40 protein-coding genes, 1 tRNA gene and 4 pseudogenes (1 of these 45 cut by a window edge) are annotated in these 40,413 nt (G+C 50.9%); 27 read left to right on the plus strand and 18 right to left on the minus strand.

Annotated features, from left to right (window positions below; genetic code table 11):
• Nucleotides 1-718 carry the 3' portion of a response regulator receiver domain gene (locus EHN07_RS06640; RefSeq protein WP_208646983.1) on the plus strand. Its footprint begins 950 nt before the window's first position, so the window shows 718 of its 1,668 coding nt (coding positions 951-1,668); its start codon lies beyond the left edge, outside the window; the stop codon is at nucleotides 716-718.
• Nucleotides 719-924: 206 nt separating this feature from the next.
• Here the strand turns inward: EHN07_RS06640 and EHN07_RS06645 are convergent, their stop codons facing one another.
• Together EHN07_RS06645 and EHN07_RS06650 are read right to left on the minus strand one after the other, a co-directional pair.
• On the minus strand, nucleotides 925-2,133 hold the full coding sequence (locus tag EHN07_RS06645) for an IS256 family transposase (protein ID WP_124023390.1): 1,209 nt from the start codon (nucleotides 2,131-2,133) through the stop codon (nucleotides 925-927).
• Nucleotides 2,134-2,242: 109 nt separating this feature from the next.
• A complete protein-coding gene (locus EHN07_RS06650; RefSeq protein WP_124023391.1) occupies nucleotides 2,243-3,754 on the minus strand; it encodes a hypothetical protein in 1,512 nt (503 codons plus the stop codon).
• A 143-nt stretch (nucleotides 3,755-3,897) separates the two neighbouring features.
• On the opposite strand from EHN07_RS06650, the pseudogene EHN07_RS20805 reads away from it, so the two are divergent.
• The 6 genes and pseudogenes from EHN07_RS20805 to EHN07_RS06680 all read left to right on the plus strand — a co-directional run.
• Nucleotides 3,898-4,002, plus strand: a pseudogene (locus tag EHN07_RS20805) (phosphorothioated DNA-binding restriction endonuclease); the annotation flags it as partial.
• Nucleotides 4,003-4,369: 367 nt separating this feature from the next.
• Nucleotides 4,370-4,663 carry a hypothetical protein gene (locus EHN07_RS06660; RefSeq protein ID WP_124023392.1) on the plus strand — a complete coding sequence of 98 codons (294 nt, stop codon included), beginning with the start codon at nucleotides 4,370-4,372 and terminating at the stop codon, nucleotides 4,661-4,663.
• An 84-nt stretch (nucleotides 4,664-4,747) separates the two neighbouring features.
• On the plus strand, nucleotides 4,748-5,659 hold the full coding sequence (locus tag EHN07_RS06665; protein WP_124023393.1) for an ArdC family protein: 912 nt from the start codon (nucleotides 4,748-4,750) through the stop codon (nucleotides 5,657-5,659).
• Nucleotides 5,660-5,764: 105 nt separating this feature from the next.
• The gene (locus EHN07_RS06670) at nucleotides 5,765-6,220 is read left to right on the plus strand and encodes an NUDIX hydrolase (RefSeq protein WP_124023394.1); all 456 of its coding nucleotides are present in this window, start codon (nucleotides 5,765-5,767) and stop codon (nucleotides 6,218-6,220) included.
• Between the two features lie 227 nt (nucleotides 6,221-6,447).
• Nucleotides 6,448-6,618 (plus strand): annotated as a pseudogene (locus EHN07_RS06675) (MobH family relaxase); the annotation flags it as partial.
• A gap of 56 nt (nucleotides 6,619-6,674) precedes the next feature.
• A pseudogene (locus tag EHN07_RS06680) lies at nucleotides 6,675-7,372 on the plus strand (IS1 family transposase).
• 161 nt (nucleotides 7,373-7,533) lie between these two features.
• Here the strand turns inward: EHN07_RS06680 and EHN07_RS06685 are convergent.
• The 8 genes and pseudogenes from EHN07_RS06685 to EHN07_RS06720 form a co-directional block, all read right to left on the minus strand.
• Nucleotides 7,534-7,662 (minus strand): annotated as a pseudogene (locus EHN07_RS06685) (hypothetical protein); the annotation flags it as partial.
• 25 nt (nucleotides 7,663-7,687) lie between these two features.
• Entirely contained in the window at nucleotides 7,688-8,398 is a 711-nt protein-coding gene (locus tag EHN07_RS06690; protein WP_124023395.1) for an MgtC/SapB family protein, read from the minus strand.
• A gap of 56 nt (nucleotides 8,399-8,454) precedes the next feature.
• Nucleotides 8,455-9,135, minus strand: a complete 681-nt coding sequence (locus EHN07_RS06695) for a DUF1868 domain-containing protein (protein ID WP_124023396.1) — start codon at nucleotides 9,133-9,135, stop codon at nucleotides 8,455-8,457.
• A gap of 17 nt (nucleotides 9,136-9,152) precedes the next feature.
• A complete protein-coding gene (locus tag EHN07_RS06700) occupies nucleotides 9,153-10,244 on the minus strand; it encodes an ABC transporter ATP-binding protein (protein ID WP_124023397.1) in 1,092 nt (363 codons plus the stop codon).
• A gap of 9 nt (nucleotides 10,245-10,253) precedes the next feature.
• On the minus strand, nucleotides 10,254-11,171 hold the full coding sequence (locus tag EHN07_RS06705; RefSeq protein WP_124023398.1) for an ABC transporter permease subunit: 918 nt from the start codon (nucleotides 11,169-11,171) through the stop codon (nucleotides 10,254-10,256).
• A 4-nt stretch (nucleotides 11,172-11,175) separates the two neighbouring features.
• Nucleotides 11,176-12,057, minus strand: coding sequence for a carbohydrate ABC transporter permease (locus EHN07_RS06710; RefSeq protein WP_124023399.1), 882 nt, complete (start codon nucleotides 12,055-12,057; stop codon nucleotides 11,176-11,178).
• Nucleotides 12,058-12,080: 23 nt separating this feature from the next.
• The gene (locus EHN07_RS06715) at nucleotides 12,081-13,415 is read right to left on the minus strand and encodes an extracellular solute-binding protein (RefSeq protein ID WP_124023400.1); all 1,335 of its coding nucleotides are present in this window, start codon (nucleotides 13,413-13,415) and stop codon (nucleotides 12,081-12,083) included.
• A gap of 147 nt (nucleotides 13,416-13,562) precedes the next feature.
• On the minus strand, nucleotides 13,563-14,246 hold the full coding sequence (locus tag EHN07_RS06720) for an oligogalacturonate-specific porin KdgM family protein (protein WP_124023401.1): 684 nt from the start codon (nucleotides 14,244-14,246) through the stop codon (nucleotides 13,563-13,565).
• A gap of 402 nt (nucleotides 14,247-14,648) precedes the next feature.
• Between EHN07_RS06720 and EHN07_RS06725 the strand changes: the two genes are divergently transcribed.
• Nucleotides 14,649-16,817 carry an extracellular solute-binding protein gene (locus EHN07_RS06725; protein ID WP_124023402.1) on the plus strand — a complete coding sequence of 723 codons (2,169 nt, stop codon included), beginning with the start codon at nucleotides 14,649-14,651 and terminating at the stop codon, nucleotides 16,815-16,817.
• A gap of 157 nt (nucleotides 16,818-16,974) precedes the next feature.
• Here EHN07_RS06725 and EHN07_RS20465 read toward each other — a convergent pair whose 3' ends face one another.
• A complete protein-coding gene (locus tag EHN07_RS20465; protein WP_167467294.1) occupies nucleotides 16,975-17,124 on the minus strand; it encodes a hypothetical protein in 150 nt (49 codons plus the stop codon).
• 86 nt (nucleotides 17,125-17,210) lie between these two features.
• Here EHN07_RS20465 and EHN07_RS06730 point away from each other — a divergent pair, with 86 nt between their 5' ends.
• Nucleotides 17,211-17,381: a helix-turn-helix domain-containing protein gene (locus EHN07_RS06730; protein WP_341867463.1), complete on the plus strand. Its 171-nt coding sequence runs from the start codon at nucleotides 17,211-17,213 to the stop codon at nucleotides 17,379-17,381.
• 31 nt (nucleotides 17,382-17,412) lie between these two features.
• Here the strand turns inward: EHN07_RS06730 and EHN07_RS06735 are convergent, their stop codons facing one another.
• Both EHN07_RS06735 and EHN07_RS06740 read right to left on the minus strand, forming a co-directional pair.
• Nucleotides 17,413-18,525, minus strand: coding sequence for an ROK family transcriptional regulator (locus tag EHN07_RS06735; RefSeq protein ID WP_124023404.1), 1,113 nt, complete (start codon nucleotides 18,523-18,525; stop codon nucleotides 17,413-17,415).
• A gap of 18 nt (nucleotides 18,526-18,543) precedes the next feature.
• On the minus strand, nucleotides 18,544-19,374 hold the full coding sequence (locus EHN07_RS06740) for a glycerophosphodiester phosphodiesterase (protein ID WP_124023405.1): 831 nt from the start codon (nucleotides 19,372-19,374) through the stop codon (nucleotides 18,544-18,546).
• Nucleotides 19,375-19,588: 214 nt separating this feature from the next.
• Here EHN07_RS06740 and EHN07_RS06745 point away from each other — a divergent pair, with 214 nt between their 5' ends.
• The 6 genes from EHN07_RS06745 to EHN07_RS06770 all read left to right on the plus strand — a co-directional run bounded on the left by EHN07_RS06745 (nucleotide 19,589) and on the right by EHN07_RS06770 (nucleotide 26,157).
• Complete coding sequence (locus EHN07_RS06745; RefSeq protein WP_124023406.1) at nucleotides 19,589-20,656, plus strand: ABC transporter ATP-binding protein; 1,068 nt, start codon at nucleotides 19,589-19,591, stop codon at nucleotides 20,654-20,656.
• Nucleotides 20,653-21,519, plus strand: a complete 867-nt coding sequence (locus EHN07_RS06750) for an ABC transporter permease (protein ID WP_124023407.1) — start codon at nucleotides 20,653-20,655, stop codon at nucleotides 21,517-21,519. Before EHN07_RS06745 ends, EHN07_RS06750 begins: the two co-directional genes overlap by 4 nt.
• Entirely contained in the window at nucleotides 21,516-22,352 is an 837-nt protein-coding gene (locus EHN07_RS06755) for an ABC transporter permease (RefSeq protein ID WP_124023408.1), read from the plus strand. Before EHN07_RS06750 ends, EHN07_RS06755 begins: the two co-directional genes overlap by 4 nt.
• A 20-nt stretch (nucleotides 22,353-22,372) precedes the next feature.
• Nucleotides 22,373-23,446, plus strand: coding sequence for an extracellular solute-binding protein (locus EHN07_RS06760; protein ID WP_124023409.1), 1,074 nt, complete (start codon nucleotides 22,373-22,375; stop codon nucleotides 23,444-23,446).
• A gap of 181 nt (nucleotides 23,447-23,627) precedes the next feature.
• Nucleotides 23,628-25,241, plus strand: a complete 1,614-nt coding sequence (gene mobH, locus EHN07_RS06765) for a MobH family relaxase (RefSeq protein WP_124023410.1) — start codon at nucleotides 23,628-23,630, stop codon at nucleotides 25,239-25,241.
• Nucleotides 25,231-26,157 (plus strand): tyrosine-type recombinase/integrase, encoded by a 927-nt coding sequence (locus EHN07_RS06770; protein ID WP_124023411.1) that lies wholly within the window; start codon nucleotides 25,231-25,233, stop codon nucleotides 26,155-26,157. The genes mobH and EHN07_RS06770 overlap by 11 nt, the downstream gene beginning before the upstream one ends.
• A gap of 149 nt (nucleotides 26,158-26,306) precedes the next feature.
• On the opposite strand, the gene EHN07_RS06775 is transcribed toward EHN07_RS06770, so the two are convergent.
• A tRNA-Leu gene (locus EHN07_RS06775) sits at nucleotides 26,307-26,391 on the minus strand.
• Between the two features lie 29 nt (nucleotides 26,392-26,420).
• On the minus strand, nucleotides 26,421-26,609 hold the full coding sequence (locus EHN07_RS06780; protein WP_124023412.1) for a hypothetical protein: 189 nt from the start codon (nucleotides 26,607-26,609) through the stop codon (nucleotides 26,421-26,423).
• 31 nt (nucleotides 26,610-26,640) lie between these two features.
• On the opposite strand from EHN07_RS06780, the gene EHN07_RS06785 reads away from it, so the two are divergent.
• From EHN07_RS06785 to sstT, 3 genes are all read left to right on the plus strand, one after another.
• Nucleotides 26,641-27,639, plus strand: a complete 999-nt coding sequence (locus EHN07_RS06785) for a Gfo/Idh/MocA family protein (protein WP_124023413.1) — start codon at nucleotides 26,641-26,643, stop codon at nucleotides 27,637-27,639.
• A 268-nt stretch (nucleotides 27,640-27,907) separates the two neighbouring features.
• Complete coding sequence (locus tag EHN07_RS06790) at nucleotides 27,908-28,876, plus strand: TerC family protein (RefSeq protein WP_124023414.1); 969 nt, start codon at nucleotides 27,908-27,910, stop codon at nucleotides 28,874-28,876.
• 359 nt (nucleotides 28,877-29,235) lie between these two features.
• Nucleotides 29,236-30,480 (plus strand): serine/threonine transporter SstT, encoded by a 1,245-nt coding sequence (gene sstT, locus EHN07_RS06795; protein ID WP_124023415.1) that lies wholly within the window; start codon nucleotides 29,236-29,238, stop codon nucleotides 30,478-30,480.
• A gap of 42 nt (nucleotides 30,481-30,522) precedes the next feature.
• Here the strand turns inward: sstT and EHN07_RS06800 are convergent, their stop codons facing one another.
• The 3 genes from EHN07_RS06800 to uxaC all read right to left on the minus strand — a co-directional run bounded on the left by EHN07_RS06800 (nucleotide 30,523) and on the right by uxaC (nucleotide 34,063).
• Nucleotides 30,523-31,059 (minus strand): YgjV family protein, encoded by a 537-nt coding sequence (locus tag EHN07_RS06800; protein WP_124023416.1) that lies wholly within the window; start codon nucleotides 31,057-31,059, stop codon nucleotides 30,523-30,525.
• An 88-nt stretch (nucleotides 31,060-31,147) separates the two neighbouring features.
• A complete protein-coding gene (locus tag EHN07_RS06805; protein ID WP_124023417.1) occupies nucleotides 31,148-32,635 on the minus strand; it encodes a UxaA family hydrolase in 1,488 nt (495 codons plus the stop codon).
• Between the two features lie 18 nt (nucleotides 32,636-32,653).
• Entirely contained in the window at nucleotides 32,654-34,063 is a 1,410-nt protein-coding gene (gene uxaC, locus EHN07_RS06810) for a glucuronate isomerase (protein WP_124023418.1), read from the minus strand.
• Between the two features lie 488 nt (nucleotides 34,064-34,551).
• Here uxaC and EHN07_RS06815 point away from each other — a divergent pair, with 488 nt between their 5' ends.
• The 9 genes from EHN07_RS06815 (at nucleotide 34,552) to EHN07_RS06855 (ending at nucleotide 40,342) form a co-directional block, all read left to right on the plus strand.
• Nucleotides 34,552-35,847, plus strand: a complete 1,296-nt coding sequence (locus EHN07_RS06815) for an MFS transporter (RefSeq protein WP_124023419.1) — start codon at nucleotides 34,552-34,554, stop codon at nucleotides 35,845-35,847.
• A gap of 126 nt (nucleotides 35,848-35,973) precedes the next feature.
• On the plus strand, nucleotides 35,974-36,750 hold the full coding sequence (gene exuR, locus EHN07_RS06820) for a transcriptional regulator ExuR (RefSeq protein ID WP_124023420.1): 777 nt from the start codon (nucleotides 35,974-35,976) through the stop codon (nucleotides 36,748-36,750).
• 335 nt (nucleotides 36,751-37,085) lie between these two features.
• Nucleotides 37,086-37,748 carry a DedA family general envelope maintenance protein YqjA gene (gene yqjA / locus EHN07_RS06825; RefSeq protein ID WP_124023421.1) on the plus strand — a complete coding sequence of 221 codons (663 nt, stop codon included), beginning with the start codon at nucleotides 37,086-37,088 and terminating at the stop codon, nucleotides 37,746-37,748.
• Between the two features lie 10 nt (nucleotides 37,749-37,758).
• Nucleotides 37,759-38,136 carry an EnvZ/OmpR regulon moderator MzrA gene (mzrA, locus tag EHN07_RS06830; RefSeq protein WP_124023422.1) on the plus strand — a complete coding sequence of 126 codons (378 nt, stop codon included), beginning with the start codon at nucleotides 37,759-37,761 and terminating at the stop codon, nucleotides 38,134-38,136.
• A 170-nt stretch (nucleotides 38,137-38,306) separates the two neighbouring features.
• The gene (locus tag EHN07_RS06835) at nucleotides 38,307-38,675 is read left to right on the plus strand and encodes a DUF1090 domain-containing protein (protein WP_124023423.1); all 369 of its coding nucleotides are present in this window, start codon (nucleotides 38,307-38,309) and stop codon (nucleotides 38,673-38,675) included.
• 70 nt (nucleotides 38,676-38,745) lie between these two features.
• Entirely contained in the window at nucleotides 38,746-39,051 is a 306-nt protein-coding gene (locus EHN07_RS06840; RefSeq protein WP_124023424.1) for an ElaB/YgaM/YqjD family protein, read from the plus strand.
• Between the two features lie 2 nt (nucleotides 39,052-39,053).
• Entirely contained in the window at nucleotides 39,054-39,452 is a 399-nt protein-coding gene (locus EHN07_RS06845) for a phage holin family protein (RefSeq protein WP_124023425.1), read from the plus strand.
• Complete coding sequence (locus EHN07_RS06850; protein ID WP_124023426.1) at nucleotides 39,449-39,739, plus strand: YqjK-like family protein; 291 nt, start codon at nucleotides 39,449-39,451, stop codon at nucleotides 39,737-39,739. The genes EHN07_RS06845 and EHN07_RS06850 overlap by 4 nt, the downstream gene beginning before the upstream one ends.
• A gap of 210 nt (nucleotides 39,740-39,949) precedes the next feature.
• On the plus strand, nucleotides 39,950-40,342 hold the full coding sequence (locus EHN07_RS06855; protein ID WP_124023427.1) for a DoxX family protein: 393 nt from the start codon (nucleotides 39,950-39,952) through the stop codon (nucleotides 40,340-40,342).
• The last annotated feature ends 71 nt before the right edge of the window (nucleotides 40,343-40,413 follow it).

The following is a 40,413-nucleotide window of genomic DNA, read 5'->3' on the forward strand; positions in this document are numbered from 1 at the left end:
TATTTTTCACTATACAAAAAATGGTCGCAAGAATTTTCTATTAACCGGAAAAAAACAAAAAGGCTTATCGGTAGAACATCTAAGTAATATACTCTCTGCTGATTCTTTAGAAGAAATTCAACATGCTATTGAACGCGCGCCTTTAGGTAAAAAGGAATACTTAAGCCAAGATGGGGAAGAAGATAAAAAATTAATGCAATTATGTTCCCTCGAAATTACTCGTAGGAATTTAAGATATCATTCTAATATAGATAATGTTTCCTTAAAACAAGGAACTTTACTTTTAGATAATGATAATATGGTGTATTTATGTATTCAACCATTATGTGATAGTGTTAGGTTACATGAAAAAGCTAATTTTTTATTTATTAAAGGTACTATCGACGAAGATAACTATAATTTACTAATTGAGAATGCCAATGGCGGTTTCTTCAAGATAAAAATGCCAGCAAAAGCCTCTAATATAGTTTCATTTACTTTCCTTGTTGAACATGGGAAAGGAGTAATAATCGGAAGAAAAAATGATCCTGAACACCTTGGACAAATATCATTTTATTCATTACCAATTACAGATACATCACCCTCTAAAGTATTAAAATGGATTGGGGAAATAAAAACGACCCATGCACAAAAAATAACAACAGATATCGTTGGAAACCTTTCAAGAATTGGTCTGGATCAACATGAATGGCTACGAGTGAAATCAAAAGACATATAAATTAAACTCATGCCGTTAATTTAGTTGAAATTGACGGCATTTCTTTGATTGTCAAATAAGTTATATGTAATATAATATTTCTAATAAAACATGGAATGTATTTTTATTAATATTGTGATTGCTTAATTTTAACGGATTAGGTTTGCAACTCCATGAGTATTAACTCCCAATAGAGCCTGTACACCATTCTGTGTAAATGCCTCTTCTCAGTAGTGGCCGTCCAGGCGGTCACCGAACTCAATAATAAAGTGGCTCATTGCCATACGCCAGTCCCTCAGTGGCATCGTCCATTTCTGTGAGGCTGCCTGGATCGCCAGCCACACGACCTTTCTCACTGAGTCATCCGTCGGGAACACCTTCCGTTTTTTGATGGCATGCCGGATCACGCTGTTCAGGGATTCTATGGCATTCGTCGTGTAGATGGCTTTGCGGATGTCTACCGGGTAGGCAAAGAACGTCGCCAGGTTGACCCAGTTGGCCTCCCAGCTGCGGCTTATCTGCGGATACCGCCCGTCCCAGGCACTGGAGAACGCTGCCAGCGCCTGCAGGCCTGCTTCTTCTGTGGGCGCCTGATAGATGGCCTTCAGGTCGCGGGTGACAGCCTTGTAGTCCTTCCAGGAGACGAACCGCAGGCTGTTACGTACCATGTGCACGATGCACAGCTGGATACGCGCCTGTGGATACACCGCATTGATGGCATCAGGGAAGCCTTTCAGCCCGTCAACGCAGGCGATAAGAATATCGTTCAGGCCACGATTTTTCAGCTCAGTGAGCACGTTCAGCCAGAATTTTGCCCCTTCATTTTCGGCCAGCCACATACCCAACAGCTCTTTCTGCCCTTCGATATTGATACCCAGGGCCAGGAACACGGATTTGTTGATAATCCGGTTGTCCTGCCGGACTTTCAGAACAATACAGTCAAGATAAACAATGGGATAGAGAGTGTCCAGCGGCCTGTTTTGCCACTCCACGACCTGTTCCATCACGGCATCTGTCACTTTCGATATCAGGGCCGGTGACACATCGGCGTCGTAGAGTTCTTTGAACGCGGCAGTGATTTCGCGGGTGGTCATGCCTTTTGCGTACAGCGACAGGATTTGGTTATCCATCCCGGTAATACGGGTCTGGTTTTTCTTCACCAGCACTGGTTCAAAGGAGCCGTCACGATCGCGGGGAGTACGCAGTTCCAGAGGGCCATCACCGGTGATAACCGTCTTTGTCGAATGGCCGTTACGGGTATTGTTTCCTGTTTTAGGGTGATTTTTCTCATACCCGAGATGATGAATCATTTCGGCATTAAGAGCGGCTTCAACGCTGATTTTTTTCAGCATGCGATCGAACTGGTTGAGATCTTCAGGGGTTTTGAGATTTTTGGCCAGTTCGTTAGCCAGAGCCTGCAACTGTTTTTCGTCCATAAATTAACCTGCTTTTTGATGTTGGATTGAACATATCAAAATCAGGCAATTACACAAATTTATGTACAGGCTCTCCCAATAAAATATGCTCATTCGTTAATCCATTACTCTATTTACCAAAATAACGGTACCTCAATATATCATCGCAATAAAGTACTCGTTCTAATTCAAGTACTGAAAAATTCATTAGTTCCACCCCACGTTTACTACAAATCGAATCAAGCTTATCATATAGGGTTGCATCAATAGGTGCCGATGTCATCACCCCAAATCCCTGAGCATCGTAACGCTCCAGCATATCCCCAACATCAACTAACTTTGTAGCCGATAATGATTTCGAGTTTGTTATCAATTTACATTGAAAAATCCATTTACGAGGCAATACACCTGCGCTTTTCGGAATATCATACACTTCAATGTCTCGCCCTCCATCCCGAGAGCGAGATTTACCATATTTTCTTATAGTATCAGCATTAAATCTAGGGTGATTAAAAATAATATCATAACAAAGCTGCTCAAATTCCTCATCCGAAAGACAGCCCCATTTATAAGCAATACTATCCGGGAGATCAATGTTTTTAGAGAGAGTTGATAATATGTTTTTAAACTTATCACGGACATTTTTTATTGTCTCTATCGAAAGTATTTCGGTGTCATATAAAACATGCCAAAATTTTCCATCATGTACAGAAACCATTGTTCCATCATGATCTATCATACACTTACTAATATTCTTAGTTGGCATATAAGTATTATCAAAAGTGAGGTGCTTCTTACCTGATATATGTCCATCAGACCAATCGAATTCATCTGGAGGCCAACACTCTTCATCTTCATCATCACCAACAAACATTGTAAGACTGCTACAAAACCTTGAATTAAGATATTGTTTCATAGGGAAATATGCAACTAGGCCATCCGCCAATACATAAGATGTATCATTTGCTACTAGTATTTCTGCTGGTAATAATTTTTCAGTACGGTACTTTTGACCAGTGACTTCAAAGAAGTAATTAAGATTTAAATTTCCGGGAATTAACCAACCTCTACTTGACATATAGCAGTCATTATCCAATCTGTTACTGAAGAAACTCCGCCAATAGCCTAACTTCCTCTCAGGGTGTTTTTTTACCTCATCAAAATATAGCTCAGGTGACTCCGATAGCATTTCGCAATAAGCACCTTCGATTAAATTCGCATAATAATCATCAGCAATTTCTGGTAATCGAATAGAATAACTGTCCAATTCAAGTTCAAAATTCAAGACCTTATCACGTACAGATTGGTAAAAATCATAATTACCATCATCACCTCGACAATATAAAATAACACATTCTTCGATGGCAATTTTTATACTAATGGTTGGTTGGTAAAGCATTAAACATAAGCGAGTTTTATGCACTTCAGAGATATAATCATAGACCACGTTTGCAGCCTTAGCCTCTGATGCCAATCTTTCACCAACCCATAATGCTTCTAAATAATCATCACTAATATCCATATAGGAATTTGTGACACCAATACTTTCTAGTGGAATGTATACCTTTAGAACATCCTCTTTCTCTATATCCAGATCAAAAATGTCCTCAACTTCCATTTTGCCAAGATCAAGCTCTAGCATTTCAAAATAACCCTAATCAATTCTTAAAAGACTCTTAAAATAGAGCCGCAACCAAAACCTTTAGTTTTAGCCTCTCCCGACGTGGTTCACCTTTTCATTAGCTCTGCAACTTTCAGAGTTATAAACGTAACACGTGATTTCCCTATCATCAACGTGACGGCCAGCAATTGCCTCTTCCTCATGACACATTGCTACGGCCCACTGAACAATACGTCGGCTGGCATCGTAAGCAGATCTTCAAAACCTGAGACCGTAAGCTTCATAGGTATCATCAATTGCCCAATATGCTTTATCCCCTCCGGAGGATAAATTGCCTTTAACCCCTATAGCTGATAACCCCTGCGCACCAAAGTGGATTCCAGAATAACGACTCCCAAACTCTCTCATTGAAGAGCCTGACTCTTGATTATTATTGATACCGTATTAATCTGTGCGAAGTTCAACCCGCAACCGGAGCCTTCAGGTTGCCACCTTCCCGGTGAGGCTCGCCTTTTCGTCCGCTCTGTATCATCCTCGCGGACAGCGCTTAGCGCCTGATACATCCTCTACCCCACCATGCAGGGAATCCCTCCCTGTCGGGCGGTGTTTCTCTGCTTTCATCACTGGAGAAATACTATGCCAACTTCATCCATCACTGAAGCAACATCCTTATCATTGTCTATCTCATCTGAGGCCTGGGAAAAGGTAGTTAGTTTTCCACCCGTTCCCTCTCAGGAAGACGACGGCCTCGAAAACCTGATTGTCGCGACCATTCTGACATTCAAAAGCGCAGGCCTGGACCGTAAGAGTATTAATTTCGGTCTGTACTGTTTTCCCGCCGACGGCAGTAGCAATGTACCGCTGATGACGCCGCTGCACTTAACCCTTGAAGATGATCACTTGTTGGTTACTGCCCTTCACACCAGCTGATTACCTCAGCATCCTCTACTCCCATGCCGGGCGACTCCCGACCGGGAGCGCTGTACCCGGCTTCTTTATCATGAGGTTACGCTTATGAACAGAAGCAACGATCTTTACCAGAAAGTCACCGATGAAATTATCGCCGCGCTGGAGAAAGGCGTGATCCCCTGGGTTCGCCCGTGGCGGGAAGGGGAACCGGTGGTGCCGATGAATGCCTTATCCGGGCGGTTGTATCACGGTATCAATATTCCTCTGCTCTGGAACAGCGCTGAGCGACAGGGATATGAAAGCGATCGCTGGCTGACCTTCACTCAGATTCGCAATGCAGGCGGTAACGTTCGTAAAGGCGAAAAATCTACACTGGCCGTGTTCTATCTTCCCCAGCAACGCGAGGTTGTGGACAGTAACGGGAACACGGTTCTTGATGCTGACGGCAATCCTAAAGTGACGTCTTACGCTGTGGTACGCGAGTTCCGGTTGTTCAATCTTCAACAATGCGAAGGACTGCCGGAAGCCTTCTCGCAACCTGTCGTGATGGTCAATGATCCCATTGCCGCTGCTGAGCTGGTTGCCCGGCAAAGCGCAGTGACGATCACTCACCGACGCCAGAACCGGGCATATTACTCGCCGGGGCGCGACTGCATCATCATGCCGCATCCTGAGCAGTTCACGTCGCGTGAAGATTATTACGGCACGCTATTGCATGAGCTGACGCACGCCACTGGGCACGCTTCACGGCTGAGTCGGGACGGCATCACCGCCGGAAACCATACCTTTGGCGATCCGACGTATAGTTTCGAAGAACTCGTTGCCGAAATGGGCTCTGCCTTCCTGTGCGCTCATGTCGGCATTCAGGCGAAGCTACAGCATGACAGCTACATCGCATCGTGGCTGAAGGTGTTGCAGCAGGACAAAAAAGCGATTTTCCGTGCCAGCGGATTAGCGCGTAATGCCTGCGAATACCTGCTTGAACAGGCGCAGCAGCCGTTAGCGCTGAGCGCATAACTAAATCTTGCCGACAGTATGCTTATTCTATCTGTCGGCATTCTACTGGTTGTTAAATGCTAACATCTCAATCCCGTTTTATTGATAACGATAGCGAGACCTTCAGTGAGAACACGCCCTTCATCACGATTACTGATTATTGCTCCTTTAAATCGGATCCTGCTTTTCCGGTTCACTCACAATTCTGACGCACTGGCTGGCAGATCTTACTGGGCCACACCCGGGGGTGGCGTCCAAGATGGTGAATCCTTTGAACAAGCAGCGATAAGAGAACTTCGTGAGGAAACAGGAATTATACGCCAGGATATCGGCACCTCTGTCGCAGAACGTACATTTCAGATGCTGTTACCCAGCGGCGAAACAGTTCTGGCTCAGGAACGTTTTTTTATTGTGCATATTAACGATGAAGAGATCAGCACCGAAGCCTGGAGCGATCATGAACGGCTCGTCATCAATGACTATCACTGGTGGACGCCTGACGATCTGGAAAAAACAACTGGCGTTATTTTTCCTGAAAATATATCCGCGATCCTCTCCGAGTCTGAAAAGACCCACCGCTAACTGATATTCACCAAAAGGTACCTGAACTACATACAAAATAATTTGCGCGCCCCAATAAACAATTTCCCCCCGAACCTGATGGCACCAAAAGGCAAAATCCCAAAGGTTAAGGGGAAGAGAGGGAAGGGGTAACGGGCTTACCCGAAAAAGGGTTTCCCTTCGTCTTTTGTGTTGCAGATGCGTTGGCTTTCCTGCAACACAAAATCCATTGGGTATAAAGGGCCATTATGCGGATATGGCTGACGCGCAAACAACCAGACACCACACCATCCACTGACGAGACAAACGCCACGGAGGGTTGGCTGCAACCTGAATCTGCTGAAATCCTGCTGGCGAAGCCATTCCGCCAGCAGCTTATCCAGTTTATCCGTCAGAGCACCGCGCTCCCCGCCTCATTGGGTAATGCCTCTAATTAGTTGAATTGATGTATGATATCCGTTTTTGAGGTTATCTCATGGCCAGCGTTACTGTTCATTGTCCCCGCTGTCAGTCTGCTCAGGTTTACCGCCATGGTCAGAACCCTAAAGGTCGTGACAGATTTCGCTGCCATGACTGCCACCGCGTGTTTCTGCTCACTTATACCTATGAAGCCCGTAAGCCGGGTGTAAAAGAGCAAATCACAGAAATGGCCTTCAACGGTGCCGGCGTCCGGGTTACTGCAAGGACGCTGAAAATCGGCATTAATATCGTCATTCGCACTTTGAAAAACTCGCGCCGAAGCGAATAACATCATCTCCGGTTGCCCATACAGATATAGCTCTTATCTGTGAACTTGATGAGTAATGGGGCTTTGTCGGCAGTAAAGCCTGCCAGCACTGGCTCTGGTATGCATACAACACCAAAACAGGGGGGGGCGTTCTGGCCTATACGTTCGGACTGCGCACGGATAACACCTGCCGCGAACTGCTGGCTCTGCTCACACCGTTTAATATTGGCATGATAACCCGCGATAACTGGGGGAGTTACAGCAGGGAAGTGCCGAGGGATAAACATCTGACAGGCAAAATCTTCACTCAACGCACTGAGCGCAACAACCTGACGCTGAGAACCCGAATCAAGCGTCTGGCCCGCCGGACCATCTGCTTCTCACGCTCTGTTGAGCTACATGAAAAAGTCATCGGGGCCTTCATTGAAAAATACATGTTCTACTAATTGGAATCACCACCGGCAAAAGCATGATCCTCATCGTGCTCAAAATCAAGCATCTTCAATGATCACGGGTATATATCAAATGAAATTTTATAATCAAATAATAGGCATTCAATTTACATAGTGACTATGTGGTAATTTCATTATTAAAAATGCAATGTTCATCACAATAAGAATGAATAGCTGCGCCTAATACCACTACATTTTTTCAGCCCATGTTTGCCTCCTGGGAACGGACTGACGGTTTCCATAAAGTGGTAAACTTTTCTCAACAGCTGCCGCATCGTCCGGCACTAGTGAGGTGTCCATATAAGCTATTTAGCGATTCAGTGAAACGGAGTAAATATAGTCAAAGCCTTTGAGTGTACTGTAGAGCAAAAAAATGTCCGACTTGTTATTCACATTCAATCGCAACCTGACCTCCACCCTTTTTTTCTTATTATCCATGATATTGATATTATCAATCTCATAACCTTTCAGGTTTAAATCGGTCAATAAGGTTTCTATCGCGTCACTATTCATGACCAGCACACTGGCATCTATCCCTTGATAACGAGATAACCGGTTGCTCAGTCGCGTAATGACATGGCTGAATTTTATCATCGTAAGGATCAATACCGTCGTCACCGACGCGTATAAATAAAACCCCGCGCCACAGGCGATACCTATCCCCGCAGCAGACCAAATGATGGCGGCCGTTGTTAGCCCAGAAATCACTTGGTTAGACCTTAGCAAGATAACACCTGCCCCTAGAAACCCTACACCACTGATCACCTGTGCCGCAAGGCGCATCGGGTCGGTGCGAATATTGTCAGACGAGCCCGCATAATACAAGGCAGATTGGATGGAAATCAGCGTCAACAGGCAACTGGATACTGAAATAATAACACAGGTTTTGAAACCGACTGGCTTGTGTTTAGATTCACGTTCAAGGCCAATCAAGCCACATAAAAAACAGGCCAGAAATAATCTGGCCAACCCGGAAACTGAATTTAAACCATCATCAAAATAGGAGAGTAGTAGTGACATGACACCCTCATTTCAAAGAAAAATTGCAACCTGTAAATTTTAACATCGAGTATTTTTTAAAAATAAAGTATCGGCGAAAACGCCGTGATACTCTCATACTGGCACAGTTCAGCTTTCTCCAGCTTCAATATTGATTCTTCCTCCGTCAATTCACTGATAAATTGTTGCAACAGCGTTGATAACATTTCCTGCTCCGTTGGACTCGGGGTTCTTAGCAAATAGCCCAACGTAATATGATAGACATACTCATAATGGTTTCGTCGGCGGATCCCTAATGCTGATGAAAGTTTATCTCTTAATACCTGAACCTGCTCGACCGTATCGCCAGAAGGTTGAACAATGATGGCCAAGGTATTGACCACCGGTTTGTAAGCGCTAACTGAGAAGGTCAACTCAGGGGATACGATGGCATTTTCATTAATCTTGCTGACCATAAACTCGGTACACGCCTGTAATGACGCCGATATCGGCAGGTTTGTGGGCCAGTACCATCCCTCTTCACTTTTTTTACAGGCACCGTCAAAGAGCGTGATATGGTAACTTTGAGGCGGCAAAAGCGAATATAAATTATTCGTCAGTGCGGACTGGGCTAACCGCGCATGAAAATCACACAGCCGTAGATAGAGCAAGGTATGGGTAATATGGACAATAACCGTATTGCCCACAAAGGGTAACGCATTCCCGTTTTCATCAAATTTTCCATTGGTCACTCCCACGGGCAAATGTCTCTGATTCATCGTTCAACCCCTTTTCATCAAATAGCGCAATCGGTATAACGCGTAATATTTTTCTTGGATTCATGATGGAATAAATGACACTTATCCCTCGGAATGGTTATCTGCATTTCAACGGCATCAGGGATTTTTTGCCCAAAAGGCGTCACTACCCTTAAGGGGATGGCATCACCGATGGTGCCATGTAAAATCGTGTGCGATCCCAGATCTTCACGGTGATGAATGTGGAAGGGTATCCCATCATCATGGGTAAGCTGAATATCTTCGGGCCTAATCCCCATATAGGCCCTCTCAATATTTTGTTGCGTGGCAAAAGTACCTAGCAGGGTACCCTTGATGGCGACGGTATTTTCATCAAGCGTGACATCAAAAATATTCATCGCCGGCGAACCGATGAATTCTGCCACAAACACGCTGGCCGGGCGGTGATAAATCTCGGCCGGTGTGGCGAATTGTTCGATATTGCCTTTGTTCAGGATAAGAATTTTATCCGCCAGCGTCATCGCTTCAACCTGATCGTGGGTCACAAAGACTGAGGTGGCATTGATCCGCTTGTGAAGTTCCGACAGTTCAATTCGCATGTCATTTCTTAATTGCGCATCCAGGTTCGAGAGCGGCTCATCAAACAGCAACACCTTGGGCTCACGCACGATGGCTCGGCCAATTGCCACCCGCTGGCGCTGTCCTCCGGAAAGCGCATGCGGTTGGCGTTCAAGATAGTCCTGTAACCCCATCGAAGCAGCCACTTTATTGACGCGCGCTGCAATCTCTTCTTTCGGCAGCCCCATCACCTTCAGGCTGTAGCCGATATTCTTGAACACGGTCATATGGGGATACAGGGCATAGTTTTGAAATACCATGGCGCAACCGCGGTCTTTCGGCTCTTTATTCTGGACCTCCACCCCACCGATGGAAATCGTGCCAGAGCTGGTGCTTTCTAGGCCGGCTATCATCCGCAACAACGTCGACTTTCCGCACCCGGAAGGCCCTAAAATGACGGTGAACATGCCCGCCGAGATCTCGATATTACAGGCGGGGATCACCGTATTGGTTTTATTGTACGTTTTTGACACATTGCGCAAAACGATGCTCGATACAGAGGTATTACTCATATTCACCTTCTATTTCTCCGATAATGCCAGTCCCTTCACCACATGTTTTTGCAACAGTGCAATCATGATAAGGGGAATACAAGAAACCATCAGGACGGCGGTCATGATGACCGGGTAATTGGCGATCTCGCCGTCTGAACTGGGTTGCAATTTGGCCAGCCCGACCACCGCGGTTTGCATCTCGGGGGTCGATGAGGCCACCAACGGCCACAGGTAGGCGCTCCATCCTCCCAAGAACATCAGAATAAAGAGCGCAGCGAAATTGGATTTGGAAATCGGCAACAGGATATCCAGCGCGAACCGCAGCGGGCTGGCACCGTCCATTTTGGCGGCCTCTGGCAACTCTTTAGGGATGGTTTTGAAAAACTGGCGGAACATAAAGGTTCCCGTCCCGTGCGCAATCAAGGGAACGGCCAGGCCAAAGTAGGTATTGAGTACGCTCAACTCAAGATGCAGGGGTTGCCCCATCAGGCTCAGGTACAACGCCTGAATGCCCGTCACGCGAAAGAGCCAGTTGAGGGGGGCGAGGATATTGGAAGCCACTTCATAGGTGGTGACCACCCGAACATCCAGCGGTAACATGATTGTGACTAGGATCAGAGCAAAAATCACATTCGAAAACCGCAGGTTAAAGAAAACCAAGGCAAAGGCCGTGATATAGGCAAACAGGCATTTTCCCAGCGCCACTGTTAACGCAACAGACAGGCTGTTGAGGATTTGGGTTGGAATGAGCGTCTCGTTAAATAGGTATTTGATGTTTTCAACCAAATGAGTTCCAGGATAAAAGGGCGTCCCATTCTGCAACACATATTCAAACGAGTGCGTCGCGGTGGTGATCACAAAATACAGCGGGGTCAGAATAAACAACATGCCAAGGATCAGCACCGTATTGGCCGCAATGTCAATCGATCGGGTATTTTCAATCATGTTATTACCTATTGTATTTAACCCGTTTTTCCAAAAAGAAAAACTGGAAGCATGTCAGCAGCATGACGATGGCCATCAAAATCACCGTTTGGGTAGACGCACCGGACAAATCGTACGACTTAAAGGCGTCAACGTAGATCTTGTAGACAAACAAGTTGGTAGCACCGCCTGGGCCCCCTTGCGTCATTGAGTCAACCAAGGCAAAAGCCGAAGCAAAGCTCGCGGTCACTTCCAGTACCATGCAGAAGAACAATTGGGGCGAGAGTAGCGGAATTTGTATTTCAAAGAGTCTGCGCCACGGCCCTGCACCATCCACAGCAGCGGCCTGGATCATACTCTGGGGTAACCCCTGCAGACCGGCCAACAGGATAATGAAGTTGAAGGGGATCCCCCGCCAGATATAGGCAATGTTCAACATAATGTTGGCATCGGTGCCATTCAGCCCCGGATTCCAGAAGCCCGGAAACAGAGCATTAATCGGTGACAACAACCCCACATGGGGGTTGAGCAGAATGCTGAATGCCATGCCAATTGATGCGCCCGCCACGGCTTTTGGCCAGAGCAGGATATTACGTGCCGGTTTGGCCAAGCGGATGTGACGATCGGCAGCGACCGCCAGGATCAGGGGGATAAGCACCGCCGACGAAGATGCCGTGATCATAAATACAATTGAGCGGTTTATCGAATTGTAGAACTGTTCATCACTCAGTACGCGACTGAAGTTTTCCAGCCCGACAAATTCAGCCTCACCGCCAAATGGCGGCTCCAGATAGACCGACCAGAAAAATGCCTGAATGACTGGCCAGTAGAAGAAGATGCCGATTAGTAGCAGTTGGGGTATCAGTAACCCCACCGGAAGCCATCTGTTTTGATATATTTTATTCATATCCCGTCTCGTTATCGCTCGCGTTAGGGTAAGGTATGGTTCTTATAGGTACGCGCGAAGCGTTCCAGCAATTGATCGCCACGCACCTTGGCTTGCTTGATGGCCTGTTCCATGGTTTGCTGACCCGCAAAAGCCTTCTGTGTTTCTTCCATCCAGATTTCTCTGAATTGCACATAGAATCCCAGTCGAATGCCTTTGGTATTGAGGTTTCCCGGTTCGCTTAATGAACTGACCCCAACCTTAACCGTCGCAAAATCACTGTCATTCGCGAGATTTGACTGCATGATTTTTTGATAGGCCTGTTGTGTCACCGGTAAGAAACCGGTACGCCTCACATACTTGATTTGTACCTCTGGCTGGCGAAGGTAATCTAAGAAGTCCAGTACCGCGTTGTATTTCTCCTCCGTGTGGCCTTTCATTACCCAGATGGCACCGCCGCCTACCAGCGTGTTAAAACGTGGGGTATTGGCATAAATCGGCATTTTTCCAATCAGCAATTTGGTTTTATCTTTCAGAGCCAGATAGGCCTGACCATACGCACCGGAAGAAACCAATGACATGGCACATTCACCAGTGGTAAAGGCGGCGACATAGTTTCCCGCTTGGGTGTCCGCATTAAGTTTCACCAAGCCTGCCTTACGCCAAGCCTGCAGGTCATTCATGATTTTCAAGTGGGAAGTGGTATCAAAGGTATACTGGCTATTCAACGAGGTATAGCCATTGCCGTGAGTGGCAACAGGCTCTCCCTGCACTGCGGAGAATTGTTCCAGATAGCGCCACGGGTGAGCATCGGTGGAGAAAGGACAAGCCTGTCCGCTCTGCTTTAACTGCACGAGCGCCTCCCCAAACGCTTCCCAAGTGTCCGGCAAAGTATCAATACCTGCCTTTGCCAATGCCTGCTGATTGGCGATCAACACCACGGTTGACGCATTAAAGGGTTGTGCATACAGTTTGCCTTGCGAGGATTCATAGTATGAACGGATCCCGGGAATATACGCTTCCCAGTTCACCACTTTTCCCTGTTTCTCGGCCAATTCCTGCACGGGAATGACCGCATTGGAGAGCATCAGATCCAAGGTACCCGCATCAAAACCCAACACCATTTCAGGTTGGTTTTTTGTCCGATAGGAGGCTATCGTTTTTTGCATCAGGACCTCATTCCCTCCCTGGCCCACACAGTTGATCACGTTTTTATCCTGGCTTTGGTTGTACTGGTTGCAGATCTCTTGAACTGCATCGCCCAGCTTGCCCGTTTGGCCATGCCAGAAGGTGATGGTTTCAGCCTGGGAAACACTGGCTGACAATAAGGTTGCCACGAGTACGCCAAGGTTTACTGAAGAGATAGACGGTAATTTCATTATCTTTCCTTTGGTTGTTCTGGTTCAGTCGACAGAGAGTATTACATGATGAAATATCTTTTTTATGTTACGGCTCATTGTCCAGCGACGACCAAACCCACGATAGGGGGGAACCCTCCAACCCGGTGTCATTGCAGGGCTCGATACTCAGAACCGATACTGTACCCCCAAGCGGAACCCCGTCTGGCGAGCATCGGAATCATTTCTGACCGATTTGTTCAGGATGGTAGCGTAGGGTCCCCAATTCTTATCGATGTTGTATTGCACTTTGACGCTGTGCTCGTAATCGCCGTGTTTATTGTCATAGCGCAGTCGCTTGTCACTGTGGATGTAGAAATAGTTGTATTCAAAGACCCAGGGGGCCATTTTATAGAACAACCAGAGGTCGGCTCGGTTGACGTTGTCATCCTCCACCCCTGGTGTCGTATAGCGTATGTACTCCCAGCGGTAACGTAATGCGGCACTGAAGTCCTCATTGAATTTATAACTGCCATACAGCCCGGGTTTATAACCGGTGTGTGCCGTTCCACTCTGCATCACAAACACGGGTTGTAAGTTGAGCCTGTCCGTCGCGGCAAATTGATAACTCAGGGTGGCTTCAGTACCGTTGCTCACCATGTCGTTATAAGGTTTTTGTTTGTGATTTCCGCCGTTCTTCCACATGGCTTCCAAGCCAAACCCTAGGCTATTGTCAAACCGATGTGTGATAAGAAAGCGATCTTTATTGGTCTTTTCTACATCCGTGTATTCATGGCGGTAATCCAGAGTGACCGCCTGAGCCGATGAAAAGACAAGAAGCGTAGCCAGCAAAGTTGTATTTTTATAATTCATTTTTGTCACCTCTAGGTAGCAGGAACAGCCTTCATTTCATGATAATAGGGAACGACATGAAGATGCTGTAACGCACAATGTCAAACCCAAGAAATCACAATTGACACGTTCCAAAATACATTAATGCAAAAATACATCAACACTACCTATGAACCTGTGTGACAGGATTCACGTAAATAATAATATATTCTTATTTATCATATGAATATAATTATAAACATCATTTATATTGCTATTATTTATTTAAATGGAGATAACTGATGTTGTTTGGAACGATTCAATTGAACTTGTTGCGCAAACGTCGACAGAGCCTTACCTCGCATGCTGCGTTGACTTGTTATTTGGTCACTATTAAACTAATTTATTGATATTAAATATGTTATTTAACGTGGGGAGTGAGGGGTGGCGACAATCAAAGATGTGGCAAACTTGGCAGGCGTCTCCCATGGGACCGTGTCCAATGTACTCAATGGACGAGGTAATGTCAGTGTCGAAAAAGTCGAGGCAGTGATACGAGCAGCACAACAAATGGGTTATGAACTGAATGCCCAAGCCCAACTGTTACGTGCCAAAAGCCGCAATGCGTTTGCGCTGGTCGTGCCGAACATTCATGCCGAGCAGCACCATCACTTGTATGAGGGTCTCCATCAGACGTTGAAGGGGCATTTTGATGGCGAGCTTGACTTATATCTAACCGATGATGTAGCTGCAACGGAAAGAACGATCTTAAAAAAACTGGCGGGTAAAGGGTACCAGGCTGTCATTGCCGTCTCTTGCCTAGAGCGAGCCGATGAATATTATCAAACACTCAAGTTGCCGCAGACAAAAATCATCTTTGTCTACCGCAGGCCATTAGGGGCGACAACCCACATCACTCTAGATTATACTCAAGCAGCCCGGGAGCTTGGGAACGAGATCCGCCACCGCGATTTTTCAACTGTCGGCGTGCTCACTGACCCTATCCATTATCATGATGTTGAGGCATTCATTCGGGAATTAACCCGCACATTGGGTCCCTCCCGTCGGGTGATGGTGTGTAATTCGCCCGCAGCGGAAAGTTATAAAGCGGCCTTTGAGCTATTTCGCGATGGCCCGCCCGACGCCATTATTGCCATGGACAACGAAAAAGCCCGGTACAGTGTCATTGCCAATACCCTGAGGAATCGGGCCAATACCCCAGTCCTATACAAGCTAAGTGATAGCCTGCAACCGCAGCAGGAGGGTGAGTATTTTTATCAGATGAATTATCAGGAGTTGGCCACAGTCATTGCCAAAACACTAGCCAGTATACCCACAGCAACCTTGCCAACATTCATTCATAACCGCGGCTTCTCCCAACTCAGCGCTTTAGAAACGCGAGCACCATCACCTGTTTCAGATTCACTCAATGTACTGTTGTTGCCCAGCCCCTCGTCGGATGCACTGAACAAACTACTACCTCATTTCTACAAACAGACGGGGATTAATGTCCAGTTGGTCACGCTCCCCTATGATGAATTGTTCGATATACTGTCCAATTTGAACGCGCACCCCTACTATGATGTCCTGCGTCTGGATGTCGCCGCACTGCCTTGGTTTGCCCATCGTATTCTGACACCGCTTGATGATGTGTTGCCTGCATTACCCGGCTTGCTAGACAACTATGACAAGCACATCATAGATAAGTATTGTAAGGTTCATCAGATCAGTTATGCCGTGCCATTTGATGCCAGTTCCCAATTGCTTTTTTATCGTCAGGACTTGTTTCACGACACGATGCTAAGTCGCATGTTTTACGAGAAGTTTGGCCGCGAATTGCAGGTGCCGACTACGTTTCAGGATTTTGATACGATCGCAGATTTTTTTACCGCGCTACACCAGCCAGGAAACCCACAGCGGCCCATGGGGACGTCAATGACGTTGGGTAACTCGGCGCTGATTGCCACGGAATACCTCACCCGCTATTACGCCATGGGCGGGCAGTTGCTGAAAAAGAGCGGCCCTCCTCATCTGGACAGGGATATCGCGATCGCGGCATTGCAGGACTACCTGCATCAGCTCAGCATCAGTATGCCTTTACAGGAGAGTTGGTGGAACGCGGCCGTCAAACGATTTGAGCAGGGAGAGTTAGCGATGCAAATTGCCTACATGAACCTGTTCAATGATGTAGCCCACAGCCCTATCTTTCCGGCCCTGGGATACGCGTCCGTGCCCGGTGGCATACCGCAATTAGGGGGCGGCTCGTTAGGGCTATCGCGCTACAGCAAAAAACACCGTCAAACCGCGTTGTTCTTCGACTGGCTCTATTCCGAAGAAATTGTTGAACACCGCGTCTTACTCGGCGGAAGTAGCGCGCATAAAAGCATGTGCCGTAATCAACTCATCATCCAACAATATCCCTGGTTCGGTACACTGGAGGAAAATGTGCCAAAAGGGATCCGTGAATCCAGCTGGCATGACGGCACGCCGTTTGATTTACGCAGTGCCGAACGTGTGATTGGGCTAGGAGTCAGTTATGCTATCAATGCGCTTAAGAACATCGAGCAGGTGATCGATGACATCAATCAGCAACTGCTCGAATATGTTGAATGATAAACTGTCAGTGGAGTCGCCCGAGTCAGTGAATTTGCTTTGTTCCACGTGTATTTTTATCGTCTGCATTCCGTTAAATCAGCCAGCTCAATCTCTTTCCATGAAAGTAACTTTTGAAAATGAAAATGGCCCCTGCCGGAGCCATGTTTCATTTAACTCATTGTATCTGTGCAATTTCAACCATAAAACTTGATTCGCCGATAATACCGCTGGCGCCTAGAAAAATAGGGATCATAACGCCATCGCCATGGCCAAAATCAATTTCAATGTCTTTGGACTCCACTGGTGACGCAGTAACACCGGTCATGGTTACCGGGAATTTAACCTAAATACATCCCGCACACCTGGCTGTTTAGCGGCAATAATTTCCCGCACCAGTCTAGGATTTCAGCCTTGAAACAAGCCAGAGACAGGCGAACAATCACTCAAACCGCGATAGCGACCGCATTAGAGCTGCCACAGCCATTTATTGCTAAGGTTGAAAGCGGGGAAAGGCGTCTGGATGTGGTGGCATTGATCGGTCTGGCACAGCTTCTGGGTATGGACTGGCAAAATGAACAATAAAGAATTGCCGGCAAATATGTCCCTCTGTAACTCAGTCCTCATTAATAACCTGATACAGGGGGAGCATCGCCGCACCGCGTGACGCGCTCTGTGCCCCCATCGAGGACGCAGTCAGCCTCACTTTCGGGCGGTTGGGGTCGAGCCGGGTTTCCAGCCGCTGATTCAGCTCCTGCACCAGACGGCTGATAATCGGTTTCGGCATCGCGCCGCCAAGTACAATGATTTGCGGATCCACCCACTGCACGCAGCCGAACACTGTCTGCTCCACCTGACCACGACAGCGTTCAAACCAGCTTTCCAGCAGCGGATGCTGCCTGGCGATCAGCTCCGGTAGCTGAGTTTCACTGAACCCTTCACGCTCCAGCGTGGTAAGCAGATCCTTATACGACGGTCGCGGCGTACCCGACGGAAAGGCCATCCCCACTTCACCGGCATTGCAGAACCCGCCGCGCAGCATTTTATGCCCGGAGATAATCCCCGCGCCGATACCGTAGCCAAGGTCGATAAAGGTCAGATCGCTGTACGCATTCCATTCGCCGCTGTACAGTTCGCCTACCGCCGAAGCGTTGGCATTGTTCTCCACCCACGTCGGCCACGGCAGGTTGTCGGCAAACGCCTGCTGTAAATCCACCTCGCGCCAGCTCTCCAGCCACGGCACGCTGTGGCGCTTACGTCCGTCTGCTTTCAGAAAGCCCGGCACCGCATAACCAATGCCGAGAATACGCGCGTGCTGGAGCTGGCGCTTTTTCAGCGTCTGCTCCACCAGGGTTTTAATCTGTGCAAGGGTCGCCGCCAGCGGCTGGTTCTCCTGATGAACTTCGGAAAGTGACAATAATTGGCGACCGCTGAGATCGACCACCGTCATATCGATAAAGCCGGGGCTGAACGACAGCCCGATAGCGCAGCCACCACCGGGGTTAAGGCGCAGCGGCAGCGACGGCTGACCGCGCTGTCCGGTATTGCGCTCCCCTTCCACCACCAGGCCGGAGAACATCAACTCCCGACACTGCTGGGTGATCGCCCCCGCCGTCAGCCCGGACAGCCGCGCCAGCTCGGCTCGCGTCACCGGGGCGTGGCGGCGGATCAGTTCCAGCAGCAGACGCTGCGAACCGCGCAGTTCAAGGCGTTCAGAGTGGGAGTTCATGGTGTCCTTAATTTTTATCTAATCCCAGCGCAGTCCGGCTTCTTCAATCAGCCCCTGCAAATACGGAATATCATCGTGGCTGAGCATATCAATCAGCCCCGCCTGCATCCAGCCGATAATCACCGGACGACTGTCACAGCCGAATTTATAGTCGTACTGCTCCAGCGGCGTCATGTCGTTTTTCATTTCATGCAGATACATCCGCACGCCCAGCCCGGCGTTTTTGTAGGCCCGCAGATCGTCGATATGGGCGAACTCGAACTCAAAGCAGACGCACCCCGCGTTCGACTGCTGCACCGCCGCAAGCTGGTTATTGTACCGCTCCAGCGTCACCACCTGTAACACCAGTTGCGGGATTTGCGCCTTCACCCGATTTATCAGTACATGGTTGAAGCCCAGTAGCTGGATATGGCCGATGGCCTCCGGCTGTTCACGCAGTAGCGCGACCAGCGCCGCCACAAACTCGTCGTGGCGGTTGCGTTGTTTGACCTCAACAATCAGCCCCATGCCGTTTTCCACCGCCCAGCGCAGCACGTCCGCCAGCAAGGGGATGCGCACTCCGGCAAACGACTGATAGTATTTCACGCCAAAGTCGCACGCCAGCAGCTGCGGGTACGTCATCTGCTCCACAAATCCGTGCCCGGTGGATACCCGGTCGATACGGTGATCGTGCGTGACCACCAGCTGGTTATCCGCCGTCAGGTGGATATCGATTTCAATACAGTGGGTTCCCGCTAGCCGGGCGGCTTCAAAGGCCGGAAAGGTGTTTTCCGGCGCGCAGCTGGAATAACCCCGGTGGCTGTTGACCAGCACAATCCCCTCTGCCGCCCGGTGAAAGTTAAACGCCATCTTTAAGTTCCTCATAATGAAAGATGGTTATTAACTTTACTATTTAAATTTAAATTCGAAAGTATTTTCTTCGCAGCCGATATTAAGACTTTGTTTTTAAATAAGTTAATTTTGATAGTTGTACATGTTTTAATTTTGACGATCGTCATCACATAAATTTAATGTTTAGTGTGTAAATTTAATAGCCATCTTTCATCCGACGGAAAACGGGCTTATGTCAAAACTGGTTCTGGAACAAGTGACCAAAACGTTCGACGAATTCTATGCCGCCAGGGAAATCTCGTTCTGCGCCGAAGAGGGGGAGTTCGTGACCCTGCTCGGGCCGAGCGGCTGCGGTAAAACCACCCTGCTGAAAATGATCGGTGGCTTTCACCAGCCGGACAGCGGACGCATTCTGATTGGCGATAAAGCGGTGAACGCGCTACCGCCGGAAAAGCGCAATACCGCCATGTGCTTTCAGTCCTATGCGCTGTTCCCGCACCTCAACGTGGCGCACAACATCTGCTTTGGCCTGAAGCAGAAAAAGGTCGCCATCAGCGAACAGCAGGCCCGGCTGGCGGAGGCGCTGAAGCAGGTGGGGCTGGAAAGTCAATGTCTGAAAATGCCAGCCCAACTCTCCGGCGGCCAGCAGCAACGCGTGGCACTGGCGCGGGCGATGATCACCCGCCCGGACGTGATCCTGTTCGACGAACCGCTCTCCAACCTCGACGCCAAGCTGCGAGAGAGCGTGCGTTTTGAAATCAAGGAACTCCAGCGGCAGTACCAGCTCACCTCGATCTACGTCACCCACGACCAGGCGGAAGCGCTGGCGATGTCGGACAAAATCGTGGTGCTGAACGCCGGTAACGTCGAGCAGATCGGCAAGCCCGAGGAGATCTACTACCGTCCGGCAAACCGCTTTGTGGCAGACTTTATCGGCGCGGCCAATATCGACACCGCGCAGGTCACGCCCGCAGAGCAGCCGGGCTATTACCGGGTACGCTGCGCCCTGGGTGAGTTTTATGTCTTCTCAGACCAGTCGCCGCGCGCGGAGCACTGCTACATCTGCTGGCGACCGGAAGACGCGCAGTATGTCAGCCAGCCACAAACAGGCGACAACCACTTCACCCTGACGCTTGACAAAATGGCCTTTATGGGCAATCTCACCGAAGCCTGGGGCCACAACGACAGCGGGTTATCGGTCCGTTTACAGCTAATTAAAAAGCCGCCCGTCGCACCCGGCGAACGCGCTTGCTTCCGTCTGGCGGAAAACGCCATCCATTTTCTGGAGCCGGTATCATGAAAAACTGGCGCAACGATGCGGTCGCCTGGCTGCTGATGCTCAGCGGGCTGGGCACCATTCTGCTGTTGATGGGATCGACGTTTTACGTGGTGATCATCCAGAGTCTGGGCTGGTTCAACCTCGAAGGCGACAGCCATTTCTCGCTGGAGTACTGGCGCAATATGTTGCAGGACAAGGTGCTGCAAAGCGCCCTGTTCTACTCGGTGAAAGTGTCGCTGCTGGGGGCGTTCGGCTCGGTGATTTTTACTTACCCACTGGCGCTATGGCTGCGTAAACCGATGGCCGGTAAAGAAGGGATTATCGCGGTGCTGCGTGCGCCGATGTTTATCCCCGGCCTAGTGGCGGCATTCCTGTTCGTCAATATCGTCGCTTACCACGGCATTATCAACGAACTGCTGCTGGCGCTGGGCATTATCAGCGAGCCGCGGCGGATGCAGAACGACGATTTCGGCTGGGGCGTCGTTATCCTGCAAATCTGGAAGAACCTGCCCTTCGCCCTGATCCTCGTCGGCGGCGCGGTCAACGCCATCCGTAACGACGTACTGGACGCCGCCAGCAATCTCGGCGCCAGCCGCTGGCGCAGTTTTACCGGCGTGATGGTACCGCTGACGCTGCCCGCCGTGCAGGTGACGCTGATTCTGGTGTTTATCGGCGCGCTGGGCGACTTCGCCTTCTTCTCGGTGGCCGGGCCGCGCAACACCTATTCGCTGGCGCGGCTGATGCAGGCCACCGCCATGGAGTACGGCGAGTGGAATAACGCGGCGGTGATTGCGGTGATCATTATGGTCACAGCGGCCATCTGCACGCTGCTGATTGCCACGCTGATTACCCCGTTCGCCACCCGCAAAGGAGAGGTCAAATGAGCCACACTGCCAACGGTCGCCGGGTGGTGACGATTTCGCTGATCTTCTTCGTGGCCGCCAACCTGGTCTGGCTGGGAATGCCGTTCGGCATGGCGATCCTCTGGTCGCTGGTTGACCCGGCCCATCCGTGGAGCTATCCGGATATCTTCCCACCTGTGCTGTCCTTCAGCCGCTGGCTGCTGGTGTGGGAGAAAACCTCACTGTCCGAGGCGCTGTTCAACAGCTACACCATCGCGCCTGCGGTGGCGGTGGTCAGCCTGCTGCTGTCGCTGCCCACCGCGTATGCCTTCGGGCGCATGACCTTTCGCGGCAAGGCGGTGGCGGAGATGCTGACGCTGATCCCGCTGGTGATGCCAGGAATGCTGATCGGGATCTTCTTCAGCGCCATGCTCATCAACCTCAATATCGACAACGCTTTTATCAGCATCGTTATCGGCCATACGGTGCTGACGCTACCCTATTCGATCCGCATTATGTCGGCAGGGTTTAAGGCGGTGCCGCAGGATCTGATCGACGCCAGCCGTGACTTAGGCTCCGGCGCGTGGGGCACCTTCTGTAACGCCTATCTGCCTCTGCTGAAACCGAGCTTCCTGGCGGCGCTGATTTTTTGTCTGGTGCGAAGTCTGGAGGAGTTCAGCATCTCATACGTGCTGGGCGCGCCTGATTTTATCACCGTCCCGACCATTCTTTACTCTTTCCTCGGCTACTCCTTCGTCCGCCCGGATGCAGCGGTGGTGTCGATGATTCTGGTAATACCCAACGTCATCCTGATGGTCATCATCGAGAAGTTGCTGAAGGGGAACTATCTGTCGCAATCCACGGGGAAAGCCTGACCTTTTACAGGAGAAACATAATGAAAAAAGCACTAATAATGTTAGCCGGAGGGTTGCTGTGCAGCTCGCTGGCACAGGCTGCGGATAATGCCGAGCTGGTTGCACAGGCAAAAAAAGAGGGCAGCGTGACCTTTAACGTCTGGTACCTACATCCACAGTGGCGCAGCTTTGTGAAGGGCTTTGAGCAGCAGTACGGCGTTAAGGTTCGCATCCCGGAAGGCAGCATTGACGGCAATATGAACAAGCTGCTGGCGGAAGCGGGCAAAGCGAAGGGCAAAATTGACGTCATCGCCCTGTCGGTAGCGCAACTGCCGGTAACGACGGGGGCGAAAGCGCTGGCGAAGGTGGACGATCTGCCAGGCTATGGCGACGCCATTCACCAGATTCAGAACGTCGATACTCAGGGCTACGCCGTGGCGTTCTGGGGCAACCAGACCGGGTTTGCTTACGACCCGCAGCAAATGGGCGATCGGGCGCTGCCGCAGACGCTGGAGCAACTGCAAAGCTTTATCGACGCCAATCCAAAGCGTTTCGGCTATAACGACCCGAATAACGGCGGCGCAGGAGAGGCGTTTATCCAGCGTATCGTCACTATTCAGGGCGGCGAGTTTAACAGCGAAGCGGAGAGCGTTGACCCGGCGGTGGTGAAAAGCTGGCAGAAAGGCTGGCAGTGGTTTGCCGCCAACAGCGACAAAATCACCCGCACCGCCTCCGGCGCTGACAGCCTGACTCGCCTGAACGACGGCGAGCTGATGCTGACGCCCGCCTGGGAAGATCATCTGGCTGGCCTGCAAAAAACTGGGGCCATCACCTCGCGGCTGAAATTTTACGTGCCGGTGTTTGGTATGCCCGGCGGCGGTAACATCGCGGCCATTGCCACTAACAGCCCACACCCGGCGGCATCACGGCTGTTCCTTAACTGGCTGATTCTGCCCGAAACGCAAAAAGCGCTGAATCAGGCGTTTGGTTCGACCCCCATGATCAAACAGACTAGCCCGAACGTGAAGCGCCCGGACGCCACGGTGCAGTTTTACGGCAAGGCGTACAGTACGCAGCTCAGAAAAGAGTTTGTGCGTGAAGTCATGATGCAGTAAGCCTCAATTTGCGTGCAGCTATAAACAATTTCCCCCAGAACCTGACCACGCGAAAAGGCAGAATGCAAAAGGTTCAGGGGAAGGGGTTGAAGGGATAACGGGCTTGCCCGGAAAAGGCTCCCCCTTCGTCTTTCGGGTTGCAGTCCCGCGACCCGAAATCCATTGGGTATAAAGGGCCATTATGCGGATATGGCTGACGCGCAAACAAACAGAGACCACATCATCCGACGGTAAGCCGAACGCCACGGAGGGATGGCTGCAACCTGAATCTTCGCAAACACTACTGGCAGTCTCATCGCGCCAGCAGCTTATCCAGTTTATTCGCCAGAGCACCGCGCTCCCCGCCTCATTGTTTGAACGCTTCTGGTTAACGCCGCTCCACCGCTTTGCGGAACTGGCGCAGTCATTTCCCGCCTCGGAAAACCACCATCATGCCCATGCAGGCGGTCTGCTCGATCACAGCCTCGAAGCCGCCTGTTATGCCGCACGGCTGCGGCAAAGTTATCTTTTTCCGCCTGATGCAGCACCGGAAGATCAGGCTGCTCAGTCCGAACGCTGGACAACGGTCATCATCTACGCTGCGCTGCTGCACGATGTGGGCAAACTTGTCACCGATATTGAGGTGGAAGATGCCAGCGGGCAACGCTGGTTTCCATGGCATGGTCCGCTGACCCAGCCTTATCGGTTCCGTTATTTGCCGCAACGTGATTACTTGCGCCATCCGGCTGCGGCAGCTCTTTTACTTGCCCAACTTATTCCCCCGGAAAGCCTCGACTGGCTAGCCACCGATGCCGCTGCATTATCCACTCTGCTGCACTGCCTGAACGGACAGTATCAGTATGCCGGGCTGGCAGGTGAACTGGTGCAGAAAGCCGACCGGGCATCGGTGGCGTTTAATCTCGGTGGCGATCCAGTTAAGGCTATCCACCGCCCACAAACCTCACTGCCGCAGCAAATAATCGCCGCCCTGCGTGACCTGCTGGCGCATGACTTCCGGCTCAATAACCCGAACGGTGGCTCTGACGGCTGGCTGACAGAAAACGCATTGTGGCTGGTCAGCAAGAACGCTGCCGATGCCATGCGTGGCTGGCTGCTGCGCCAGGGTATTGATGCCGTACCGCAGCATAACGTGCGGCTGTTCGATGAGATGCAGACGCATCAGTTACTGATCCCGTGCGTAGACAAGGCTATCTGGCATTGCCGGATTGCAGCCAACGGCGGCTGGAGCAGTGAACTCACACTATTGCGCTTCCCCCCTTCGCTGATTTGGGAGGATCCACAGCAACGTCCTGCAATCTTTAGTGGAACAGTTACGCCGTTAACGGAAGCGCTAAAAGAGACAGAAGCCGTAGTTTCAGGAGACGCACCTGTGGAACAATCACCCACCGAACCAGATGACACGCCATTTTCGGGCGAAACATTCTGGCAGTGGCTGGTTGATAACTGCCGGGCGCAGCATCTGGAAATAAACGAACCCAACGCCCGGATCCACACCGTCGCCGGGACGGCGTTTCTGGTCACTCCCGGTATTTTTAAACTCTGGCTGGACGCCTGTGGCCAGAATGAACCTGCGGAGCGCTGGCGGGAAGTACAGAAAGGATTTCAGAATCTGCACCTTCACCGAAAAAGAAAAAACGGCCTAAACATCTGGCACTGCGCCGTTGTCGGTCCGCGCCGTAGCTCACGTCTGAAGGGATATCTTCTTGACGATCCCACGCCGCTTTTTGGAGATGACATTCCCTTCAATAACCCTCATCTCTTACTCAGTGAAGGAGAGGATGCAAATGACCTTTGAAAAACTCCTGGAAGAGTATTTTTTTGCCCGACTGTTGCGCCCTGATACCCAGGACTGCTATCGCACGGCGGTAAATCAGTTTACCCACTGGCGCAACGTCCTGCCCGCCGAAGTCACGCCTCATATGGTACTGGAGTGGCGCAGCTATCTGTTAAATGTGCGTGGTATCAAGCCAGTGAGCTGGAATCACTATATGCGCCATATGCGGGCATTATATAACTTTGCGATTGAACAGGGCCTTCTGGAGCAGTTTATCAATCCGTTTCATAAAACATCGCTTCGGGAATCCCGCAAGAAAAAGAAAACCTTGTCCCGCGAGCAGATCCTCGCCTCACGCAAAATACTGAACCATTTTATTGAACAGGAGAATACACTGCGAGGCTACCGTTCACCGTTCTATCCGGCCTGGTTCTGGCTGGCCATGGTCGAAACTTTTAATTACACCGCTATCCGTCTGAACCAGCTTATTCATCTGCGCGTTAAAGACGTCGATCTGGTCTATGACACCCTGTTTATTCAGAGTGAAGGTAGCAAAAGCCATGATGAACATATTGTTCCTATCGCCTCGCGGCTACGACCTTATCTGGAACATTTACTTGCCGAGGCTAAAACACAGGGCATGCGGCCAAACGATCAGTTGTTCAACATCAACCGCTTCAGTCGGCGGACGCTACGGCAGGGCAAAGTAATGACGGAAAATCAGGTCAGTTATTTCTTTGCCAAACTCAGCGATGCCTGCCACAGCCGTTTTTCATCGCACCGCTACCGGCACACCGTCGCCACCGAACTGATGCAGAAACCAGAGCAAAATCTGTATGTCACGCAGAAACTGCTCGGCCACCGCGATATTAAGGTGACGCTCAGCTATATTGAACACAATGTCGAGATGCTCAGAAGTTGCGTGGAGAGAGATTGACAAAACAGGAAGTGAGTGAAAAGATCCGGCCCGAGGCTTTATAAACAAAAAAAGCCGGAGATGCGGCTATTTTGTAGTTGCCGTCAACATCCAGCTTCATTGCACAACATATTGATTGTTGTAGGTTTTTCGATTACCCACATAGCTTTTGGTGCCGAAGGCCGGACTCGAACCGGCACGTCTTTCAACGGTTGATTTTGAATCAACTGCGTCTACCGATTTCGCCACTTCGGCACGAAGAGGTATGCGGAAAACGTTGTGGATTATACCTGTCGCGAGTCACCTTGCAAGCTCCATTCTGTCTTCTGCTCGCTGAGTGCTGAAAAAATCAGCGCATCATCAGTCTGTTGTATTACTGAGACTAATTCAAAGCCCTTATGACGGCACCAAAATCTGACAAAACCTGCGGCTCCCGGCACTGGTTTTCCCTCCACATCATGATAGTCTTTCAAAGACCATCCCCTTCGGAGATAGCACCCGTTTATGATACGCCTCGCTGTTATTGGAACTAACTGGATCACCCGTCAGTTCGTCGATGCTGCCCACGAAAGCGGCAAGTATAAACTCACCGCCGTCTACTCCCGCTCGCTGGAACAGGCGCAGGCTTTTGCCAACGACTATCTGGTAGAGCACCTGTTCACCAATCTGCAGGCGATGGCGCAGAGCGATGAGATAGATGCGGTGTATATCGCCAGCCCAAACTCCCTGCATTGCGCGCAAACGCAGCTGTTTTTAAGCCATAAAAAGCATGTGATTTGTGAGAAGCCGCTGGCGTCTAATTTGCGTGAAGTGGAAGCGGCGATTGCCTGCGCGCGTGAAAACCAGGTGGTATTGTTCGAAGCGTTTAAAACCGCCAGTTTGCCGAACTTTATTGCGCTGCAGCAGGCATTGCTGAAAGTCGGCAAGATCCGCAAAGTGCTACTCAACTACTGCCAGTACTCTTCACGCTATCAGCGTTATCTGGACGGTGAGAATCCAAACACCTTTAATCCGGCGTTCTCGAACGGCTCGATTATGGATATCGGTTTTTACACCCTGGCTTCGGCAGTTGCGCTGTGGGGCGAGCCGTATTCGGTTCATGCCACGGCAAGCCTGCTAGAAAGCGGTGTGGATGCCCACGGTTCGGTGCAGATGGATTACGGCGATTTTGATGTGAATCTGCTGCACTCGAAAGTCAGTGATTCAACGATCCCAAGTGAGATTCAGGGGGAGGCGGGGTCGCTGGTTATCGAGAAAATCTCTGAATGCCAGCGCATCACCTTTATTCCACGCGGCGGCAAGCCGCAGGATCTGACGCAGCCGCAGCACATCAATACCATGCTGTATGAAGCTGAAGTTTTTTCTCGTCTGGTTGCCGATAACGAAGTGAATCATCCGGGCCTGGTAACGTCGCGTACTACCGCGGCGCTCACAACCGAGATCCGCGCCCAGACGGGCGTGAAATTCCCGGCGGATGATGTTGCCACACAGCTACCGGCGTAAAGCTATGTAAAAGCAGGGTAGCAAAATGTTGACTGATTGTAGCATCCGTAATATTTTGTTACCCGCAAAGGGGAGTAACTTCATTGCCGGTCAATCGTCATTACGGTGTTAGCGCACCCGGTTACCGGGCAATGCGAATGGTTTTTTACCCAAAAAATCATTCCGCGTTGTAAGTGAGACCTTGCCGGAAGGCGAGATCCCTGTTGCAAGCATTAGCGGCTGGCGTCTTCCGACGTTGGCCGTTTTTGTTTTTATAGGAATCATTTTTATGAATAGTGTCGGCACTCCATTACTGTGGGGCGGTTTTGCCGTCGTGGTCGTCATCATGCTGGCTATCGACCTCTTTTTACAGGGGCGTAAAGGCTCGCACACCATGTCCATGAAGCAGGCGGCCGTGTGGTCCCTGGTCTGGGTTTCGCTTTCGCTGCTGTTTAACGCGGCATTCTGGTGGTATCTCACCGGAACATCTGGCCGCGAAGTGGCGGATACACAAGCTCTCGCCTTCCTTACCGGCTACCTGATTGAAAAAGCGCTGGCGGTGGATAACGTCTTCGTCTGGCTGATGCTGTTTAGCTACTTCGCCGTGCCTGCGGCGCTGCAGCGTCGGGTGCTGGTTTACGGGGTGCTGGGCGCGATTGTGCTGCGTACCATTATGATTTTCGCCGGCAGCTGGCTGATTTCTCAGTTCGAATGGCTGCTGTATGTGTTCGGCGCGTTCCTGCTGTTCACCGGTATCAAAATGGCGCTGGCGAAAGAAGATGAGAGCGGCATTGGCGATAAGCCGCTGGTGCGCTGGATCCGTGGCCATCTGCGCATGACCGACAAAATCGAAGGCGAGCATTTCTTCGTTCGCAAAAACGGTATTTTGTTTGCCACGCCGCTGCTGCTGGTGCTGATTCTGGTTGAGCTGAGCGATGTGATTTTTGCCGTCGACAGTATTCCGGCAATCTTTGCGGTCACCACCGATCCGTTCATCGTGCTGACGTCGAACCTGTTTGCCATCCTCGGCCTGCGTGCTATGTACTTCCTGCTGGCAGGCGTGGCCGAGCGCTTCACCATGCTGAAGTACGGTTTGTCGGTGATTCTGGTGTTTATCGGCGTGAAGATGATGATTGTCGATTTCTACCACATCCCAATCGCGATTTCGCTTGGCGTGGTGGGCGGTATTCTGGCGTTTACGCTGATCCTCAACGCGTTTGTGAACTACCGTAACGATCGCAAGAAGCTGGCGAGGTAATACCTCCCCGCTTTGATGGGGTAGGGAAGCGGCAGCGTTATCCGGGTTGGATGGCGCGGCTGTCCTGCCCACACAAGCAATACCCTGTTTAGGCAGGGTTTTTCTTTTTATCCTGCGCACTTCCGGCAAGTCAATTGGCCCCTCGGGCCTGGTTTTATGATTTGTCGCTAATGTCACATATTTGTTAATATTTAGTTATAAAATCTAGCCCATCCCGAAATAATCAGTGATTACTACTTACGTCTTCGCGACATTTCCTTATACTCGACCAGGCACACACATTTCTTTACATCCGGTCAGTTAAGTACCTCAGAGTACCGACGCAGGATGGGACGACACATCACACAGGAAGGTTACAAATGGCTACACAATCTCCGGGTCTTCTTAAACGCCTGGCACAAGGCAGTCTGGTCAAGCAGATATTGGTCGGACTGGTGCTGGGTATTGCTCTTGCGGCAGTTTCCAAACCCGCGGCAGTGGCCGTAGGATTGCTCGGAACATTATTCGTTGGGGCGCTGAAAGCGGTTGCCCCGGTACTGGTTCTGATGCTGGTGATGGCGTCGATAGCCAACCATAAGCACGGCCAGAAAACCAGCATCCGCCCGATTCTGGTGCTCTACCTGCTGGGTACCTTCACTGCGGCATTAACCGCCGTTGTGATCAGCTTCCTGTTCCCTTCTACGTTGCACCTTGTCACCGGCGCAACAGATATCACGCCGCCATCGGGCATCGTTGAAGTTCTGCGTGGCTTGTTGCTGAGCATGGTATCTAACCCGATCGATGCGCTGCTCAACGCTAACTACATCGGTATTCTGGTGTGGGCGGTGGGTCTGGGCTTCGCGCTGCGCCACGCTAACGAAAGCACCAAAAACCTGATTAACGATGTCTCCGATGCGGTAACCTTTATCGTGAAAGTGGTGATTCGCTTAGCGCCAGTCGGTATTTTTGGCCTGGTTGCCTCAACGCTTGCTACCACCGGCTTTGAAACCCTGTGGAGCTACGCGCAGCTGCTGCTGGTGCTGGTTGGCTGTATGCTCGGCGTGGCGTTGATCATCAACCCGCTGCTGGTGTTTATGAAAATTCGTCGCAACCCGTACCCGCTGGTGTTTGCTTGCCTGCGCGAAAGTGGCGTCACTGCCTTCTTTACCCGCAGTTCCGCAGCCAACATTCCCGTAAATATGGCGCTGTGTGAAAAGCTGAACCTGGATCGTGATACTTACTCGGTCTCCATCCCATTGGGCGCAACCATTAATATGGCAGGCGCGGCCATCACCATTACCGTGCTGACTCTGGCGGCGGTGAATACTCTGGGTGTACCTGTAGATCTGCCAACGGCGCTGCTGCTGAGCGTGGTGGCTTCCCTGTGTGCCTGTGGCGCATCGGGTGTAGCAGGGGGGTCGCTGCTGCTGATCCCACTGGCCTGCGGCATGTTCGGTATTCCGAATGAGATTGCCATGCAGGTGGTTGCAGTCGGCTTTATCATCGGCGTATTGCAGGACTCCTGCGAAACTGCGCTGAACTCCTCAACTGACGTGCTGTTTACCGCGGCGGCCTGCCAGGCAGAGGACGCGCGCCTGGCTGATAAAAACCCGTTACGCGGCTAATGCTCAATGCTCCCTGTCTTACGAGGCAGGGAGTGACCCTTCTTATTGCTGCACCTCTTTTTCGACCTTAAACGGGTCGATACCGCGTCTTTGCATCCGCCAGAAGCGTATGATATTCAGGCCATTCATTACCAGAAAACTCCCTTCGATTAGCGTGCCGCCAATCGATCCCAGCCAGAAGTTATGCGTGACCCAGCACGCGGTGGAGCACCACATCACGCAGCGCGTGGTCAGCCCTTTGCAGCGAAATAGCGCCCAGGTACTGGCGACGGTGCCGAAAATCGGCAGCAGCTCCATCGCGTGGTTGAATTTAGATAAACCTAGCCCCAGGGTTAGCGTGATAAAAATCCCCATTACCCACAGGCTGCGGGTGCGCAGAGAAATCACGGTGCGCAGGGCGTTAAGCTCCGCGCTCATGCTCGCCGGGCTTGCCCCCATTAAAAAGAAGTGAACGCCGATGATGGCGCTGTATGCCGCCAGCTGTAGCTTGAAACGCCGTTCATCGCGGTTGATGAAGGTGGTAATCCCGACCAGAAAGGCTAAAACGCCGACGCCCTGGGCAACCCAATACGCGGTCATGACAAATCCTTGTGAGTAACATCGAGGCGAAAAAAAACGGCATTCTGAGTATCAAAATGCCGTTTCATGTTAGCACCTGCCTGAGGTTTTACAACGTAACGCCGCTTTTAAAGATTGCCAACTCACGGAAATCATTACGTTCATTGCAGGTTTTTTTGCCGTTGGCGATATCAACAATGGTGTCGATAAACTCGCTCAGCAGGGTATTCATGTCGCTGCCGTGCAGCAGTTTGCCCGCGTCAAAATCAATCCAGTGTGGCTTTTTCGTCGCCAGTTCACTGTTGGTGGCGATTTTCACCGTCGGCACAAAACCGCCGTATGGCGTACCGCGTCCGGTGCTGAACAGCACCATATGGCAGCCCGCACCGGCAAGCGCGCTGGTGGCAACGGCATCGTTACCCGGCGCGCTTAACAGGTTCAGGCCTGGCGTTTTCAGGCGCTCGCCATAACGCAGCACGTCGACAACCTCGCTCTCGCCGGCTTTTTGCGTGCAGCCCAGCGATTTTTCTTCGAGCGTGGTGATACCGCCAGCTTTGTTCCCTGGTGATGGGTTTTCGTAGATCGGCTGGTTGTGTTCGATGAAGTACTGTTTGAAGTCGTTCACCATGGTGACGGTTTTCTCAAACGTGGCTTCATCGCGGCAATGGCTCATCAGAATGCGTTCCGCCCCAAACATTTCCGGGACTTCAGTCAGTACGGTTGTGCCGCCGTTAGCCACCATGTAGTCGGAGAAACGGCCCAGCATTGGGTTTGCGGTAATACCGGACAAACCGTCAGAACCGCCGCATTCCAGGCCAAACTTCAGCTCGCTGATTTTGCCCGGCGTGCGTTTGTCGTTGCGCATCACTTCGTACAGCGCTTGCAGCTGCTCAAGGCCGGCTTCTACTTCGTCGTCCTGCTGCTGGCAAACCATGAACTTCACGCGGGATTCATCATACTCGCCCAGCGTTTCACGGAATGCGCTCACCTGGTTGTTTTCACAACCCAGGCCAATCACCAGCACCGCGCCCGCGTTCGGGTGATGGACCATGTTTTGCAGCATGGTGCGGGTGTTGATGTGATCTTCACCCAGCTGCGAACAACCAAACGGGTGGCTGAACAGGAACACACCGTCGATATCTTCGGCATCGTGATTCTGCTTCAGGAAACGGTTCTGGATCTGACGCGCGATGCCGTTAACACAGCCCACGGTTGGCAGGATCCACAGTTCGTTACGCACTCCCACGCTGCCGTTTTCGCGACGGTAAATCTCAATGTCGCGGTCTGCAGCCTGGCCTGCCAGCGTCTGGAAATCAGGTTGATAGCGATACTCATCCAGGTCGCTCAGATTCGTGCGCACGTTATGCGAGTGAATGTGCTCCCCGGCTTCAATCGTGGCTAACGCATGGCCAATCGGCAGGCCATATTTAACCACGTTCTCACCCTGCGCAATGGTAACCAGCGCAAATTTATGGCCACGCCCCACCGGCTGGCGCAGCGCTATCTCTGCACCTTCAACGGTAACGGCTTCACCTTCAGCCAGGTCCACTAACGCAACGGCGACGTTATCTTGCGTATGGATCTTGATGTATTGCATATCAACCTCAGAGCCTGATTAGTTCAGTTCAATGCCAAAGTAGTCTCGGGCGTTGTTAAAGCAGATGTTTTCTACCATGCTACCCAACAGTTTGATGTCCGCTGGCGCTTCGCCTGCTTCAACCCAACGGCCAATCATCTGGCACAGAATGCGGCGGAAGTATTCGTGGCGGGTGTATGACAGGAAGCTACGGCTGTCAGTCAGCATGCCAACAAAACGGCTCAGCAGACCCAGCTGCGCCAGCTGCGTCATTTGACGCTCCATGCCGTCTTTCTGGTCGTTGAACCACCAACCAGAACCAAACTGCATCTTGCCCGGCATCCCTTCGCCCTGGAAGTTGCCAATCATGGTGCCCAGCACTTCGTTATCGCGTGGGTTCAGGCAGTACAGGATAGTTTTTGGCAGTTCATTGTTTTCATTCTGCTTGCTGAGCAGGCGAGAAAGCTCTTCAGCCATTGGGCGGTCGTTGATGGAGTCAAAGCCCACATCCGGCCCCAGCAGTTTGAACTGGCGCAGGTTGTTGTTACGCAGCGCGCCAATGTGGTACTGCTGAACCCAGCCGCGACGGGTATATTCTGCCGCCAGCCAAACCAGAACCGCAGTTTTAAACTGGGCAGTTTCATGTTCGGTTGGGGTCGCGCCAGAAAGACGACGTGCCAGGATACCGTCGAGAGTCGCTTCGTCTGCTTCCGCAAACAGAACCACGTCTAATGCGTGGTCGGAAACTTTACAGCCGTGTGCCGCGAAGTGGTCCAGACGTTTGCTCAGGGCCGCTTGCAGGTCGCTGAAACGACGGATGTCGGTATCAGAAACTTCAGCCAGTTTACCCATGTATTCAACGAAGGTTTCTTGTTCGATATTGAACGCTTTGTCCGGGCGCCAGCTTGGCAGCACTTTGGTTTCAAACGCGTCTAATGCGATTTGACGGTGGAAACGCAGATCGTCAATGGGATCGTCAGTCGTGCCGACCATCTTCACGTTCATCTGTTTCATGATGCCGCGCGCAGAGAAGTTGTCCTGAGCCAGCAGCTCGTTACATTCGTTCCAGATCTCATCAGCAGTGGCTGGCGACAGCAGCTTGCCGGTGATGCCGAACGGGCGACGCAGTTCGAGGTGGGTCCAGTGGTACAGCGGGTTGCCGATAGTGTGCGGAACCGTTGCAGCCCATGCATCGAATTTCTCACGGTCAGAGGCATCGCCAGTACACAGACGCTCTTCCACACCGTTAGCACGCATGCCGCGCCACTTATAGTGATCGCCCTTTAACCAGATGTCATACAGGTTTTTAAAACGATAGTCTTCTGCAACCTGCTGCGGTTGAAGGTGGCAGTGATAGTCGAAAATAGGCTGATCGGCTGCAAACTCATGGTACAAACGGCGGGCAAATTCGGTATCAAGGAGAAAATCTTCAGTCATAAACTGGGCCATTGTAGGGTTCCTCTGTTCATAGCAGTTCGATGCTTACGCATAATGCAAATAAAGTTATCACACCAATTTACGCAGGCCGAGTGGATTTTTGAGATGTTCATCACAAAAACCATACTTTTATTGTTAATATTCTGTGTAAAAAGAACCCGTATCCCGCGCCGTTTCTGGCCTGAAAGCCTGTACTCCCTAAGAGTAAGCTGATCGACACTTTTGTGATATCACTCAACTTTTGAAGCTGTATGACAAGTTATCTTTCTGCCGTCGCAATACTTAAGTAATGGAAATACATCAGACGCTGATACCACGAACAGCGCAAAACGGTACGGAAACCGGAATTGCCACTGGCAGTTTTTATATATGGCAAGGTACGGGTCGTACCGGGTGATACCCCGGTTATGAACCCTCTTATAGATCAAACGCTCTGGCAGCAGTGCCGGACGTGCGGCTGCATCATATGCAGCTGTCTTCAAGACGGGATGAAATTCGAAATGCGAAAGATTCAAGGCTTGCGCTGGTACATGATAGCTCTGGTCACTATGGGCACCATTCTGGGTTATCTGACACGTAATACTATTGCTGCGGCAGCACCTACTCTGATGGAAGAGCTGCATATTTCTACTCAGCAATACTCATATATCATCGCAGCTTACTCGGCTTGCTATACCATCATGCAGCCTGTTGCAGGCTACGCGCTCGATGTGCTTGGTACTAAAGTCGGCTACGCATTCTTTGCTGTCGCATGGGCAATTTTCTGTGGCGCAACGGCGCTGGCGGGAAGCTGGGGTGGACTGGCCATTGCGCGTGGCGCCGTGGGTGCCGCTGAAGCTGCCATGATCCCGGCTGGCCTGAAAGCCAGTAGCGAATGGTTCCCGGCTAAAGAGCGCTCCATCGCCGTAGGTTATTTTAACGTCGGCTCTTCTATTGGCGGTATGATTGCTCCACCATTAGTGGTCTGGGCGATTGTGATGCACAGCTGGCAGATGGCTTTCATCATCTCCGGCGTCCTGAGCTTTGCATGGGCAATGGCGTGGCTTGTCTTCTACAAACACCCGCGCGATCAGAAACGTCTTTCTGAAGAAGAGCGTGAGTACATCATTGGCGGTCAGGAAGCTCATCACCAGACCAACAACAGCAAAAAAATGAGCGCATGGAAAATCCTGCAGAACCGTCAGTTCTGGGGTATCGCTCTGCCGCGCTTCCTGGCTGAACCAGCCTGGGGAACTTTCAACGCCTGGATCCCACTGTTCATGTTTAAAGCTTACGGCTTTGACCTGAAACACATCGCGATGTTTGCCTGGATGCCAATGCTGTTTGCTGACCTTGGCTGTATCGTTGGCGGCTACCTGCCACCGCTGTTCCAGCGCGTATTCGGCGTTAACCTGATTGTTTCCCGTAAACTGGTCGTCACCATGGGGGCGTTACTGATGATTGCGCCTGGGACTATCGGCCTGTTCACCAGCCCATATGTTGCAATCGCTCTGCTGTGCGTTGGCGGTTTCGCTCACCAGTCGCTGTCTGGCGCCCTGATCACACTCTCTTCTGACGTATTTGGTCGTAACGAAGTGGCAACGGCGAACGGCCTGACCGGTATGGCTGCCTGGACCGCAAGTACAATGTTTGCGCTGGTCGTCGGCGCGCTGGCTGATACCCTTGGCTTCAGCCCGCTGTTTGCCGCACTGGCAGTCTTCGATGTGCTGGGGGCTATCGTTATCTGGACCGTGCTGCAAAACAAACCTATCAGTGAGTTAGAAGAGCAGCAAAAACCGAAACAAGCGTTAGCTTAATCGCGGTCTAAATTTTGCACATCAGGCCGCCTACGGGCGGCTTTTATGTAGCCAGAATGTGGAGCCGAACTTTGAAAAGTGGTATAACAAATTAGGTTAACCGCAGGATTTTTCCCGGAGCTACAGATGGAAGTTATGGAACCTCGTCGTCTTTATCAGCAATTAGCCGCTGAACTTAAACAACGCATCGAAAACGGTGTTTATCTGGTTGGGGAAAAACTCCCGGCAGAGCGCTTTATTGCTGAAGAAAAGAACGTGAGCCGCACTGTGGTTCGTGAAGCTATCATCATGCTGGAAGTAGAAGGGTACGTTGAAGTCCGCAAAGGCTCCGGCATCCACGTGATGGCCAATCAGGCCAAATACTCCAGCCTGCCTGATGAACAGTTTGAATTTGCCAGTTTCGGGCCGTTTGAGCTGCTGCAGGCTCGCCAGCTTATCGAAAGCAATATTGCGGAATTCGCGGCAACTCAGGTCACCAAGCAAGATATTGTCAAGCTGATGGAAATTCAGGAAATGGCCCGTAATGAGCATAATTTCCAGGATTCAGAATGGGACCTTCATTTTCACACTCAGGTAGCCCTGGCCTCGCAAAATAGCGCCCTTGCAGCCGTCGTTGAAAAAATGTGGAGCCAGCGTATCCACAACCCATACTGGAAAAAACTTCATGAACATATCGATAAGCGCACCGCCGATAACTGGTGTGAAGATCATGACCAGATCCTTAAAGCCCTGATTCGTAAAGATCCACATGCGGCCAAAGTGGCAATGTGGCAGCATCTGGAGAACACCAAACAGATGCTGTTTGATGCCACCAGCGATGATTTTGAATTTAACGCGGACCGCTACTTATTTGCCGATAATCCGGTAATTCATCTCGATACCACGGCAAACAGTCAAAAATAGCCCTTTCCCCGCGCGAGGGTAAGCAAACCAACCAATAGTGTCAGCGTTTGTAAATACCCTCGCCAGCCCCTCAGTGAGTCCTCAAAATCAACTCCCGGCAAAGCACAAATACTGTGACGCTCCAGGCTGAGCTTTGTTACAATTAGATGCAATTTCATCGTCGGTGTTCGCTTTGCTGTACACCTGCCTGTTCGTCTTCACACGGAGCTGTGGCAAGAAGAGGCAATAAGCGGTGGATTGTAAGCGGCAATCAGACAAGCAAAACCAGACAATAAAGCCGCACTCTACCAGGCTGACTTAGTCAGCGGTCTTAACCGATGTGCCAGGAACACTGAATGGAACTTCTCACGCAACTGTTGAACGCTCTCTGGAGCCAGGATTTTGAAACGCTCGCCAATCCAGGAATGATTGGCATGCTTTATTTTGTTTTATTCATGATCTTATTTCTTGAAAACGGCCTGCTGCCGGCCGCCTTCCTGCCGGGCGATAGCCTGTTAGTTTTAGTGGGTGTGCTGATTGCCAAAGGGGCGATGGGTTTTCCGGAAACGCTTTTTTTACTGACCACTGCCGCAAGCCTCGGCTGTTGGCTGAGCTATATCCAGGGGCGCTGGCTTGGGAACACGCGGATCGTGCAAAACTGGCTGTCGCATCTTCCCGCTCACTATCACCAGCGGGCGCATAATCTGTTCCATAAGCATGGCCTGGCGGCGTTACTGATTGGCCGCTTTATCGCTTTTGTGCGCACTCTGTTACCGACCATTGCCGGGTTGTCTGGTCTGAACAATGCGCGTTTCCAGTTCTTTAACTGGATGAGCGGCCTGTTATGGGTACTGATCCTGACGACTCTGGGTTACCTGCTCGGCAAAACGCCGGTATTCCTCAAGTATGAAGATGCATTGATGTCCTGCCTGATGCTGCTACCCGTCGTGCTGCTGGTCATTGGCCTGTGCGGTTCGTTGATCGTGCTTTGGCGTAAAAAATACGGTAACCGTGGTTAAGAGGTATGCGATGAGAACACACTTTTTTCGTGGTCTGCGGGCCACGATACTGACAGGCGTTATCGCCATCGCCTCAATCCTGATCTGGTCGGGAATGCAGACAACGGAGTCCACCCTGGAAATTCGCTCCAGCCAGCAGGGCATCAGCATACCGGACGGTTTTTTTGTCTCGCACCACCTTAATGCCAACGGTATTCGCTTTAACAGCATTACCCCTGACAACAACTCCTTATTGATTAAATTTGATTCAAGCGCGCAAAGCGAAGCGGCCAAAGCCGTGCTGTATAAAACGCTGCCGCATGGCTATGTCATCGCCCAACAAGAAGAGGGCGACAGCGCCAGCAACTGGCTGACGCGCGTGCTCAACGAAAATATCCGCATCGGCTAACCCCGTTCCTGAAATCCTAATTTGTCATCGGAATTGGGTTTTTACTCAATTTCTGTCTATGCTTGTTTTGACTTAACTCGCTACAACTTATTGGTTTTGTCTAATTTCTGGATTCTATGTGTGGTTAACCTTGCGGTTAAACGTACATTCACAATGGAAGGTTTTCGCTCATGAACATTCGTACCGTATTGGCTATCGCCCTGTTATCACTGACATCTGCCGCACAAGCGAACTCGCTGTGCGGCGAAAAAGAGCGGGATATACAGCGCGAAATTGGCTATGCGGAGAAACACCAGAATCAAAGTCGCGTCGATGGCCTGAACAAAGCGTTGCGGGAAGTTCGTGCCAATTGCACCGACAGCGGTTTACGCGCGGCGCATCAGAAGAAAATTAACCAGCAGCAGGCTGAAATCGCCGAGCGGAAAGCAGATCTGCAAGAGGCGCACGCAAAAGGCGACGCCGATAAAATTACCAAACGGGAGCAAAAACTGGCGGAAGCTGAAGATGAGCTGAAAACCCTGCAGGCCCGTGATTATTAAGACTACCCCATACCCGCAGCGCGAAGTCTGTGGGGTATTAAGGACTGACCTCAAACACCTGGAGAGAACTATGTCAAAAGATACTACATCAGAACATTTGCGCGCTGAGTTGAAATCCCTGGCAGATACCCTTGAAGAGGTGCTGAGCGCATCGACGGATAAGTCTAAATCCGAGCTTGAAAAGCTACGTGGCAAAGCAGAAAAAGCGCTGAAAGAGAGCCGTGTGCGCCTGGGGGATACCGGTGACGTCATTGCCAGACAAACCCGCGAAGCGGCGGCAAAAGCTGACGATTATGTCCGTGAAAATCCATGGACCGGCGTCGGTATTGGTGCGGCGATTGGCGTCGTGCTCGGCGTGCTGCTGACGCGTCGTTAATTATGCCTGAATCCCATCAATCTCAAGGGCCAGGTAAAGGCGTACTGGGTATTGGTCAGCGCCTTGTCACCATCATTGTAGGAATGGTGGAAACGCGCGTTCGCCTTGCCGTGGTGGAGCTGGAAGAAGAGAAGGCGCATCTCGTTCAGCTGCTGCTGATGCTTGGGCTAACCATGTTGTTTGCGGCATTTGGCTTAATGAGTCTGATGGTGCTGATTATCTGGGCAGTCGACCCGCAGTATCGCTTAAATGCCATGATTGCGACTACCGTCATACTGCTGGCTTTAGCCTTGATTGGCGGTATCTGGACGCTGCGTAAATCTCGCCGGTCCACGCTGTTACGCCATACCCGTCGGGAGTTGGAAAACGACCGCGCGCTGCTGGAAGATGACAAGCCATGAGCGACCGTGAGCGCGATAAGCGTAAGGCATTTTTACTCAGCCAGATCCAACAGCAGCGCCTGGATTTAAGCGCCAGCAGACGCGACTGGCTCGAAGCGACCGGCGCATATGACCGCGGCTGGAGTACGCTACTGAGTTTGCGCAGCTATGCGTTAATCGCCAGCAGCGTAATGGCTATCTGGACCGTGCGCCACCCAAGCTTCCTGATGCGCTGGGCCAGGCGCGGGTTGGGTGCCTGGAGCGCCTGGCGGCTGATCCGCAGCACCATTGAGCAGCAATCACGTTGATCTTAACGCCGCTTCCCGCAAGCGGCGTTTTTACTGCTGAGCTTGCTCAACTAATTTGAAAAACATCGACAGTTTTCCTTGCTAACAATCCGATAACGTCCCGTCTATTATCCTCCACAGCAAAGCGCAATTACCGGTAACTATCGGAAATTGCAAAAACAAACATCCCTGGGCTGATAGCACCCACAAGAGATTTGCTGGAGAGTAAAAATGAAAAAATTAGATGATGCTGGCGTTCTGTTAGCACGGATCCTGATGCCGATTCTGTTTATCGTGGCAGGCTGGGGCAAAATCAGCGGTTATGCCGGCACTCAGCAATATATGGAAGCGATGGGGGTTCCGGGATTTTTGCTGCCGCTGACCATTCTGCTTGAGTTCGGCGGCGGCCTGGCGATTCTGTTCGGTTTCTTTACTCGTACTACAGCGATTATTACCGCGGTGTTCACGCTGCTGACCGCGTTCTTGTTCCACGGTGATTTCAGCCAGGGCATGAACTCAACTATGTTTATGAAGAACTTCACCATCGCTGGTGGCTATCTGTTGCTGGCTATCTTTGGACCGGGTGCCTACAGCATCGACCGCGTACTGAAGAAAAACTGGTAATCCTCTATACTGAGTTTTGTTAAAAGCGAAGGTTAATCCCTTCGCTTTTTTTGTGTGCGCCGGGCATGGCG

The organism is Buttiauxella warmboldiae, from assembly GCF_003818135.1.
Lineage (GTDB): Bacteria > Pseudomonadota > Gammaproteobacteria > Enterobacterales > Enterobacteriaceae > Buttiauxella > Buttiauxella warmboldiae.

Coding starts and splice junctions, on each gene's coding strand:
- EHN07_RS06815 (WP_124023419.1), top strand. CDS start 34,552: ATGCGAAAGATTCAAGGCTTGCGCTGGTACATGATAGCTCTGGTCACT.
- EHN07_RS06850 (WP_124023426.1), top strand. CDS start 39,449: ATGAGCGACCGTGAGCGCGATAAGCGTAAGGCATTTTTACTCAGCCAG.
- mzrA (WP_124023422.1), top strand. CDS start 37,759: ATGAGAACACACTTTTTTCGTGGTCTGCGGGCCACGATACTGACAGGC.
- uxaC (WP_124023418.1), bottom strand. CDS start 34,063: ATGGCCCAGTTTATGACTGAAGATTTTCTCCTTGATACCGAATTTGCC.
- EHN07_RS06715 (WP_124023400.1), bottom strand. CDS start 13,415: ATGAAATTACCGTCTATCTCTTCAGTAAACCTTGGCGTACTCGTGGCA.
- EHN07_RS06760 (WP_124023409.1), top strand. CDS start 22,373: ATGAAAAAAGCACTAATAATGTTAGCCGGAGGGTTGCTGTGCAGCTCG.
- EHN07_RS06740 (WP_124023405.1), bottom strand. CDS start 19,374: ATGGCGTTTAACTTTCACCGGGCGGCAGAGGGGATTGTGCTGGTCAAC.
- EHN07_RS06855 (WP_124023427.1), top strand. CDS start 39,950: ATGAAAAAATTAGATGATGCTGGCGTTCTGTTAGCACGGATCCTGATG.
- EHN07_RS06665 (WP_124023393.1), top strand. CDS start 4,748: ATGAACAGAAGCAACGATCTTTACCAGAAAGTCACCGATGAAATTATC.
- EHN07_RS06700 (WP_124023397.1), bottom strand. CDS start 10,244: ATGAGTAATACCTCTGTATCGAGCATCGTTTTGCGCAATGTGTCAAAA.
- EHN07_RS06720 (WP_124023401.1), bottom strand. CDS start 14,246: ATGAATTATAAAAATACAACTTTGCTGGCTACGCTTCTTGTCTTTTCA.
- EHN07_RS06710 (WP_124023399.1), bottom strand. CDS start 12,057: ATGAATAAAATATATCAAAACAGATGGCTTCCGGTGGGGTTACTGATA.
- EHN07_RS06805 (WP_124023417.1), bottom strand. CDS start 32,635: ATGCAATACATCAAGATCCATACGCAAGATAACGTCGCCGTTGCGTTA.
- EHN07_RS06770 (WP_124023411.1), top strand. CDS start 25,231: ATGACCTTTGAAAAACTCCTGGAAGAGTATTTTTTTGCCCGACTGTTG.
- EHN07_RS06690 (WP_124023395.1), bottom strand. CDS start 8,398: ATGTCACTACTACTCTCCTATTTTGATGATGGTTTAAATTCAGTTTCC.
- EHN07_RS06835 (WP_124023423.1), top strand. CDS start 38,307: ATGAACATTCGTACCGTATTGGCTATCGCCCTGTTATCACTGACATCT.
- EHN07_RS06840 (WP_124023424.1), top strand. CDS start 38,746: ATGTCAAAAGATACTACATCAGAACATTTGCGCGCTGAGTTGAAATCC.
- EHN07_RS06750 (WP_124023407.1), top strand. CDS start 20,653: ATGAAAAACTGGCGCAACGATGCGGTCGCCTGGCTGCTGATGCTCAGC.
- EHN07_RS06660 (WP_124023392.1), top strand. CDS start 4,370: ATGCCAACTTCATCCATCACTGAAGCAACATCCTTATCATTGTCTATC.
- exuR (WP_124023420.1), top strand. CDS start 35,974: ATGGAAGTTATGGAACCTCGTCGTCTTTATCAGCAATTAGCCGCTGAA.
- EHN07_RS06735 (WP_124023404.1), bottom strand. CDS start 18,525: ATGAACTCCCACTCTGAACGCCTTGAACTGCGCGGTTCGCAGCGTCTG.
- yqjA (WP_124023421.1), top strand. CDS start 37,086: ATGGAACTTCTCACGCAACTGTTGAACGCTCTCTGGAGCCAGGATTTT.
- EHN07_RS06650 (WP_124023391.1), bottom strand. CDS start 3,754: ATGCTAGAGCTTGATCTTGGCAAAATGGAAGTTGAGGACATTTTTGAT.
- EHN07_RS06695 (WP_124023396.1), bottom strand. CDS start 9,135: ATGAATCAGAGACATTTGCCCGTGGGAGTGACCAATGGAAAATTTGAT.
- EHN07_RS06845 (WP_124023425.1), top strand. CDS start 39,054: ATGCCTGAATCCCATCAATCTCAAGGGCCAGGTAAAGGCGTACTGGGT.
- mobH (WP_124023410.1), top strand. CDS start 23,628: ATGCGGATATGGCTGACGCGCAAACAAACAGAGACCACATCATCCGAC.
- EHN07_RS06800 (WP_124023416.1), bottom strand. CDS start 31,059: ATGACCGCGTATTGGGTTGCCCAGGGCGTCGGCGTTTTAGCCTTTCTG.
- EHN07_RS06745 (WP_124023406.1), top strand. CDS start 19,589: ATGTCAAAACTGGTTCTGGAACAAGTGACCAAAACGTTCGACGAATTC.
- EHN07_RS20465 (WP_167467294.1), bottom strand. CDS start 17,124: ATGACCGGTGTTACTGCGTCACCAGTGGAGTCCAAAGACATTGAAATT.
- sstT (WP_124023415.1), top strand. CDS start 29,236: ATGGCTACACAATCTCCGGGTCTTCTTAAACGCCTGGCACAAGGCAGT.
- EHN07_RS06645 (WP_124023390.1), bottom strand. CDS start 2,133: ATGGACGAAAAACAGTTGCAGGCTCTGGCTAACGAACTGGCCAAAAAT.
- EHN07_RS06705 (WP_124023398.1), bottom strand. CDS start 11,171: ATGATTGAAAATACCCGATCGATTGACATTGCGGCCAATACGGTGCTG.
- EHN07_RS06785 (WP_124023413.1), top strand. CDS start 26,641: ATGATACGCCTCGCTGTTATTGGAACTAACTGGATCACCCGTCAGTTC.
- EHN07_RS06790 (WP_124023414.1), top strand. CDS start 27,908: ATGAATAGTGTCGGCACTCCATTACTGTGGGGCGGTTTTGCCGTCGTG.
- EHN07_RS06755 (WP_124023408.1), top strand. CDS start 21,516: ATGAGCCACACTGCCAACGGTCGCCGGGTGGTGACGATTTCGCTGATC.